Source organism: Propioniciclava sp. LT432 (assembly GCF_059515965.1).
The window spans coordinates 1-56255 of the sequence record NZ_JCAKNE010000030.1 but is presented as its reverse complement, the minus strand read 5'-3'; the positions used below and the strand labels follow the sequence as shown (position 1 = coordinate 56255).

The 56255-nt window shown below is 71.5% G+C and carries 52 protein-coding genes; 30 read left to right on the top strand and 22 right to left on the bottom strand.

Annotated features, from left to right (window positions below; translation table 11 throughout):
- On the top strand, positions 1-1330 hold a 1330-nt coding region (locus AC5YDV_RS16190; RefSeq protein ID WP_496192527.1), incomplete at its 5' end, for a DUF222 domain-containing protein.
- A 154-nt stretch (positions 1331-1484) separates the two neighbouring features.
- Here the strand turns inward: AC5YDV_RS16190 and AC5YDV_RS16185 are convergent.
- The gene (locus tag AC5YDV_RS16185) at positions 1485-1850 is read right to left on the bottom strand and encodes a GntR family transcriptional regulator (protein WP_496184513.1); all 366 of its coding nucleotides are present in this window, start codon (positions 1848-1850) and stop codon (positions 1485-1487) included.
- Between the two features lie 80 nt (positions 1851-1930).
- On the opposite strand from AC5YDV_RS16185, the gene AC5YDV_RS16180 reads away from it, so the two are divergent.
- Positions 1931-3007 carry an NADH:flavin oxidoreductase/NADH oxidase gene (locus AC5YDV_RS16180; protein ID WP_496184514.1) on the top strand — a complete coding sequence of 359 codons (1077 nt, stop codon included), beginning with the start codon at positions 1931-1933 and terminating at the stop codon, positions 3005-3007.
- A gap of 24 nt (positions 3008-3031) precedes the next feature.
- Here AC5YDV_RS16180 and AC5YDV_RS16175 read toward each other — a convergent pair whose 3' ends face one another.
- Positions 3032-4204: a nucleotide sugar dehydrogenase gene (locus tag AC5YDV_RS16175; protein ID WP_496184515.1), complete on the bottom strand. Its 1173-nt coding sequence runs from the start codon at positions 4202-4204 to the stop codon at positions 3032-3034.
- A 105-nt stretch (positions 4205-4309) separates the two neighbouring features.
- Between AC5YDV_RS16175 and AC5YDV_RS16170 the strand changes: the two genes are divergently transcribed.
- Complete coding sequence (locus AC5YDV_RS16170; protein ID WP_496184516.1) at positions 4310-5191, top strand: LysR substrate-binding domain-containing protein; 882 nt, start codon at positions 4310-4312, stop codon at positions 5189-5191.
- A gap of 44 nt (positions 5192-5235) precedes the next feature.
- Here the strand turns inward: AC5YDV_RS16170 and AC5YDV_RS16165 are convergent, their stop codons facing one another.
- Together AC5YDV_RS16165 and AC5YDV_RS16160 are read right to left on the bottom strand one after the other, a co-directional pair.
- A complete protein-coding gene (locus AC5YDV_RS16165) occupies positions 5236-6804 on the bottom strand; it encodes an aspartate:alanine exchanger family transporter (RefSeq protein ID WP_496184517.1) in 1569 nt (522 codons plus the stop codon).
- Positions 6805-6844: 40 nt separating this feature from the next.
- Positions 6845-8071, bottom strand: a complete 1227-nt coding sequence (locus AC5YDV_RS16160; RefSeq protein ID WP_496184518.1) for a cytochrome P450 — start codon at positions 8069-8071, stop codon at positions 6845-6847.
- A 236-nt stretch (positions 8072-8307) separates the two neighbouring features.
- Here AC5YDV_RS16160 and AC5YDV_RS16155 point away from each other — a divergent pair, with 236 nt between their 5' ends.
- On the top strand, positions 8308-8910 hold the full coding sequence (locus AC5YDV_RS16155; protein WP_496184519.1) for a CueP family metal-binding protein: 603 nt from the start codon (positions 8308-8310) through the stop codon (positions 8908-8910).
- 10 nt (positions 8911-8920) lie between these two features.
- Here the strand turns inward: AC5YDV_RS16155 and AC5YDV_RS16150 are convergent, their stop codons facing one another.
- The 7 genes from AC5YDV_RS16150 to AC5YDV_RS16120 form a co-directional block, all read right to left on the bottom strand.
- Positions 8921-14452 (bottom strand): ATP-binding protein, encoded by a 5532-nt coding sequence (locus tag AC5YDV_RS16150; RefSeq protein ID WP_496184520.1) that lies wholly within the window; start codon positions 14450-14452, stop codon positions 8921-8923.
- Positions 14453-14718: 266 nt separating this feature from the next.
- Positions 14719-15669, bottom strand: a complete 951-nt coding sequence (locus tag AC5YDV_RS16145; RefSeq protein WP_496184521.1) for a phosphotransferase family protein — start codon at positions 15667-15669, stop codon at positions 14719-14721.
- Positions 15666-16895 carry a YibE/F family protein gene (locus tag AC5YDV_RS16140; protein ID WP_496184522.1) on the bottom strand — a complete coding sequence of 410 codons (1230 nt, stop codon included), beginning with the start codon at positions 16893-16895 and terminating at the stop codon, positions 15666-15668. The genes AC5YDV_RS16145 and AC5YDV_RS16140 overlap by 4 nt, the downstream gene beginning before the upstream one ends.
- Before the next feature lie 72 nt (positions 16896-16967).
- On the bottom strand, positions 16968-17939 hold the full coding sequence (locus AC5YDV_RS16135; RefSeq protein WP_496184523.1) for an NYN domain-containing protein: 972 nt from the start codon (positions 17937-17939) through the stop codon (positions 16968-16970).
- A gap of 106 nt (positions 17940-18045) precedes the next feature.
- Positions 18046-19185: a fatty acid desaturase family protein gene (locus tag AC5YDV_RS16130; RefSeq protein WP_496184524.1), complete on the bottom strand. Its 1140-nt coding sequence runs from the start codon at positions 19183-19185 to the stop codon at positions 18046-18048.
- A 13-nt stretch (positions 19186-19198) separates the two neighbouring features.
- Positions 19199-20254, bottom strand: a complete 1056-nt coding sequence (locus AC5YDV_RS16125; RefSeq protein ID WP_496184525.1) for a ferredoxin reductase — start codon at positions 20252-20254, stop codon at positions 19199-19201.
- A 122-nt stretch (positions 20255-20376) separates the two neighbouring features.
- Positions 20377-20721, bottom strand: a complete 345-nt coding sequence (locus AC5YDV_RS16120) for an avidin-fold protein (RefSeq protein WP_496184526.1) — start codon at positions 20719-20721, stop codon at positions 20377-20379.
- 22 nt (positions 20722-20743) lie between these two features.
- Between AC5YDV_RS16120 and arfB the strand changes: the two genes are divergently transcribed.
- The 15 genes from arfB to AC5YDV_RS16045 all read left to right on the top strand — a co-directional run bounded on the left by arfB (position 20744) and on the right by AC5YDV_RS16045 (position 33154).
- Positions 20744-21184 carry an alternative ribosome rescue aminoacyl-tRNA hydrolase ArfB gene (gene arfB / locus AC5YDV_RS16115; protein WP_496184527.1) on the top strand — a complete coding sequence of 147 codons (441 nt, stop codon included), beginning with the start codon at positions 20744-20746 and terminating at the stop codon, positions 21182-21184.
- A gap of 54 nt (positions 21185-21238) precedes the next feature.
- Complete coding sequence (locus AC5YDV_RS16110) at positions 21239-22174, top strand: sensor histidine kinase (RefSeq protein ID WP_496184528.1); 936 nt, start codon at positions 21239-21241, stop codon at positions 22172-22174.
- Positions 22171-22848: a response regulator gene (locus AC5YDV_RS16105; protein ID WP_496184529.1), complete on the top strand. Its 678-nt coding sequence runs from the start codon at positions 22171-22173 to the stop codon at positions 22846-22848. Before AC5YDV_RS16110 ends, AC5YDV_RS16105 begins: the two co-directional genes overlap by 4 nt.
- A 157-nt stretch (positions 22849-23005) precedes the next feature.
- The gene (gene nrfH, locus AC5YDV_RS16100; RefSeq protein WP_496184530.1) at positions 23006-23518 is read left to right on the top strand and encodes a cytochrome c nitrite reductase small subunit; all 513 of its coding nucleotides are present in this window, start codon (positions 23006-23008) and stop codon (positions 23516-23518) included.
- Positions 23519-23523: 5 nt separating this feature from the next.
- A complete protein-coding gene (locus AC5YDV_RS16095; protein WP_496184531.1) occupies positions 23524-24972 on the top strand; it encodes an ammonia-forming cytochrome c nitrite reductase subunit c552 in 1449 nt (482 codons plus the stop codon).
- A gap of 228 nt (positions 24973-25200) precedes the next feature.
- Positions 25201-25809, top strand: a complete 609-nt coding sequence (locus tag AC5YDV_RS16090) for a tetratricopeptide repeat protein (protein WP_496184532.1) — start codon at positions 25201-25203, stop codon at positions 25807-25809.
- A 74-nt stretch (positions 25810-25883) separates the two neighbouring features.
- A complete protein-coding gene (locus AC5YDV_RS16085; RefSeq protein WP_496184533.1) occupies positions 25884-26396 on the top strand; it encodes an FBP domain-containing protein in 513 nt (170 codons plus the stop codon).
- A 10-nt stretch (positions 26397-26406) separates the two neighbouring features.
- Positions 26407-26790, top strand: a complete 384-nt coding sequence (locus tag AC5YDV_RS16080) for a hypothetical protein (RefSeq protein ID WP_496184534.1) — start codon at positions 26407-26409, stop codon at positions 26788-26790.
- Between the two features lie 106 nt (positions 26791-26896).
- On the top strand, positions 26897-27025 hold the full coding sequence (locus tag AC5YDV_RS16075) for a hypothetical protein (protein ID WP_496184535.1): 129 nt from the start codon (positions 26897-26899) through the stop codon (positions 27023-27025).
- Positions 27026-27471: 446 nt separating this feature from the next.
- Complete coding sequence (locus AC5YDV_RS16070; protein ID WP_496184536.1) at positions 27472-28629, top strand: sensor histidine kinase; 1158 nt, start codon at positions 27472-27474, stop codon at positions 28627-28629.
- Positions 28630-28637: 8 nt separating this feature from the next.
- Positions 28638-29288, top strand: coding sequence for a response regulator (locus tag AC5YDV_RS16065; RefSeq protein WP_496184537.1), 651 nt, complete (start codon positions 28638-28640; stop codon positions 29286-29288).
- Between the two features lie 32 nt (positions 29289-29320).
- Positions 29321-29803, top strand: coding sequence for a heme-binding beta-barrel domain-containing protein (locus AC5YDV_RS16060; protein WP_496184538.1), 483 nt, complete (start codon positions 29321-29323; stop codon positions 29801-29803).
- A gap of 48 nt (positions 29804-29851) precedes the next feature.
- Positions 29852-30742 carry a hypothetical protein gene (locus tag AC5YDV_RS16055; protein ID WP_496184539.1) on the top strand — a complete coding sequence of 297 codons (891 nt, stop codon included), beginning with the start codon at positions 29852-29854 and terminating at the stop codon, positions 30740-30742.
- On the top strand, positions 30733-31548 hold the full coding sequence (locus AC5YDV_RS16050) for a hypothetical protein (RefSeq protein WP_496184540.1): 816 nt from the start codon (positions 30733-30735) through the stop codon (positions 31546-31548). Before AC5YDV_RS16055 ends, AC5YDV_RS16050 begins: the two co-directional genes overlap by 10 nt.
- A gap of 10 nt (positions 31549-31558) precedes the next feature.
- Positions 31559-33154, top strand: coding sequence for a gamma-glutamyltransferase family protein (locus AC5YDV_RS16045; protein WP_496184541.1), 1596 nt, complete (start codon positions 31559-31561; stop codon positions 33152-33154).
- 1 nt (position 33155) lies between these two features.
- Here the strand turns inward: AC5YDV_RS16045 and AC5YDV_RS16040 are convergent, their stop codons facing one another.
- The gene (locus AC5YDV_RS16040) at positions 33156-33806 is read right to left on the bottom strand and encodes an HAD family hydrolase (RefSeq protein ID WP_496184542.1); all 651 of its coding nucleotides are present in this window, start codon (positions 33804-33806) and stop codon (positions 33156-33158) included.
- A gap of 23 nt (positions 33807-33829) precedes the next feature.
- Positions 33830-34822, bottom strand: coding sequence for a DUF2332 family protein (locus AC5YDV_RS16035; protein WP_496184543.1), 993 nt, complete (start codon positions 34820-34822; stop codon positions 33830-33832).
- A gap of 69 nt (positions 34823-34891) precedes the next feature.
- On the opposite strand from AC5YDV_RS16035, the gene cysE reads away from it, so the two are divergent.
- From cysE to AC5YDV_RS16015, 4 genes are all read left to right on the top strand, one after another.
- Positions 34892-35695 (top strand): serine O-acetyltransferase, encoded by an 804-nt coding sequence (gene cysE / locus AC5YDV_RS16030; protein WP_496184544.1) that lies wholly within the window; start codon positions 34892-34894, stop codon positions 35693-35695.
- A complete protein-coding gene (locus AC5YDV_RS16025; RefSeq protein WP_496184545.1) occupies positions 35692-36255 on the top strand; it encodes a DinB family protein in 564 nt (187 codons plus the stop codon). Before cysE ends, AC5YDV_RS16025 begins: the two co-directional genes overlap by 4 nt.
- A gap of 91 nt (positions 36256-36346) precedes the next feature.
- A complete protein-coding gene (locus AC5YDV_RS16020) occupies positions 36347-37636 on the top strand; it encodes a hypothetical protein (RefSeq protein WP_496184546.1) in 1290 nt (429 codons plus the stop codon).
- A gap of 9 nt (positions 37637-37645) precedes the next feature.
- On the top strand, positions 37646-38695 hold the full coding sequence (locus tag AC5YDV_RS16015; protein ID WP_496184547.1) for an ATP-dependent DNA ligase: 1050 nt from the start codon (positions 37646-37648) through the stop codon (positions 38693-38695).
- Between the two features lie 15 nt (positions 38696-38710).
- Here the strand turns inward: AC5YDV_RS16015 and AC5YDV_RS16010 are convergent, their stop codons facing one another.
- Together AC5YDV_RS16010 and AC5YDV_RS16005 are read right to left on the bottom strand one after the other, a co-directional pair.
- A complete protein-coding gene (locus tag AC5YDV_RS16010) occupies positions 38711-39892 on the bottom strand; it encodes an LCP family protein (RefSeq protein ID WP_496184548.1) in 1182 nt (393 codons plus the stop codon).
- A gap of 52 nt (positions 39893-39944) precedes the next feature.
- A complete protein-coding gene (locus tag AC5YDV_RS16005; RefSeq protein WP_496184549.1) occupies positions 39945-40889 on the bottom strand; it encodes an asparaginase in 945 nt (314 codons plus the stop codon).
- Positions 40890-40986: 97 nt separating this feature from the next.
- Between AC5YDV_RS16005 and AC5YDV_RS16000 the strand changes: the two genes are divergently transcribed.
- Entirely contained in the window at positions 40987-41736 is a 750-nt protein-coding gene (locus tag AC5YDV_RS16000; RefSeq protein ID WP_496184550.1) for an aggregation-promoting factor C-terminal-like domain-containing protein, read from the top strand.
- A 40-nt stretch (positions 41737-41776) separates the two neighbouring features.
- Positions 41777-42706: a rhomboid family intramembrane serine protease gene (locus tag AC5YDV_RS15995; RefSeq protein WP_496184551.1), complete on the top strand. Its 930-nt coding sequence runs from the start codon at positions 41777-41779 to the stop codon at positions 42704-42706.
- A 12-nt stretch (positions 42707-42718) separates the two neighbouring features.
- Here the strand turns inward: AC5YDV_RS15995 and AC5YDV_RS15990 are convergent, their stop codons facing one another.
- Complete coding sequence (locus AC5YDV_RS15990) at positions 42719-43234, bottom strand: ArsR/SmtB family transcription factor (RefSeq protein WP_496192526.1); 516 nt, start codon at positions 43232-43234, stop codon at positions 42719-42721.
- Between the two features lie 193 nt (positions 43235-43427).
- Between AC5YDV_RS15990 and AC5YDV_RS15985 the strand changes: the two genes are divergently transcribed.
- From AC5YDV_RS15985 to AC5YDV_RS15975, 3 genes are read left to right on the top strand one after another with little or no spacing between them, the layout of a single operon-like run.
- Positions 43428-44051 carry a LysM peptidoglycan-binding domain-containing protein gene (locus tag AC5YDV_RS15985; RefSeq protein ID WP_496184553.1) on the top strand — a complete coding sequence of 208 codons (624 nt, stop codon included), beginning with the start codon at positions 43428-43430 and terminating at the stop codon, positions 44049-44051.
- Positions 44052-44099: 48 nt separating this feature from the next.
- Positions 44100-44987: a DUF4031 domain-containing protein gene (locus AC5YDV_RS15980; RefSeq protein ID WP_496192525.1), complete on the top strand. Its 888-nt coding sequence runs from the start codon at positions 44100-44102 to the stop codon at positions 44985-44987.
- A 59-nt stretch (positions 44988-45046) separates the two neighbouring features.
- Entirely contained in the window at positions 45047-47572 is a 2526-nt protein-coding gene (locus AC5YDV_RS15975) for an alpha-amylase family glycosyl hydrolase (protein ID WP_496184555.1), read from the top strand.
- Here AC5YDV_RS15975 and AC5YDV_RS15970 read toward each other — a convergent pair.
- From AC5YDV_RS15970 to tdh, 5 genes are read right to left on the bottom strand one after another with little or no spacing between them, the layout of a single operon-like run.
- The gene (locus AC5YDV_RS15970) at positions 47535-47945 is read right to left on the bottom strand and encodes an SRPBCC family protein (RefSeq protein WP_496184556.1); all 411 of its coding nucleotides are present in this window, start codon (positions 47943-47945) and stop codon (positions 47535-47537) included. The two genes, AC5YDV_RS15975 and AC5YDV_RS15970, sit on opposite strands and share 38 nt — an antisense overlap.
- A gap of 25 nt (positions 47946-47970) precedes the next feature.
- Positions 47971-49227 carry a glycine C-acetyltransferase gene (locus AC5YDV_RS15965; protein WP_496184557.1) on the bottom strand — a complete coding sequence of 419 codons (1257 nt, stop codon included), beginning with the start codon at positions 49225-49227 and terminating at the stop codon, positions 47971-47973.
- 31 nt (positions 49228-49258) lie between these two features.
- Positions 49259-50278 (bottom strand): glycosyltransferase family 4 protein, encoded by a 1020-nt coding sequence (locus AC5YDV_RS15960; RefSeq protein ID WP_496184558.1) that lies wholly within the window; start codon positions 50276-50278, stop codon positions 49259-49261.
- A gap of 13 nt (positions 50279-50291) precedes the next feature.
- Complete coding sequence (locus tag AC5YDV_RS15955) at positions 50292-52391, bottom strand: amylo-alpha-1,6-glucosidase (protein WP_496184559.1); 2100 nt, start codon at positions 52389-52391, stop codon at positions 50292-50294.
- Between the two features lie 44 nt (positions 52392-52435).
- Complete coding sequence (gene tdh, locus AC5YDV_RS15950; RefSeq protein WP_496184560.1) at positions 52436-53473, bottom strand: L-threonine 3-dehydrogenase; 1038 nt, start codon at positions 53471-53473, stop codon at positions 52436-52438.
- Between the two features lie 17 nt (positions 53474-53490).
- Between tdh and AC5YDV_RS15945 the strand changes: the two genes are divergently transcribed.
- Entirely contained in the window at positions 53491-54078 is a 588-nt protein-coding gene (locus tag AC5YDV_RS15945; protein ID WP_496184561.1) for a carboxymuconolactone decarboxylase family protein, read from the top strand.
- 10 nt (positions 54079-54088) lie between these two features.
- Entirely contained in the window at positions 54089-54910 is an 822-nt protein-coding gene (locus AC5YDV_RS15940) for a Sir2 family NAD-dependent protein deacetylase (RefSeq protein ID WP_496184562.1), read from the top strand.
- A gap of 103 nt (positions 54911-55013) precedes the next feature.
- Here the strand turns inward: AC5YDV_RS15940 and AC5YDV_RS15935 are convergent, their stop codons facing one another.
- Entirely contained in the window at positions 55014-56204 is a 1191-nt protein-coding gene (locus AC5YDV_RS15935; RefSeq protein ID WP_496182577.1) for an integrase catalytic domain-containing protein, read from the bottom strand.
- Between the last annotated feature and the right edge of the window lie 51 nt (positions 56205-56255).

Genomic DNA, 56255 nt, shown 5'->3' with positions numbered 1-56255 from the left:
GGTCATGGAAGTCCTACCCCTGAGGAGTGCTCGCCAGGTGGCGGGTGAGTTGGTGCAGGTGCGCGAGAGTCGTCGTGCCCTGGAGGTTTGTGAGGTGGATCTGGTCGCCGAGTTGGTCGACCTGTACGACACGGTGCCCGAATCGCTGGTGGAGGGTGCCGAACGCCTGGTGGCGTCGGGGCACGACGGCACACCGGTGTTCGCCGAATTCCTCATCCTCGAACTCGCCGCCCTGATGGGCTTCTCGGCCGACAGTGCCCGCTCGCTGGTGTCGGACGTGGTGGACCTGCGGGAGCGGATGCCGCGGACGTGGGAGGCGTTGCATCGGGGCTTGCTGCCGGTGTGGCAGGCCCGCAAGCTGGCCCAGAAGACGAGCCTGCTCACCCTGTCGGCGTGCCGGGAGGTGGATGAGGCATTGTTCCCGGCACTGGGCCGCTTGGCGTGGCCACGCGTCTTGCGGAAGTTGGGGGGCCTGATCGTGGCGGCCGACCCCCAGGGTGCGATCGAGCGGGCCGACAGCAAGCGGTCGGAGACGTTCGTGCGGATCGTGCACGAGGGGGAGGGCATCTCGAGTGTGTACGCGCGCCTGCACAGCGAGGACGCCCTGGTCCTGGCGAACGCGGTCGAGACCCTCGCCCGGCAGAAGGTCACCGACGGGGCGACCGACCCCCTCGACCGGTTGCGCGCGCAAGCCCTGGCCGATCTCGCCAAGCCGAGCGACACCCCACTCCCCGGTGGTCTGCCGCGTCCGGAGGCGACGCTGGTGGTGCACGTGGTGCCGGGGAGCCCGTTGGCGCGGACCCAACTGGTCGGCCCGACCGCGAACCGGGGTGGCGGCGACCTGGGGGCCCTGCTGCTGGGGCAGGTCCGGGACCTCCTGCAACACCACCGGGTCCGCGTCCTGCCGGTCATCGACCTGGCCGACGATCCGGCGGTGGATGCCTACGAGGTGCCGGCCGGGATCGGTCGGCAGGTGGTGGTCCGGGACGGGTTCGAGGTGTTCCCCTTCTCGTCCCGGCCCGCGGCCGGCTGCCAACGAGACCACACCCAGTCCTGGCGCCACGGTCGGCCGCGGCAAACCAGGCCCAGCAACCTGGGCTGCCTGTCGCAGTTCGTGCACCGCGCCAAGACCCACGGCCAGTGGAAGTACGAGCAATCCGACCCGGGCCGGTTCACGATCACCAGCCCGCTCGGGTCCGGCTACGAAGTCACCCGGCAAGGCACCCACCTGAGGCACCGGCACACCCAACACATCCCACCCCAACCCCTCACCATCACCGCCGGATTCATCCCCCGCACCGACCTCCCCACACCCCCCACCCGCACCTGAGACCACCGCAGCAGGAGAATCGCCCAGGAGAAACGAACCGCTGGCCAGACGCCTGGGAGCCGTCCACCGGCAGCCCGGGAGCGAAGCGTGCCGGGAACGAAGTCTGCCCCCGTGCCGAAGCAGGGCGGGCGGGCATCACGGCGGCCAGGTACAGCTAGGAAGCGGCCTGGGGATCGATGACCTCACCCAGCAACCGCAGGGCATCGGCGTCGGCCAGCCCAAGAGCATGAATGCGGCCCAGGTACTCGCGGGCCGCGGCGGCACCCTCCCGACGGGCCGAGGCATCCGTGCCGACAACGAAGGTCCCCAGGCGTCCACGGGTCTCGACGACACCCAACGCCTCGAGTTCGCGATAAGCGCGTGCAACCGTGTTGGGAGCCACGCCCAGCTCAACCGCGAGTTGCCGGACGGGCGGCAGCCGGTGGTTGGCGGGCAGTTCGCCTGAGCTCCGCTGCTCGATGATCTGGTTCTTGACCTGCTCGTACGGCGGTGTCGGCAGGCCGGGGTCGACGACAAGCATGGGGCCTCTCCTCCCTCAGGCCCAACGTAGCAATACAACAACGTAGCAATACAAAATGGCCCCCGCGATAGATTGGTCGCGTGAACCAGCCTCTCCTCTTCGAGCCCCTCATCCTGCGCGAGCTGACCGTCCGCAACCGCGCGTGGGTGCCCCCGATGTGCCAGTACTCCGTGGACGCCCAGGATGGCGTCCCGACCACGTGGAACACCGTGCACTACGGCAGCTTCGCGATCGGCGGGTTCGGGCTCATCATCGCGGAGGCGACGGCCGTCACGCCGGAGGGCCGGATCAGCCCGTTCGACACCGGCCTCTGGAACGACGAGCAGACCCGGGCCTGGTCCACCATCGTCGACTTCGTCCACTCCCAGGGGGCGGCGATGGCCGTCCAGTTGGGCCACGCAGGACGCAAGGCCAGCACGAACCGCTGGTGGCCCGGCTACCCCACCGGGGTCGTTCCCCCCGAGGAGGGTGGCTGGCGCCCGGTCGGTCCGGTCGACGAGGAGGCCGCCGACGCGCTGACCGAGCCGGAGATCGAGGCCGTCATCGAGGCCTTCGCCCAAGCCACCCGCCGTGCGGACGCCGCGGGCTTCGACGCCGTCGAGATCCACGCCGCGCACGGGTACCTGCTGCACCAGTTCTACTCACCGCTGTCGAACACCCGCACGGACGTCTGGGGTGGCGACCACGCGGGCCGCACCCGGCTCGTCCGCGAGGTGGCCGAGGCGGTGCGCGCGACGTTCCCGCAGCACAAGCCCGTCCTTGTCCGCCTGTCCGCGACGGACTGGGTCGAGGGCGGCTGGACGATCGACGACTCCGTCCGACTGACCACAGAACTGCGCGAGATCGGCGTCGACCTCGTCGACGTCTCCACGGGCGGCGTGGTCCCCGCGAGCGTCCCCGTCGGCCCCGGCTACCAGGTCGACTTCGCGCAGCGCATCCGCCAGGAGACCGGCATGCCGACCGCGGCGGTGGGGCTGATCACCGATCCGACCCACGCGGAGGCGATCCTCCACAACGGCCGGGCGGACGCCGTGCTCCTCGGCCGCGCCGCCCTGCGCGAGCCCAACTGGCCGCTCCGCGCGGCGCACGCCCTCGGCGTCCGGGCTGAGGACGCGCCCTACGCGCCGGCGCGCTGGCGGGCCCACTACGGCAACTGACCCGCGCGCCCGGGGGGCGGACCGTCAGTTGTCGTGGAACAGGTCGCGCGTGTAGACCTTGTCGGCCACGTCGGCGAGTTCGTCGTGCATCCGGTTGGCCACGATGAGGTCGGCCCGCGCCTTGAACTCGTCCAGGTCGCGGACGACCTCGGAGCGGAAGAACTCGCCCTCCTCCAGAAGGGGCTCGTACAGGATCACCGGGATGCCCTTGGCCTTGATCCGCTTCATGATCCCCTGCACGGACGACTCGCGGAAGTTGTCGGAACCGGCCTTCATCGCCAGTCGGTGGATGCCGACGACCCGGGGATTGCGCTTGATGATGTCGAACGCGATGAAGTCCTTGCGGGTGGCGTTGGAGTCCACGACCGCCCGGATCAGGTTCTGCGGCACGAACCGGTAGTTCGCGAGCAGTTGCTGGGTGTCCTTGGGCAGGCAGTAGCCGCCGTACCCGAACGACGGGTTGTTGTAGTGGGTGCCGATGCGCGGGTCGAGTCCGACGCCGTCGACGATCTGCCGGGTGTCGAGCCCGTGCTGGACGGCGTACGTGTCGAGCTCGTTGAAGTACGCCACGCGCAGCGCCAGGTAGGTGTTGGAGAACAGCTTGATGGCCTCCGCCTCGGACGAGCCGGTGAACAGGACGGGCACGTCCGGGTCGAGTGACCCCTCGACGAGCAGCGCGGCGAAGCGCTCGGCGTCCGGACCGGGGTCGGCGACGATGATGCGGCTCGGGTGCAGGTTGTCGTGCAGCGCCCGGCCCTCGCGCAGGAACTCCGGCGAGAACAGGATGCGGCGGGAGGGGAACCTCTCCCGGATCCGCTCGGTGTAGCCGACCGGCACCGTCGACTTGATCACGACCACGGCGTCCGGGTTCAGGGCGGACGCCTCGATCACCGACTCGACCGTGGTGGTGTCGAAGTAGTCCAGCTCGGTGTCGTAGTTCGTGGGCGTCGCGATGATCACGAAGTCGGCACCCGGGAAGGCCTCCGCCGGGTCGGTCGTCGCCCGCAGCGACAGGTCACCTCGGGCGAGGAAGGCGCTGATGTCGTCGTCCTCGATCGGCGAGTGGCCGGCGTTGACGAGGGCGGCCCGATCGGGGTTGATCTCCAGGGCGACGACATCGTGGCGCTGGGCCAGCAGGACGGCCGAGGCCATGCCCACGTAGCCGAGCCCGACGACGGTGATGCGGGAACGTTCCATGGAAGCACCCTAGGCACCCCGGACGAACAGTGTGTGAACGGCCCATCGCTCGGTCGGGGTGGGTAGGGTCCCGCGTATGGGTGGCCACCACGAGGGCGCGGGCACGTGATCGATCCCCGCAAGCTGCGCGCGTTCGTCGCCGTCGCCGAGGAGCGCCACTTCGGACGCGCTGCCGACCGGCTCTTCGTCGCCCAGCCCGCGCTGTCCCAGCTGATCAAGGCCCTCGAGGCGGACGTGGGCGCCCGCCTCCTCGAGCGTTCCACGCGCCGCGTCGACCTCACGGCCGCGGGGGCTCGCTTCCTGGAGCGCGCGAGGGTGCTCCTCGCCGTGCTCGACGACGCCGTGGACGAGGCCCGCCGCATCGACGCCGGCGAGGAGGGAGCCCTGCGGCTGGGGTTCATCGGGTCGGCCAGCTTCGGGCTCATGCCCGCGCTGGCCCGCGCGATCGGCGAGGAACTCCCCCGCCTGCGGCTCGACCTCACCGGGGACCAGCTCAGCCACGAGGTGGCCGACCGCCTCGCGGACGGGGCCCTCGACCTCGGGGTCCTGCGCCCGGTCGAGCTGGCCCCAGGCCTGCACAGTCGGGCGTTGCGCTCCGAACGTCTCCTGGTCGCGCTGCCCACCGGCCACGCGGTGGACGTCCCCGTCCGACTGGCCGACCTCGCCGGTGAGCCGTTCGTGGCCTACCCCCTGCCGGCGTCGGCGGTGGCGTCCACGGTGCTGGAGGCGTGCCGGGGGGCGGGCTTCACCCCGGACATCCGCGCCGAGGTGCGGGAGACCGCCACCCTCGTCGCATTCGTGGCCTCGGGGTTGGGTGTCGCGCTGGTGCCCCAGGGGGTCGCGCACCTGCGCATCCCCGGGGTGGAGTACGTCCCGCTGGCCGAGGAGGTGACGATCGACCTGGTCGCCGTCTGGCGGTCGGACGCCCCGGCCACGGTCGACCGGGTGGTTGTGCGTCTGGCCCGGTTGGTCGCCGAGCAGGACTGACCGGTCCCACGGGAAGGCTCGGAGCGAGGGGCTCAGTGCGCCGCTCAGAGCACCCCGCCGAAGACCTGCACCAGCAGGATCTTGACGATGATCCCCAGCGCGAAGAGGGCCGCGTAGCCGTTCTCGATGCGCTCGTCGTCGACCTTGGCCGTCGCGAACGACAGGACGGCGGGCTGGCCGACGAATCCGGCGAGGCCACCGGCGGTCCGGGGGGCGCTCAGCCCGAGCACGCGGCCCCCGATCGCGAAGGCCCCCGCGCTGACGCCGACGACCGCCACGGCGACCGCACCCGCGCGGAGGCCGGTCGTGGTGAACGCCGACGACGCGAACGCCGGGCCGGACGCCAACCCCACGGCCGCGAGGAACAACAGCAGGCCCAACTGCCGGATGGTGAGGTTCGCCGACAGCGGGACCTCCCAGTTCAGCGGGCCCGTCCGGTGCAGGGCGCCGAGCACCATGCCGACGACCAGCGGTCCGGCGGCCGACCCGAGGGAGAAGTGGGCGCCCCCGCCCAGGGGGATGCTCACCGCACCGAGCAACAGGCCCAGCGACAGGCCGAGGCCGAGCGCCAGCGCGTCCACCTCGGAGACCTTGCGCTCGGAGTCGCCGAGGTGGCGGGCCACGGCGTCCATCTCGGAGCGGGGCACGACGGCCAGCGCCCGGTCGCCCAACTGGAGCACGAGGTCGTCCCGCGCGAGGAGGTCGGTGTCACCGCGCAGCACCCGGGTCAGGACGCCGCCGTGGCGGCTGGGCAGGTTGAGCGAGGCGACGGTCCGGCCGGCGACGGACGGGTTCGAGACCACGAAGCGGCGGAAGTCGACGTCCTGCCGGTCGTCGGTCAGGGTGGCCTTCGACGCGTGACCGAGGAAGGCGACGGCGGCCTCCACGGCGGCGGGGGCGCCGACGACGAGGACGCGATCGTCCGGCTGGAGGTGTTCGCCGGGGGCGAGCACGCGGGTGCGGCCGTTGCGGATGAGGTAGCTCATCTTGATGGTCTCGTCCGACCAGCCGGGGACCTCGCGGAGGGACGCCTCCCGCTCGACGTGGGTGGACGTGGCCACGATGCCCTCGGCGGCGGCGCTGCGGGGGTCCTTTCCGTCGGGCCACCGGCGGCCCACCAGCGCCCCCACGGCGACGATGGCGAGGACGACGCCCAGGGGGTAGCCGATGGAGTAGCCCACGGCGGCGTTGGGGCTGCCGGTGCTCGCCGTGGCAGCCGCCAGGGCGGGCGTCGAGGTGAGGGCACCGGCGAAGGTGCCGGTGATGAAGCCGGCGTCCAGGCCGAGGCCCAGCCCGACCGCGACCGCCACGCCGAAGGCGACCACCGCCGTCACCACGGCCAGCGACATCAGCGGCAACTGGCGGCGCAGGTCGGCGAAGAAGGTCTCGCCGGCGGCCAGGCCGACCATGTAGACGAACAGGCCGAGGCCGAGCTGTTGGACGACGCCGAGCCCCTGCCCGACGCCGGGCACGACGGCACCGACGGCCAGCCCCACGAACAGGGCACCGGCTGCGCCGAAGCGGATGGGCCCGAACGGGATCATGCCGACCGCCGCGCCGAGCGCGACGACGACCATGATCGCGAGGAGCGGCGAGCTGGCCAGCAGTTCCATGGAGACCTCCGTCAAGGACCGACCGGCCCCAGGGGTGACCCTATTCCAACCCGGCCGTGTGGCCGCGGCGGGCCACGATCCGCATCGGCAACCCGCCCTCGGGCGCGAGCACGCCTCTCATCACCCAACGCGGCTGGGGTCCGACCAGTCGTGGCGCGAAGCGGCGGGCCAGCACCACCAGCAGGAGGTGGGATTCGAGCAGGGAGAAGTGGTTCCCGATGCACACGCGCTCGCCGGTCGCGAACGGGTGGTACGCCTGCGGGTGGCGCCCCGCCTCGGCCTCGGGGGTGAACCGGTCGGGGTCGAAGACCTCGGGGTCGTCCCAGAAGTCGGGGTGCCGGTGCGTCCAGTAGGGGCTGAGCATGACGGGCGTCCCCGACGCGACCGCGAACCCGCCGACCTCGGCGTCCGCGACCGCGTCGCGCACGTAGAAGGGCGCCGCCGGCCACAGGCGCAGGACCTCCTTGACCACCTGGAGGGCGTACGGCATCCGCTTCAGGTCGTCGACCGTGGGCTCCCGGTCGCCGAGGACCGCGTCGATCTCCGCGTGCAGGCGCGTCACCACGCGCGGGTGGCTGGACAACGCCGCCCAGGCCGCCGCCATCGTGCGCGCGGTGGTCTCGTGACCGGCGAAGAACAGGGTGATGGATTCGTCCTGCAGGAGGGACTCACTCATCGGGCGACCGTCCGCGTCCCGTGAGTCCATGAGGCGTGTCAGCAGGTCGTCGGGGCGCTCGCCCGAGGCGCGGCGGGCTGCCAGCAGGTCGCTGATGTAGGAGCGCACCTCGTCCCGCGCTCGCTGGTAGGCGCGCTGCGCCGGTGTGGGCAGCCAGTCGGGCGGGTGCGGACCCATCCGCGCGGTGGTGTAGCCGATCATCGTCTCGACGTGGCCCTTGAGTCGGACGATCTCGGCGTCCGCCTCGGTGCTGAACAGGGCTTTGAGGATGATGGACGCGGTGAGCTCCATCATCTCCTCGCCCATGTCGACCACCCGACCGGACGCCGCGAGCTCGGCCCAGCGACGCTCGACCCGCTCGGTGTCGCTGAGCATGATCCCGGCGTACGCGGTGACGTTCCTCGGCGTGAAGAAGGGGGCCATCAGCTTGCGCTGGCGCCGCCACAGGTCACCCGTGCTGGCGATCAGACCCTCCCCGGTCAGGTAGCGCCGGACGCCGTCGTAGCTGGCCCGCTTGTCGAAGCTGCGGCGCTGGGTGAGGTTCACGTCGCGGACGCTGTCGGGGTGCATCGCCAGGACCAGGCGACCCACGCCGAGGTTCAGCGCGAACGTGTCACCGTGCCGTCGACAGAGGCGTCCGGTCGCCCCAGGAAGCCGTGGCGCGCGACGCCCGCCAGTGCGACGGGCGGCGGGATGCTCGGCAACGCTGTCATGCCGCCAGCCTACGGGCGATTGAACCGCCCATCGGGTTTTGATACCCCCCCATGGTATGTAAACTACATCCCGTCGTAGACAGCACTCGCCCGTCACCCACTGGGAGTTCCACCATGAAGAAGCCCCTCGTCGCCCTGTCGCTCGCAGCCCTCGTCACGCTCGCGGGCTGTGCGGCGCAGCCGTCCGGCCCGGCCGGCCCCGCCGCGCCCGCCAAGCCCGCCGCCGCAGCACCCGCCGCACCGGGTGATGTGCTCGCCGCCGTCGGCCTCGCCGGCCTCACCGGCCAGCAGATCGTGGAGAAGCTGGACCAGGACCCCGCCGCCCGTCCCCTGGCGCTCAAGGCCTCGGTGCGGCCCGACCACGTCGTGATCGGCAACGAGAAGGGCGAGGTCAACGTCCCGATCCAGGGCGAGAACTCGTTCTACCTCTCGATCGCGCCGTATGCGAACCAGACCCACGAGTGCTATTACCACAGCCTCGCCACCTGCCGCGGCGAGATGAAGTCCTCCCCCGTCCACGTGACGATCGTCGACTCCGCCGGCAAGGTCTTGGTGGACGAGGACGTCACCACCTACGCGAACGGCTTCGTCGGCTTCTGGCTGCCGAAGGACATCAAGGGCACGGTCACCGTGAAGGCCGGCGGCAAGGTGGGTTCGGTCCCGTTCGCCACCGGCCCCGAGGACGCCACCTGCCTCACGACCCTGCAGGTCAGCTGACCCTCGCGCCTCAGCGCGCCCGGTGGTTCTCGATCGTCTCGATGATCGCCGGGCGCAGCTGGGCGGTGCTGATCACGCGGTCCACCGACCCGACCTCGACGGCCCGGTGGATGTTGTGCACCCCGTCGAACTCGGCCGCGACCTCGGAGATCTTCTCGGCCCGCACCGCCGCCCGGACATCGGCCAGCTCCAACTGGAGCGCGGCCTTCTGCTCCGGCGCGGCATCGCGCAGGCGTGCCTCCAGGTCGGCGACCCGCGCATCGGACGCCGTGCGCTTGCCGACGTCCCCCGCGAAGACCACGGCGGCGGCCGGGGCCCCACCCAGGACGGACGCGAACGACCCCTCCAGCGCCAGCACCGTGAGGTTCTCGTTCAACCGCTTAGAGAACACGACGAACGCGCCGCCGTGGTAGCGGGAGATCACGACGAACACGATGGGGCCGTCGAAGTTGACGATCGCGCGACCGATCTCGGCGCCGTACTCCAGCTGGAGCTTGCGCATCGACTCCGGTGACCCGTCGAAGCCCGACAGGTTCGCCAGCACGACGAGCGGACGGTTGCCCGACGACGCGTTGATCGCGCGGGCGACCTTCTTCGACGAACGCGGGAAGAGCGTGCCGGACGTGAAGGTGTCCGGCCCGTCGGTGGGAGGGAACCCGGCCCGCGGGATCGCCTTCGACTCGATGCCGACCACGCAGACGGAGTGTCCGCCGATGCGGGCGTCCACGACGACGGCGGTCTCGGCGTCCGCCATGCCCGCCCAGCGCTCCACCCGGTCGTGGTCGGCGTCGCACACCGCGGCGATCACGCTGCGGATGTCGAACGGCTTCTTGCGGTCGGGGTTGTGCTCGGCCGAGAAGATCTCACCGACGGTCCTGAAGCCGTCCCCGGCGTGCGGGAAGTCCGAGACGTCCCGATCGCTGGGATCGGTGGTGGGGGCGCGCCGTGGGCCGACCTCGCCGCGAGCGACGTAGGTCGCGTCGTAGTGCTGCAGCAGGATGTGCATGGCCGCGCCCAGGTTCGGCGCCCAGTACTGCGCCTGGCCGTTGGGGCCCATCACGCGGTCGTAGCCGCCGATGCCGAAGTTGTCCTCGGCGGACACGCCGCCGGAGAAGTCCAGCGACTGCTTGCCTGTCAGCACCATGGCCGAGTCGGGGGTCATGACGAGGATGCCCTTGGTGTGCATCAGCATCGTCGCCTCGGCGTTCCAGTAGGGCTGGGCTCCGACGTTGATGCCGGCCACAACGATGTTGATCTCGCCGCCGGCCTGGGTGAACTCGACGATGCGGCGCAGCGCGGCGCCGACCCAGTCCATGTTCTCGGTGCCGGACTCCATCGAGATCCGCGCGCCGGACGACAGGGCGAACCACTCCACCGGGACGCCGGTCTCCTCGGCCAGGTCGATGGCCGCGATGATGCGGGCGCACTCGGGCTCGGCGACAGCGCCCAGGCCCTTGGTCGGGTCACCGGACAGCACGATGCGGGGCACGCCCTCGGGGTGCAGGTCGGTCGGCGTCGTGACGCGGGCCACGATGATGCCGGCCTTGTTGCGGCCCGGCTCGCGCGACACCTCCACCAGTCGGCCGTCCGCGTCGAGGTCGAGCTCGACGAGCCTGCCGCCCCGGCCGGCCAACGCCGCGGAGAGTTCGTAGGGGTAGACCAGGCCGCGACGTCGCGCGCGGAGCACCTTGGACGCGTAGTCGTCCAGGGGCTTCAGCGGCTCGGCCGGGGGCTCGGCCACCGAGGCGAGCACGCCCGCGCCGGGCGCGGCGTGGAACCTGATCGCGATGGGAACGGCCGCGTGCTGCCCCTCGCGCACGAAGCGCCCCTGGGTCAGCACCTCCTCGATGCCGGCCCCGTCGGAGAGCGGGGTGATCTTGTGCCGCAGCATCGCGATCTCGGAGACGTCGAGGTCGATCTCGGGCCAGACGTGCACCCACACGTGGTTCATGTCGAGCTTCGAGCCCGCCGACCCGCGCGCGGCGCGCGTCCGGCGGATCGCCTCGAGGCAGTTCTCCACCGCCCGCTCGGCGTGGGGCAGCGCCAGGAGGTTGCCCTGGTCGTCCCGGACGGCGGCGAGCTGGCGCACCTGCGCCATCGCGACCAGGCGCCTGTCGTCGGGGTTCGACCGAGCGACGCACTCGAACAGCAGCACGTCCCGCGGGGCCGGGATCCGGGTGACGTCGAACTCGCGCAGGCGCCACAGGTCCAGCTGGCGGCCGGCCATGGGGTGCAGGCCGCGGATCCGCTCGTCCTCCAGCAGCACCTCCCCGGCGAACCGGTAGCTGTGGTACTCGACCTCACCGTCGGCCAGGCACACCCCAACGGCGACGCGCCGGACGCCACCGTCCCAGCTCCACGACGACAGCACCTCGCCGACGTGCTCCGGGTCGGGGCTCCGGTCGAACAGGACGTAGAGCTCGACGACCGCCTCGTCCCCCGCACGCCGGCGTCCCAGCTCCCCGGCCACGATGCGGGCGAGCGGCCCCTCGGCCCCCATCTCGTCCGCCGTGCCGATCGTGCTGATGAAGCGCGTCGGACGCGACTCGACCCGGTAGTCGGCGGTCACGACGGCGCGGCCCTCCACCGCGAAGCGCTGGATGCCGTCGAGGTGGTAGTCGGCGTAGTACTTGCGCAGCAGCACCTCGAGCATCGGCTCGTGGGCGCTCACGCCGGCGCCGAGTCGCCGGGCCAGGTTGTTGACCGTCCACTCGGGGATCGCCGCGAGGCGGTCGATGCGCTCGTCGTAGTCGGCCGGCCGGGGGTCGGACGCCAGCGCCTCGACCTCGTCCGCCACGCCCGCCAACAGGGAGGCGCGCTCGGCGTCCACCAGCGGCTGGTCGAACCAGCGGAACCGCACGGACCGGGCCATGTCCCCCACGCCCGGGAACCGCAGCTGGGTGGCCCGGACGAGCCGCTCGAGGTGGGCGCGCGCCGACGCGGCACGGCCGGAGTCGGGCGCGGGCTCGTTGATCCAGCGGTCGAGGATCCCGAGGATGATCGACACGTCTCCGCCGACCCGCTTCTGGGCGAGGAAGATCCGGAAGACGGCCTCCTCCAGCTCCGGCGTGCGATCGAGTGAGTCGACGCCGTAGTGCGCCAGCGCCGTGGACAGCCGCTCGACGAACGTCTCGGGGACGCCCGCGCGGGCGGTGTCGAGCGTGGTCAGGTAGCGGTGGAAGTGCTCGCGGTCGGAGTGCACCCGGAGCTCGGTGTTGGCCTGCTCGCCGAACGGCCGGTTGCGGCTCAGCTGGGCCAGGTCGGCGAACAGCGCGATCAGCTCGATCTCGCCGGTCAGCACATCACCCCCGGCCGCCCGCACCTCCTCGCGGGCCGCGAGGTACTCCTTGAGCGGCTGCCGGCTCGGGTCGGCGTCATAGCCCATCAGGACGGCGGACAGGTCGCCGCGCAGGCGGGCCGCCCGGCGCTCGGGGCTCCCGTTGGCCGGGGCCGGGGGCAGTTCGACGGACGCCGCGGGCGCGGCCTCGGCCTCCTCGGCGTCGCCGAGCGGCTCCAGGCGGACGAGCGGTGCCATCGTCTCGACCTGGGAGCCGGTCATGACGTGGAGTTCCCTGACCCGGGCCGCGAACGGCGCCCCGATCACGGTCTCCATCTTCATCGACTCGAGCACGACCACCGGGGCGCCGGCCTCGACCGTGTCACCGACGGCGACCGGCGTGGCGACCACGAGGGCGGGCGCGGGGCTGCGGAGGACGCCGCCCTCGTCGCGGGCGATGCGGTGCATGACGTCGTTGACCTCGATGACGTGGATCGGCCCGTGGGTGGCGCTGACCGTCCGGTACCGGACGCCGTTGACGGTGAGCCTGCCGTGGACGTCGTCCAGCCGCTGCACCTCCGCTTCGCAGGCCTGGCCGTCGACGACCACACGGTAGCGATGGGGGGCCACGGCGAAGGCCGTCACGGAGTGCACCGCGCCCCGCAGCTTGAGGTCGACGCTGACACCCGCGCGGTGCTGGGTCTGGGGACGGCCGCCGCGGGCCGTCTCCGTCAGGCGCTCGGACTCGATCTTCGCCTCCTGCTCGTAGGCCTCGATCGCGGCGGCGACGAGCGCCACGCCGGCGTGGGCGTCCGCGACGAGGCCGCCCTCGGCGCGCGTGCGGTCGATCCACCCCGTGTCGGCCCAGCCGGTCGTGTCGGGCTCGGCGTGGTCGTGCGCGTCGGGCTCCACCGACCAGAGGTCCTGCTCGTCGCCGGCGTCCGGCCCGATGACCTCGGGCTGCTCGAGCAGTTCCAGGATGAAGCTCTTGTTGGTGGCGCCGCCGTCGATGACGACGGTGGTCTCCGACAGCGCTCGGCGCAGGCGGGCGAGCGCGACCGAGCGGCGGCGTCCGTGGGCGATGATCTTGGCGACCATCGAGTCGAAGTCGGCCGGGATGGTGTCCCCCTCGGCGAACCCCGTGTCGACCCGGATGCCCGGGCCCGCGGGCAGGTCCAGGCGCGCGATGCGGCCGGGCGCGGGAGCGAAGTCGCGGTCGGGGTCCTCGGCGTTGAGGCGGGCCTCGATCGCGTGGCCCTCCTCGGTGGGGCGGATGGACGGGAGCTTCTCGCCGGCCGCGATGCGGATCTGGGCCTTGACGAGGTCGAAGCCGGTCGCCACCTCGGTGATCGGGTGCTCCACCTGCAGGCGCGTGTTCACCTCGAGGAACGCGAACTCGTGGCGCTGTGGCTGGTAGAGGAACTCGACGGTGGCCGCGCCGCTGTAGCCCACCATGCGCCCCAGCCGCTCCGCGCTGCGCGCGACGGAGGCGACCTGGCCGGGCGTGAGCAGCGGGCTGCGGGACTCCTCGATGATCTTCTGGTTGCGACGCTGCACCGTGCAGTCGCGGACGCCGAGCGCCCAGGCGTTCTCGCCGTCGCAGATCAGCTGGACCTCGACGTGGCGGGCGCCCGTGACGAGCTTCTCCAGGAACAGGACGCCGGAGCCGAACGCCCGCAGCGCCTCGTCAGACGTGCGCTGGTACGCCTCGGCGAGGTCGTCGGCGCTCTCGACCTTGCGGATGCCGCGCCCGCCGCCCCCGGCGGTCGCCTTCAGCATGAGCGGGTAGCCGATGCGGTCGGCCGCGGCGAGCGCCTCCTCCAGCGTGCCGACACCGCCGCCCGACCACGGCGCGACGGGGACACCGGCCTTCTCGGCCAGCAGCTTGCTGCCGATTTTGTCGCCCAGCATGCGCATGGCATCCCCGGAGGGGCCGATGAAGGCGATGCCGGCCTCGGCCATCCGGTCCGCGAAGGCGGCGTCCTCGGCGACGAAGCCCCACCCCACCCACACGGCGTCCGCGCGTGCCTCGGTGAGGACGCGCACCAGCAGGTCGTGGTTCAGGTAGGGGCGTTCGGACGCCGGGCCCAGCGGGTGGGCCTCGTCGGCCTCGCGGGCGAACATCGCCGAGCGCTCCCCGTCGGTGTACAGGGCGATCGTGGTGATGGGGTCCTTCCCCCGCCGCTCGGCATTCATCTCTCGGACGGCGTGGATGAGCCGCATGGCGGCCTCGCCCCGGTTGACGATGGCGATGCGCTGGAACACGAGAACTCCTAAGGGCAGGACGAGACTTCCCGGTGGGGATGGTCTGAATCTCCCACCTGTCGTCGGGCGGCGCACGTCGGCGGGCCACGTTTTCAGGGAAGTTGCCCAAATCAACCGCGTCGGACCCAACGAGGCGCGGCGAATCTTGTTGGTTCCCCACAAACGGGCATCATGGATCCCATGCCCGCTCGCTACCTGGTCCTCAATCCGTGTGAGGACGCCTGCGGCACCCTGACCACGGACCGCACCGTGGACGGTGCCCCCGTCTACCTCTGCCCGGGCTGCGACTCGGAGTGGATCGAGTTGGACGAGCGCACCGAGCCCGCTGAGCCCGCGAAGCCGGCGACCGACCAGTCGAGCACGGCGGGGTCCATCGAGTAGTAGAGCGCGTACCAGCGCCGGTAGGCGTCGACGAGCCAGGCGTCCGCGCCGAGCCGTCCGGCCAGCCGTGCCGACAGCCAGGCGGTGTCCGCGTCGGCGTCCGGGTGGTCGACCAGCCCCAGGAAGCAGGCCGCGCCCACCTCGTCCATGACGGGGTCGGCCGCCAGGGCGTGCACGGAGACGTCGAGGACGCCGGTGACCCGCTCGCCGTCGGTCATCACGTTGCCCGGGAAGTAGTCGTTGTGGACGAACGCCGGCTCGACCGCCCTCTCCCCCAGGTCGGCCCAGAGTCGGGCCAGCTCCGCGTCGAGGTCCGGCAGGACGCCGCGGAGGAGGTGCCCGCCGAAGGCCATCCCGTACTCGGCGCGCTCGCGGAGGAGGTCGACGAGGCCGGCGCCGGGCGGGACGGCGTCCGGCACGAAGAGCGCCCGGAAACCGCCGGCGGGGATCGGGAGCGACCGGAGGCGTCCGGCGACGTCGAGGTAGTCGGCCAGCACCGCGCGGCGGCGCCCCTCGGGTTGGCCTCGGACGAGCCAATCGGCGAGCGACTCGCCCGGGACGCGGACGTCGACCGTCCAGTGCTGGTCACCGGTGCGGCCCACCTCGAGCACCTCCGGTACGTGGACGCCCAGGTCCACTCCCGTCCACCCGCGGACGAGGTCGACCACCGCGAGGTCGCTGAGCCCGCCGAAGACGCGCAGGACGCGGTCGGGATCGAGCGCGAAGACGCGGGACTCCCCGCCCGCCCCGATCAGGGCGTCCGGGCCGATGCCGAACCGCGCGAGGATGCGCGGCTCGTCCGGGCCGGGGGTGCTCCGGGTCCCCAGGACGCTCATGGCATCGCCCGGCGCGGCTTCGCCCGGGCTGCGGGGCGGTCGTGGGCCCCCGCCACGGTGAGCGCGGCCACGGCCGTGGTCAGGGGGACGCTGAGGACCAGCCCGATGCCCGAGCCGAGCGTGCGCACGATCTCCTCGGCGAACGGCTCGGTCGACAACAGCAGTCCGAGCGGCTGCTCGTACAGCGCGAGGAGCACGAGCGTCGACAGGGCGGCGCCGGCGTACGCGAAGACGATGGTGTAGATCGTGGAGGCGATGTGGTCGCGGCCGATCCGCATGCCGGAGGAGAACAGCTCCCAGCGGGACAGGTGCGGTCCGGCGGCGCGCAGCTCCCAGACGGCGGACGCCTGCGTGATCGTCGTGTCGTTCAGGACGCCCAGCCCGGCGATGATGAGGCCGCAGGTCAGGAGGGCCGTGAAGGACAGTCCGTCGGACTGGCCGGCCAGCGCGATGCTCTCGTCGCTCGACAGGCCGCTCAGGCGGGCCGAGGCCACCCCGAGGGTGCCCAGCCCCGCGGTGGCCAGCAGGCTGACGAGGGTGCCGACGAAGGCCGACGTGGTCCGCATCGAGATGCCGTGCGCGAGGTACAGCACGGCGAACATGATCGCCGAGCCCCCGACGAGCGCCACCGCCACGGGTGGGCGTCCAGTGGCGAGCGACGGCAGCATGAAGACGAAGAAGATGGCGCCCGCCACGACGAGCCCGATGAGGCCGCGGACGCCCTTCCAGCCCGCCACGGCGACCACGACCACCACGAAGGCGGCCGCGAACCACAGCAGCGGGGCGATGCGGTCGATGGTCACCAGCGCCCAGGAGGGCCCCTCCGGACCGCCGACGTCCGTCACCAGCACGGAATCCCCCACGACCAGGCCCGAGACCGCCGACACGCCGATGAGCTCCACCACCACCGACTGGCCGGCCATCGGGCCGCTCGTCAGCCCGACCGAGGCCTCCTGGCACGCGTGCTGGATCGACCCCGTCTCGGCGACCGCCTCCTCCGACTCGGGGCAGGGGACCAGAGCCGTGACGCGCGCCGTCTCGATGGGCGCGACGGACGTCGTCAGGCCCGACGGGTTGGAGAGGGCCTGGCGCTCCCCGGGCCACAGGAGGATGACCCCGATGACGGTGACGACCGCGACGACCACCAGGAGCGCCGTGCTGGCGATGCGGGCGGCTCGCGAGATTCCGACGGCAGGCGGGGCGCCGTGGTGGTGTCCTGCTCCCATGCGCCCAGTGTGTCAGGTGCGTCCACGAGCCCATCACCCCCAGGGGCGCGCGGTCCTGTTCGCCCGGGGCTGTCAGCTTCCGTTCTTCGTCTTGCGCAGACGGACGCGCTGACCCTGTGAGGACTTGTCGAGTTCAGCCAGGCTCGAGCGCGACTTCACGAAATCGGTGAAGGAGCTGTAGCCGAGCGACTTCTCGTGGAAAGAGGGGTCCATCCGCTTGATCTGGAGTTTCACCGCCGAGGTGTGCAGCCATTCGTCATGTCCAGCCTTGTCATGGCCGAGCTCGAGGGCTCGGCGCAGCAGCTTGGTCGCTGCCCGTGGCGACATCTTCGCAGCCGGCTCGTCCTCTGTCGCCGCTGCCTGCTGCTTCACCTGTGCCGGGGTTTCAGTGACCGATGGCTTCGGAGTTTCCTCGTCGTGATCCGAGACGGGCAGCGGGGGCGGCACCACGGCGCCCTCGTTCTCCTCGTCGCCACCGATCCCGGGCAGGTCGTCATAGAGGCTGAACTCGTTGCAGGCCGCCGGAAGGGACCTGCTGGTCGCGCCGGCGACCCCCACCGCGACGATGAAGCGGCCCAACCTCTTCACCCGCTGGGCCAGCGCCACGTAGTCGGAGTCGCCCGCGACCAGGACGACGTGGCTCACGTTGTCCAGGCGGAACAAGTCCTCCACGACATCGATCGCAAGCCTGATGTCGGCCCCGTTCTTCGTGGCCGACAGCGGGAACATCTGCGTCAGGTCGACCGCGCGATCGATCAGTTGCCTGCGGTACGCGGCGTTGACCGGTTGGGACCAGTCCGCGTAGGCACAGCTGATGACGATCTCCCCGAACGACGACGCGTAATCCAGGATCGCGCCGATGTCGACGGTGGCCTGCCGCAGTCGCTCCACCACATCCGGCGGTGCCGAGCCGGCCTCCAGGTCGATCTGGCGCACGCGGTCCGCCTGGAACGCGCCTCGGCCGTGCAGCTGGTTGTAGCGGGAGATGACGATGTTGTCGAAGTCGATGTACACAGCGACCCGACCATCGGTGTCCTCGGCCATGGAGTTCCTCTCGAGTCAGCGGATGAAGGAGCTGAGCCCTCTCTGATTCTCCCAGCATCCTCCGACGAACGGGCGTGGTGGCCACCGCTGGTGGCGGCGTCCGGCCTCAGGGCAGGCTGAGGCGCGCGATCGTCCGCCAGGTCTGGCCGATCTGCCGGTGCAGGGGCCCGCCGGTGTAACCGAGCCCGTAGCGCTCGCAGATCTCGCGCACCTTCGGCGCGACCTCGCTGTACCGGTTCGACGGCATGTCCGGGAACAGGTGGTGCTCGATCTGGAAGCTGAGGTTGCCCGTCAGGATGTGGAACAGCTTGCCGCCCTCGAGGTTCGCCGAGCCGAGCATCTGCCGGATGTACCAGTCCCCGCGCGTCTCGCCCTCGATGGACTCCTCCGCGAACGACTCGACCGAGTCGGGGAAGTGACCACAGAAGATGACCGTGTGCGCCCAGAGGTTCCTGATCGTGTTCGCCGCGAAGGTGCCCGCCAGGGCCTGGAGCCCTGAGCGGGACAGGAGGTGTGCCAGCAGCGGGGTCCCCGCGTAATCCTTGGCGACCATCCGGCCGAACTTGCGTCCCAGCGCCTTCAGGTCTTTTCGCAGGGACGCCTTGGACTTCGTGCCGGCCCGCACCTCGTCGAGCGAGAGGTCGTAGAGCGCGATCCCCCACTCGAAGAAGGGCGCCAGCAACGCGTTCGTCGGCAGGTTCAGCAGGAACCGCGGCTCCCACGGCTGCTCGCGGCTCACGCGGAGCACCGTGTAGCCCACGTCGCGGTCCTTGCCGACCACGTTGGTGTACGTGTGGTGCAGGTCGTTGTGGGTGTGCTTCCAGCCGGCGGCCGGCGCGACGAAGTCCCATTCCCACGTGGTGGAGTGGATGTCGGGGTCACGCATCCAGTCCCACTGGCCGTGGATCACGTTGTGCCCGATCTCCATGTTCTCCAGGATCTTGGACAGCGCCAACATTCCGGACCCCGCGGCGAACGCCATGGGATGCCGCGCCCACAGCAGCAGCCCGCGGCCGCTGATCTCCAGCATCCGCTGGGTCTGGATGATGGTGCGGATGTAGGCAGCGTCCCGCGCACCGAGGCTGTCCATCACGCCGGCTCGGAGGGCGTCGAGCTCACGGCCGAGCTCGGCGACCTGCTCGTCGGTCAGGTGCGCGGCGCCGGCCGGACGCCGCGCGGGCGCCCCGTCGGCGGCGAGAACGGGGGAGCGGCTCTCGGTCATGGTCGTGGTCAGGGTCTTGGACATCGGTCCTCCAGCGTCATGCATCAAGGTGAACGTACCCGGCCGGGGCCGAAACACACGTGCGGATGAGGTCGCCCGGCTCACCGGACACCTCCCCGGTGGTCAGGTTGCGGACGCGGCCGGCGTCCAACTTGGTGAGGCAGGTTCGGCAGATGCCCATGCGGCAGCCGCTCGGGAGGGGGACGCCCACCGCCTCACCGGCCTCGAGGAGGCTCTGGTCGCCCGGTACCTCGACCTCGCGGTCGGAGCGCGTGAACGTGACGAGCCCGCCCTCCCCGGCCGGGCCGTCCAGGCGCGCGACGGCGAAGCGCTCCAGGGTGAGGTGGGCACCCACACCATCGGACGCCCACAGCCGCTCGGCGTCCGTGACGAGCCCATCGGGACCGCAGACGTAGGCCGCACGGTCGCGCCAGTCGGGGCACAGCGCCTCGAGGGTGTCGACGCGGGTGAGGTCGAGGCGCCCCTGGTCGGCCGAGAACCAAGGGACGATTCGAAGCCCCGGAGCGGTCACCGCCAACTCGGCGAGTTCATCGGCGAACAGGGCGTCGGCGGGGGTACGAGCCGTGTGGATGAGCACCACGTCGGCATCGGCTCGTCGACCCACGAGCGTGCGGATCATGGACATCACCGGGGTGATCCCACTTCCGCCGGTGATCATGAGGAGGGGACGCGGGTGTTCCGGCAGCACGAAATCGCCCTGCGGCTGGTCCAAGTAGAGGAGGTCGCCCCGCTTCACCCGGCGGACCAGTTCCCCCGACACCTGGCCGATGTCGGTGACGGTGATGGCCGGGTCCTCGCCCGGCGCGGACGACAGCGAGTACGAACGCCAGTGCCGGACGCCGTCGATCTCGACCCCGATCCGGACCCACTGGCCCGCCTGGTGCCGACGCCAACCGGGCGCGGGACGGAACCGCACCGTCACCGAGCGCGGGCCCTCGTGCACCACGGACGTCACGCGGGCGCGCAGTTGCTTGCTGGAGAAGAGCGGGTCGATGACGCCGGCCACGTCACGCGCGTGCAGCGGGTAGCTCAAGGTCGAGACCAGATGGGCCAGTGGACGGAACAGTTGCATTGGTCAGCCCCTCTCGGACAGTCCCAGATCGAGTCATCGTGACCGTGGGTCTCCAGGTGACCGTGGAACCCAACGGTACCCGGGCTGCTGAGCCCCGCGTCGACACGGACCAGGATCCTGCGTCAATCGGGGGGTTCGCGCAGGAGTTCGCGCAGCACGCTGGTTCCCTGACCCGGGCGCGACTCCCAGCGCCACGTCTCGTGCAGGCGCAACGTCTCGCCGGCCTCGATCACGCTCGTGCAGTGCCCGGTCGAGGTCGCACCATCTCGATCCAGGTGCACGTACCGGAAGTCGAGGCGTTCGCCCTCGCGTGTCCCGACGAGATGGCCATGACGAACCGCCCCTCCGGAGTACTCCGCCCAGACCATGTCGCCCTCCTCGTGGTACCCGAAAACGGTTCCATCGCCCACCTGGCCGTCATCGGAATTGCTCTCCGCCACGAAGCGGCGCCCATCGAGAAGAATCACGGCATCACCCTAGGCTGGCCACGTGAGTGAGGTGGTCATCCCGCCGGGCCCCGGAGTGCCGTCAGGGCTCACCATCCCGGCCGCGGACGTCACCGAGCGTTTCGCCCGGGCGTCCGGACCGGGCGGGCAGGGTGTGAACACCACCGACAGCAGGGTCCAGTTGAGCTTCGACATCGCCGCGTCCGCAGCGCTGACGGAGGCCCAGCGCGTCCGATTGTTGAAGAACCTCGCCGGACGACTGGTGGGCACGACTCTGACGATCGACGCGGCCGACCAGCGTTCGCAGTTCCTCAACCGGCGCGCGGCGCGCGAACGACTGGCGGACGCGCTGCGCACGGCCCTCGCTCCGCCGCCGCCGCCGCGCCGGCGGACCCGGCCCACGCGGGGCAGCGTCGAGCGCCGGTTGACGGCGAAGAGGCACCAGACGGAGAAGAAGGCCCGAAGGCGGTCCCACGAGGACTGATTCCTACTACGATGTGTCGGAGAAAGTCGTCCTGCATCACCCACGGGAGGACATGTGACCGACGACGCCACTTCCAGCGCCACCCGCCTCGGCAGGTTGCGCCTGACCGGTCTGGCCGCACCGCCCGCGTTCGTGGCGGGCCTGTTGTGTCTGCACCCGTCCGCCACGGCAGGGCTTGACTCGGCCGTCGCGCACGGCCTGCTCGGGGTGGTGCTGGTCGGGGGCGCCGCCGTCTTCGGGTGGACGATGTTCCGGGCGCTGGATCGTGCGCACGACGCGGCCGTGTCCGCCGCCGTCGAGGCCGAGCGCCTCTCCGCAGCCCTGGTGGAGCGGGACCGCATCGCCCGCGAGCTCCACGACAGCCTCGCCCAGGTGCTGGGCGTCGCCCACCTCCGCCTGCGCGCCCTGGGGAGCCGCCGCTCCGTCGCCGCGGACCCCAGGGTGAGGGCCGAACTGGAGGACCTCGCCGACCTGTGCCAGGAGTCGCACCGCGACGTCCGCGAGGCCATTCTCGGCCTTAAGGACGCCCACCAGCCCGAACGCCCCCTGCTGGACCACCTCGCCGACTACACGCGCCTGTTCTCCCGCACCAGCGGCATCCCGACGACGCTGGAGACCGACGCCGACCGCGACCTCGCACTCGATCCCCACGCGGAGGTGCAGGTGTTCCGCGTGATCCAGGAGGCCCTGTCGAACGTCCGCAAGCACGCGGCCGCCCGGTCGGCCACGGTCCTGGTCAGCGCCGACGACACCCACGCCCTCTTCGTCGTCGCCGACGACGGGCGCGGCTTCGCCGACCACGGGCACGGCCTCGCGGACGCCGTGGCGAGCCCGGGCCACGGTTTCGGCCTGACGACCATGCGGGAGCGGACGGAGTCCGTCGGCGGACGCCTGCGCATCGAGTCGCGCCCCGGCGAGGGCACCCGGGTGTCCGTCCGCCTGCCGCGCGCGACCCCCACCCGGACCCGCGTGGAGGAACTGACCGCATGACCCTCCCGCTGGGGCGCCCCGCCCGCATCCTCGTCGCCGACGACCTCCCCCTGTTCCGGCAGGCCATCGCGATGCTGCTCGACGCCCAGGACGACCTGGAGGTCGTCGGGCAGGCCGCCAACGGCGTCGAGGCGGTCGAGATGGCGCAGGCGCTCCGCCCGGACGTCATCCTGCTCGACGTGGAGATGCCCGTGATGGACGGCATCGCCGCCGCCGAGCGGCTGCGCGACGTGCTGCCGCAGGCCCGGGTCGTCATGCTCACCGTCGCGGACGACGACGAGCACCTGCTGGCGGCCGTCCGGCTCGGGGTGCGCGGCTACCTGCTCAAGGACCTCCGCCCCGAGGAGCTGTATGCCATGGTGCGCGCGGCGGTCCGGGACGAGTCCCCCATCGCTCCCGCGCTGGTCGGACGCCTGATGTCAGCCCTGCGCGACACCGGCCTCCGCGCCACGGTCCCCCACTCGGACGCCCCCGTCCTCTCGGCGCGCGAGCTCGAGGTGTTGCGGCTGGTGGCGGACGGCCGGTCCAACAAGGAGATCGGCTCGACCCTGTGCATCACCGAGGGCACGGTGAAGAACCACGTCCACAACGCGCTGTCCAAGCTCGGCATGGACAACCGCATCCAGGCGGCCGCCTACATCGTCCGGCAGGGACTCGGCAGCCCTCGCGCCTGAACCACCGCCTGAACCGCCCGGGGGCAGCCGGACGGCACACCGGGCACCGGTGGCTGTGCCGCGATTGTGCCTCCCGACGGATGCGCGGGCAGCGCCTGCGGCGAGACGCTGTCGGTGACCGAACGAACCCGTGCGCGCGGAAGGAGGGCGGCTCGCGATGACCAACCGACGAACCGGCATCATGGGCGTCCTGACGAGCTTCAGCGGCATCGCGATCACCGTCGCGGGCGCGCTGGTCGGGATCCTGCTCGGCATCGCCGTCTTCACGTTCGGCTACGCCGGCGGGTGGGCCTACCTGGGCAACGACCCGGCCACCTGCAACCAGTGCCACGCCATGAACGAGCAGTACCAGGGCTGGCTCAAGGGCAGCCACACCGCCGTGGCGACCTGCAACGACTGCCACTCGCCCCACGACAACCTCGTCGCGAAGTACGTGAACAAGGCCGACAACGGCTTCTGGCACGCCCTGAAGTTCACCACCCGCGACTACCCGGAGAACATCAGGATCCGCGAGATGAACCGTGACATCACGCGGCACGCCTGCCTGTACTGCCACGGCGACCTGGTGAGCGACATCTCCGAGACGCGCCAGTTCGCGACGACCGTGGGTGCCCACAGCACCCAGATCGACTGTCTCCAATGCCACGCCGAAGTCGGACACATGAGGTGAGCTGAATGACCGAGAAGAAGAAGGACCGGCGACTGCTCCTGGCCGGGGTGTTCCTCATCGCAGGAGCCCTCGTCACGGTCGGCATCGCCTCGATGCTGATGAGCATCTTCGAGCGGCGGGCCGAGGGGGAGAACCCCTACTTCCGCGTGGCCGAGCTCACCGACAAGACGTACGACCCGGCGGTGTGGGGCCAGAACTTCCCGCTGCAGTTCGCGGGATGGTCCAAGACGTCCGAGATGCCGGCCGACGAGCAGGTCGCCCGCGTGGCCACCCCCGACGACCCGCGCACGGTCAAGGCCGCGAGCAAGCTCGCCCACGACCCCCGCCTGGTCACCATGTGGCAGGGCTACGCGTTCGCGGTCGAGTACAACGAGCCCCGCGGTCACGCCTACATGCTCGAGGACCAGCGCCTCGTCAAGCGCGTCCAGGACCCCTTCAAGCAGCCCGGCGCCTGCCTCAACTGCCACGCGTCCCTGCCCGAGGTCGTCGACACGCTGGGCAAGGGCGACCAGGCGGCCGGCTGGGCGGCGATGAACAAGATGCCGTACGTCGACGCCACCGAGTTCGCCAAGCACCCGGTCGCCTGCATCGACTGCCATGACCCCAAGACGATGCAGCTGCGCATCACGCGCCCCGCGTTCGAGGCGGGCCTCAAGGAGTACAAGGCCGGCCAGGGCGTCGCCGACTACGACGTCACCACCATGGCCACGCCGCAGGAGATGCGGACCTACGTGTGCGCCCAGTGCCACGTCGAGTACTACTTCAAGGGCGAGGAGAAGACCCTCACCTTCCCGTGGGACAAGGGCCTGACGGCCGACGACGCGCTCGCCTACTACGACGAGATCGGGTTCAGCGACTTCACCCACAAGCTGACCGAGGCCAAGGTCGTCAAGGCCCAGCACCCCGACTTCGAGACGTTCAGCCAGGGCGTCCACGCCAGGTCCGGCGTGACCTGCGCCGACTGCCACATGCCGTACCAGCGCGAGGGCGCGGCCAAGGTGTCCAACCACCAGATCGCAAGCCCGATGCGCAGCGACGAGACGATCAACGCCTCCTGCCTCACGTGCCACAGCACGACGGAGCAGGCCATGCGTGACCGCGTCGAGGGCATCCACAGCACCTACGAGCAGACCAAGGACGTCGCGTTCGACGCCCTCACGGCGCTGATCTACGACATCGAGGCCGCCAAGAGCGACGGCACGCCGGCCGCACAGGTGGACGCCGCCCGCGGCTTCCAGCGCAAGGCGCAGTTCTTCCTGGACTACGTCGTCTCCGAGAACAGCCGCGGCTTCCACGCCCCGGCGTACAGCAACCGCCTGCTGAACGACGTCACGGACGCCGCCCGTCGTGGGCAGATGGCCCTCCGCGGCGTGACGTACGCCCCGGCGGGACCCGCCGAGTCCGTCCCCGAGGGGACGTTCCCGGTGCCATTGGCGCCGAACAAGGAGGCGTGAGCCCCTCAGTTTCGGTGCGGACGGGGATGGGGAGGGTGACCCCATCCCCGTTTCGTATGGCCGGGGCGTCCGCCGCTGTGGTGGTGTGGTGGTGTGCCGGGCGATACACCCCCGCGGCCGCCGCTGTGCCCTCTTCGTGCCGCCCTGAGGATGGTCGGGGCCCCGCGTGGGAGCGAGAGTGGTGCCGTGGGTCGGACCATCACCCGGTCCCCCACGAGGAGATGTTCGATGAGGCCCGACAGCATCACTGGTGACGACGCCGACGTGGACGTGCCGGCGTGGGACGACGCCGACGTGGACGTGCTGGCGTGGGACGACGACCTCGTGGGGATCGGCGGCCCCGCCCCCGCTCGCCGGCGACGCGGGCCCTGGTCGTTCGCCGCGCTGGGCGTGGTCGTCGGTCTGGTCCTCTTCTTCGGCGTCTGGGCCCTGGGCCGCGGTCCCGCCGCCGAGATGCCGGTCGATCATCCGGACACCTCGGCCGGCGCTGCCGCCACGCCCGCCCCGCTCACCGCCGAGCAGATGGCCGAGCTGAAGGCGAAGGTGGACGCCAACCCGAACAGCCTGGACGACCGGCTCATCTACGGGGTGGCGCTCTTCAACGAATCCCGCTACCCGGAGGCCGAGGAGCAATGGCTCGCGGCGTCCGAGATCGCCCCCACCGATCCGGGACCCTGGTACAACCTCGGGTTCCTCTACCTGAGCACCGACCCACCCTCGGACGCCAAGGCCGAGGCCGCCTGGCGCAAGGTCGTCGAGGTCGCCCCGGGCACGTCGATGGCCGAGACCGTGTCGGAGTACCTGACCCGCCTGGACACCGCTGTTCCCGGCCGGTGAGGCGGCGCCGCAATCGCTGCGGCTCGCGAGCGTGCTCCCACTCCAGCACGCTGCCCCGGGGTAGGAAGGGGTCCATGAAAGCGCTGACCGAGAACGAGGTCCGCGAGAGCTTCGTCAACGCGACGGACGCCGAGTACGAGCGGCTCGAGATGCCGTGGTGGTTCCACGCCACCCTGTGGGACTCACTGGACTACCTGGGCTGGGTCGATCCCGCCCTGCCCGAGCGCGGACACCTGGTCGCCGAGACGTCGTTCGGGCTGGTGGGGGTCATCCTGCGCCTGCCGAAGAACCTGCCGCGCGGTCGCCGGACCCTGTGCAACCTGTGCTGGACGCAGCACCCCGGCCAGGGCGCGGTCCTCATGGTCGCCCGGCGTGCGGGCCGGGCCGGCCTCAACCACAACACCGTGGGAACCTACATCTGCGCGGACCTGGGCTGCTCCCTCTACCTGCGGGGCCTTCGCCGAGCCGTCGGCGGAGGTCGACTGCCCGAGACGATCGACCTGGACGCCCGCGTCCGTCGCCTGAGCGAGAACGTGGAGGACTTCCTCGCCCGCGTGGTCGAGAGCGACGCCCCGCGGTTGGCCTAGGCTGCCGTCCATGGAGCAAGAGCCCCGTCGGCCGCTGTTCACGGTCGACACCCCCGTGACATACATGTTGTGGGTGGCCGGGATCTTCCTCCTGCCCATCGTGAACACCTGGCTGCTGTACGGGGGCACGATCACCAAGGAGGACATCACCCTGTCCGCCTACGCGAGCCTGCTGTTGCTCAACCCCCTCGTCGTGCTCGTCGCCGGGGGCATCTACGCCTGGCGCCATGGGTTCCACGGCCTGCTCCCCTGGCTGTTCGGCCTGGCCTTCATCCCGGCGGCCCTGGTGGTCTACAACGACTCGGCACTCCCCTACGCGGTCCTCTACGCCGCGTTCGGTTACCTCGGGCAGGGGATCGCCCTGCTCGTGAAGCGCCTCCTGCGCCGCGGCTGACGACTCATCCTTTCGACCTAGCCGATCGGCACCTTTGACCGATTTCCCGAGCGAGCGCGGAGCGTAGCATCCGACAAAAAGCAAAGCTTGGAGCCGAGGAGTTGCCATGAAGTTCGCAGTCGCGTCATTGGTCGCCGTCGTGGTGCTCGGTACGGGCGTCACGCAGGAGATGTCCACCCAGACGGCCTTCCCGCCGTGGTTCTGCAACTTGCTTCCCATGCTCTGCACCCGCTGAGCCCCCGCTCCACGGCGCCACCGTCTGCCCACCCCGAGCCTGACGCCCCGGTCCAGAGGACCGGGGCGTCTCGGCGTCCGCTCGCTCAGCACGGACGCCGCGGGTCAAGAGCCGGGGGGCGTCCTCTTGACCCAGGGGGGCAGGACGGTCAACGAACTTCCGAGGACGAGTCCCGCCAGCGCTCCAACCCCGCCGAACGTCCGGGCGTCACCGGCCAGGAGGCCGCTGAACACACCGATCAGCAGTCCCGCCACCGCGCATGCGATGACCAAGGCGTCGGCCCGTTGCGCGAGGGGGATCCTCACAGGCGGTGGGGTTGGAGGCATTCCTCCACGCTAGCCGCGAGCGCCTGCTCCCGGATCAGGCGAAAGTGCCAAACTCAATGGGACGAAAGGACGAGGCGGGACGCCGTGTGCCGGACCACCACGCCGTGCCAGACTGGCGCCATGACCCCGCCGGCCCCCGCCCCCCCTCGGTCGGGCCGACGACTGCCGGGCTGGGTGACCCGGCTGGGCGGCAGTGGTGTCCCCGAGGCCTTCTTCGGACTCCTCGCCTTCGTGTACAACGAAGCCTTCCCCGAGCCGATCCGGACGCCGTGGGAGGCAGCCCTCGAGTTCGCGATCTGCGCCTTCGCCGCCACCAGCGGCCGATGGCCGCGGGTGGGCACCTTCGGTGTCGCCGCCTGCTTGGTGGGGGCGCTGCTGTCGGACTACCTCAGCACCACCATCTTCGTGCTGTTCATCCCCATCGTGTCCAACGGCGCCCATGGGCGCGTGTTCCTGCGCGACCTCGCCACGGCGCTCTACCTGGCGCTGTTGCTGATCAAGACCGTCCCCCTGAACGAGAACGCCAGCGACATCGCCCAGACGGTGATCATCTGGGCCCTGCTCGTCGGGGTGGCGTGGACGACCGGTCGCACCATCGACAGGCTCCGCCAGGAGGGCATCCACCAGGCCGAGATGCGCACGAATGCGTTGCGCAGCCAACGGCGCAGCATCGCGCGTGACCTGCACGACACCGTCTCGTACGCGACCACGACGATGATCATGCGCGCGGAGCAGGTCAAGCTGCGCAGCACGGAGGACCCCGAACTCATCGAGGACCTCGACTTCATCATCGCCACCGGCCGACGGTCGTTGCGCGACCTGCGCGGCATGATGGAGGCCCTCCGCCGCAACGACCCCGACCTGGACCTGGAGGAGGACGCCCTCTGGCGCCTCGCCACGGTCGAGGACGTCATCGCCGAGCGGAAGGCGGAACTCGCCGCCCATGGCCTGCGGCTCGACGTCAGCGCCGGCGAGGACCTGGACTCCCTCCCGCTGTCCGTCCGCGAAGCCCTGGCCAAGCTCGTCGTCGAGGCGACCTCCAACATGGTCAAGCACGCGGGGCGCGGCCCGTGCCGGCTCATCATCGACGTGCGCGAGGACATCGTGGAGGCCGTCTTCACCAACCCCCTCCGCCCGGGCCACGACCAGACGCGCTCGGCCGAGGGCCTGGGCCTGGTGGGGGCCCTGGAACGCGTCCAGGCCCTCGGTGGGGAGCTGGAGGCGACCGAGGCCTCCGACACCTGGATCCTCCGCGCCCAGCTCCCGCTCGGGGGATAATTGGGCCCATGATCCCCGTCACCGTGGCCATCGTGGACGACGACCCCCTCGTCCGTGCGGCACTCGGCGCCTACCTGTCCACCGCCGACGACTTCGAGGTCCGTCACGAGGTCTCCAACGGCGCGGAGGCCGTGACCACGATCACCCGGGACCCGGTCGACATCGTCATCATGGACGTCCGCATGCCCAAGGTCGACGGCATCCAGGCGACCGAGACCCTCCGCGCGCTCCTGCCGGACATCAAGATCCTGGTCATCACCTCCTTCGACGAGGACGGCGCCGTCCGGGAGGCCCTGCAGGCCGGGGCGAACGGCTTCCTGCTCAAGGACACCTCGCCCCAGGGCCTCCTGGAGGCGCTCCGCTCGGTGATGCAGGGAACCTCGGTGGTCTCCCCCGGACCGATCACCAAGCTCCTGCTGAGCGACCGGCGCAAGCCGCGTCCGGTGCCGGCTCCCGAGTTGGGCCTGAGTCCGCGGGAACTCGAGATCCTCCGGCTGCTCTGCGAGGCCTACAGCAACACCGAGATCGCCGAGGCGCTGGTGGTCTCCGAATCCACGGTCAAGACCCACGTGTCGGCGATCATGACCAAGATGGGAGTGCCCTCCCGCCTGAAGGCCGTCGTCCGGGCGTACGAGCTGGGACTCGTCGAGCACGCCTGACCCGGCGATCCCGACTGGGGCAGGATGGGTCCATGGACCTCCACCCGCATGTCGTCCCCCTGTCCGCCCTGCTCGGAACGTGGCGCGGGACAGGTCGCGGCCACTACCCGACCATCAGCGACTTCGAGTACGTCGACGAGTGGGTCTTCAGCCACTCCGGCAAGCCCTTCATCGCCTTCGTGCAGCGGACGCGCTCGGCGTCCGGCCAGCCGATGCACACCGAGTCCGGCTACCTGCGGGCCGTGGGGGACGGGGCGATGGAGATCGTCGCCGCGCTGCCGACCGGGCAGGTCGAGATCGGGGGCGGACGCGCAGCGTCGCAGGACGGCGTCCTCACGATCGCCACGGACGCCACCGTGACGAGGACGCCGACCGCGAAGCAGGTCAACCGCATCACGCGCAGCTTCACGGTGCGGGGCGACGCCCTCGAGATCGAGCTGGCCATGGCGGCCGTCGGGCTGGACCTGACGCACCACCTGTCCTCGCGGCTGGAGCGTGCCGACGATCCGCGGTGAATCGGTCGTCCAGCAGGGGTGGTGCCCCGGACCTGCCACAATGCAAGAGTGAACGCAGACCAAGGTGAGACCTTTGCTGCTGTCCTGACGGCCGCCATCCAGGCTCGTGGGCTCTCCCTCGAGCGCATCCGCGCGCGCCTCGAAGCCGCGGACGTGCCCGTCAGCATCGCGACCCTGAGCTACTGGCAGTCCGGGCGATCGCTGCCCACACGGTCCCGCAGCTTCCACACGCTGGTCGAACTGGAGAAGATCCTCAACCTCGAGCCGGGCCACCTGACCCAGCACACCCACACCGCGGACGGCCGCACCCGCCGCGAGCTGTTCGAGTGGCAGAGCGTGGTGCCCTCGCGCGACCTGGCGACGCAGCTCATCGAGGACCTGGGCATCGACATGCAGGGGCAGCTGTCCCGCGTCACGGTGCACGACCTGCTCGAGGTGGCCGCCGACCGGAGCGAGGCGTCCCAGGAGGTCCGCATCGTCTGGCGCGCGGAGCGCCACGGCCTGCACCGCTGGGCGGTGGTCAACGAGTCGGACGCCGAACCCGGCGAGGTCCAGTCGATCGAACCACTGTTCGGGTGCGTGCTCGGCGAGGTGATCTCGGTGCCGGAGCGCATGCTCCTCGTCGCCGAGATGCTCGCGCCGCGACCCATGCAGCGCGGTGAGCTCTTCACGTCCGACTACCGCCTCACGTTCGGGGCGACGTCCGAGCCCTCCTACCGGCTGGAGCGGGCCACCGCGGACCCGGTGAAGGCGTTGTCCTTGGCAGTCCGGTTCGCACCGGGGAGTCTGCCGAGCCGGGTCTTCGCCAGCGTGCGGGCCTCCATCGAGGACGAGGTCCCGCACGACACCACGCTCGTGCCCCTCGCCCGGAACGAGGCCCAGTTCGTGTGGGCCGACGCCAAGCCCGGGGTGTACGCCCTGCACTGGGAGTGGGACTGACCGGCCTCGACGCCGTCGTCGATGCCCTCTACGCCGGCGACCCCCGCGACTTCGTGGCCGCGCGTGACGCGGCGGCGAAGCAGGCACGCGCCGAGGGGGACCGGACACTCGCGGCGTCCATCAAGGCACTGCGCCGGCCGAGCGTGGCCGCCTGGTACGTGAACGTGGCGGCTCGGGCGTCGCTGGTGTCGCTGCGCGAATGGCTCGCGCTGGGGTCGAACCTCCGGGCGGCCCAGGGTGCGCTGGACATGGCGCGGGTCCGCGAACTGTCCGCGGGGCGGACGGCGCTCGAGAACCGGGTCGTCCGCGACCTCACAGCCCACCTCGCCACGCTCGGCGTCACCGTGAGCGCCCCCGCCCTCGACGAGGTGCGGGGTACCCTCCGCGCCGCCCTGGCCGACCAGGCGGCAGCGGACGCCGTGGCCGCGGGACGGCTCGACAAGTCGCTCACGTACGGCGGCTTCGGGGAGGTCGACCTCTCCGAGGCGCTGGCCGCCATGGCGCAGGCGAAGGCCACACCGGAACCGGAACCGGAACCAGAACCAGAACCCGAACCCGAGGCCGAACCCGAGCCCCAACCGGACCCCGCCCTCGTCGCCGCGGTGGCGGAGGCCCGTGAGCAGCTCGGCCGAGACGAGGCGTCCGCACAGGAGGCCGAACAGGACGTGTCACGCGCCGAGGCGGCCCTCGCGGTCGCGCAACGCCAGCTCCGCGAGGCGCGCGCCCGTCTGGCGGACGCCGAGGCGCGGCGCAGCACGTCCGCCCGCGCGGTGGAGAAGGCGGAGTCGCGGCTGCGACGGTCCTAGGCTGGTCCCCATGCCTCGATACGACCACCTCGCAGAGCCGGGGATGCGCCAACCGGTCTTCGCACGACGCGGGGTGGTGTGCACCTCGCACCCGCTGGCCGCCTCGGCGGGCCTGCGGATCCTGCAGGCGGGCGGCAACGCCGTCGACGCCGCCATCGCGACCGCCGCGTGCCTTCCCGTCCTCGAGCCATGCTCCAACGGGCTCGGCTCGGACGCCTTCGCCCTCATCTGGGCCGACGGGCGCCTGCACGGCCTGAACGGGTCCGGACGCTCCCCCGCCGCCGCGTCGGCCCAGGCCCTGCGGGATCGCGGCCACACCACGATGCCGCAGCACGGCTGGGACGCCGTCACGGTCCCCGGCATGGTGCGCGCGTGGGCCGACGTCCACGAGCGGTTCGGACGCCTCCCGTTCGCGGACGTGCTCGCGCCGGCCATCGAGTACGCCGAGGGCGGCGCCCCGGTCCCGGGTGTGGTGGCGTGGGGCTGGGGCCGCGGCGTCCGGGCCGTGGAGGAGCGGCTGGCCACCCGGCCCGACCCGGCCCAGGACCACTTCCTGCCCCTGTTCGGCCCTGCTCCCGCGGTCGGTGAGGTGCGTGCGCTGCCCGAGCTGGCAGCGACCCTGCGCGCCATCGCCGAGAGCCACGGCGAGGCGTTCTACCGCGGTCGGATCGCGGAGAAGATCGCCGCCTTCGCCGCCGAGACCGGTGGACTGCTGTCGGCCGACGACCTCGCCGGCCATGCGAGCCAGTGGGTCGATCCGATCTCGGCGCGTTACCGCGACCACGAGGTCTGGGAGATCCCGCCGAACGGGCAGGGCATCGCGACGCTCATCGCCCTGACCATCCTGGACGGCCTCCCGCCGGAGGTCGCGGCCGATCCGCACACGCAGGTCGAGGCGATGAAGCTCGCGCTGGTCGACACGCACGCGCTGGTCGCCGACCCGGATCTGGTCGACGTCCCGACCGAGGCACTCCTGTCGCCCGAGCACGCCGCTCGGCGCCGGGCGCTCATCGGCGAGCGGGCGGTGCCGCCGGTGGCCGTCGACCCGCGGGCGTCCGACACGGTCTACCTGTGCGCGACCGACGACGAGGGGATGATGGTCAGCTTCATCCAGTCCAACTTCGCCGGGTTCGGTTCGGGCGTCGTTGTCCCGGGGACCGGGATCTCCCTGCAGAACCGCGGCTCGGGCTTCTCGCTGGAGCCGGGCCACCCGAACGAGTTGGCGCCGGGCAAGCGTCCGTTCCACACGATCATCCCGGGGTTCCTGACCCGCGGGGGCGAGCCCGTCGGACCGTTCGGCGTCATGGGCGGCCACATGCAGGCCCAAGGGCACCTGCAGGTCGCCCTGCACACGATCGACGCAGGGATGGACCCGCAGTCCGCGCTCGAGCAACCGCGTTGGTTCTGGGACGCCGCGACCGGTCAGGTGCTGGTCGAGAGGACCATGGACCCGACGGCCGTCGCCCACCTGCGGGAGCGGGGCCACGACGTGGCCGAGGCCGCCCACTCCGGTGTCTTCGGCCGCGGCCAGGCCATCTGGCGGATCGACGGCGGGTACGTGGCCGGGAGCGAGCCGCGCGCCGACGGCGTCCCGATGGCCTGGTGAGTCAGGCCCCGAGCAGGAGCGAGCGCAGCTCGTCCGCGGTGTCGACGACCGCGACGGCCGGGTACGTGCGCAGCGCGTCCGGCACGCCCGCGCCCCAGGTGACGCCGATGCCGGCCATGCCGGCGGCGGCCGCGGCGCCGAGGTCGACCGGGGCGTCGCCGACGTAGACCACCTCGGACGGGCGGGCGCCGATCCGCTCGGCGGCCAGCAGCAGGGGTTCCGGGTTGGGCTTGTGGATGGGGGTGTCCTCCATGGCGACCAGGACCGGCAGCTGGTGGAGGTCGAGGCTCCGGGTGAGGGCCTCCGCGCTGTACCGCCGCCGGGACGTGGCGACGCCGACGCGGGCCCCCGCGGCCACGAGGTCGACCACGAGGTCGTGGACGCCGTCGTACGACTCCAGGTACTCGTGGGCGTGGGCGTCCTGCCAGGCCGCGTACTCGGCCATGATCCCGGGGGCGCGGTCGGCGCCGGCGAGTTCGGTGAACATGTCGGGCAGCGTCCGGCCGATCCAGGAGCGAATCGTCGCGTCGTCGGCCGGCTCCAGCCCGAAGGTCTCGATGGCGTGCCGGTAGGACGCGAGGATGAGCGGGATCGTGTTGGCGATCGTGCCGTCGAAGTCGAACAGGACGGTGCTCCAGCGAAGATTGGTCACCGGATCACCGTAGCGATTTCGGCTCAGAGCCAGTCGACCCAACCACCGTGCGGGCCGCACCGCGCGACGGGTTCGCCGTCCAGCCCCAGCACGAAGTGGGGTCGCCCGTCATCGGGCACCCGCCCGTACAGCGCGGGTACCACCTTGCCGCCCTCGAACGACACCCACCGGACGCCGCCGGCCACGATGGCCTCCTGGACCGCTTCGCGGCCGTCACGCTCGAGGTAGGCCAGCGTCGCGGAGTGCATCAGGACCGGGGTCGCGCCCAGCGCGTCCGCCGTGGTGCGGGCGTGGTCGAGGAACGCGGGCAGGTCGTCCGGAAGACGCCCCTGCCTGATGGGGGGCGGGTCGGACGCCGCCACCGCCAATGCCGCGGCCAGGCGGGCCTCGCGGGCGTCCTCGCCGGGCCACACGAGCGAGCGGAGCCAGCGGGCATCGTCGGGATCGTCGGCGGGCAGCGGGTGGGCGTCCAGTCCCTCGCGGTGGACGATCCGCAGGTCCGCCGGCGAGGCGGGGGCGGTGCCGGTGGTGACGCAGTCCAGGACCGGGGCGTCCGGGGCGGCGGCGCAGCCGGGGACGACGGGGCCGCCGTCGTAGCGGTAGCGGTAGCGGTCCGGCAGGAGGACCAGCCCGGCGGACGCCCCCACCTCGCACAGGGCGATGGGCTGCGGCAGGGACGCCAGCAGCGGGGCGAGGACCGCGCATCGCCCGGGCTCGTTGGTCTGGGTGGCGCGGGTGAGGATCGTCCGCTCGACGTCCGGCCAGTGCTCGTCCAGCCAAGCGATGAACGTCGGCCCGCCGACCAGCGGTCCGTCGTGGAACCGCAGCGCCCCGAGGAACACGTTGGGTTGCCGCTTGCCGCCCGGCAGGGCGTCGAGGCGCGCGGCCACGGCGGGGGTGTCGGCGATCCAACGGCAGAGGGCCGCCCAGGTCGGCGAGGTCGGCTCGGCCTCGCCCGCGAACCAGCGGTACAGCTCGTCGATGGGCTTGCGCGCGTAGGCGTGGGCGTCCTTCACCGGGCCCAGCCTAGAGTCGGGCTGGGTCGCGGGCTGGGGTCGCGGGCCCCGGACAACTAAGGTGTCGTCATGACCCAGCCGGTCCCCGACCATGACATCTGGCCGACCATCCGCGCCGAGGCGGAGCGCGACATGCGGGCGGAGCCCTGTCTGGGCGGTTTCCTGCACGAGTCGATCCTTCGCCACACCTCGTTGATGGAGGCGCTGGGCAGCCTGCTGGCCCACAAGCTCTCCAACCCGGTGATGTCGCCGCTGACCCTGCTCGACCTGGCCGAGGAGGCGTTCGAGGGCGACCCGTGGATCGAGGAGTCCGTGGTCGCCGACCTGCAGGCCGTGGTCACGCGCGACCCGGCGACGCGCGGTTACTCGCAGCCGTTGCTCTACTTCAAGGGGTTCCACGCGATCCAGAGCTTCCGCATCGCGCACCACTTCTGGGTGAAGGACCGGCATCCGCTGGCCCTGTGGCTGCAGAGCCGCATCTCGGAGGCGTTCGCGGTCGACATCCACCCGGGCGCGCGGATCGGCCGCGGCATCATGTTCGACCACGCCACCTCGGTCGTCATCGGCGAGACCGCCGTCATCGAGGACGACTTCTCCATGCTGCACGAAGTGACCCTCGGCGGCACCGGCAAGGTCGGCGGCGACCGCCACCCCAAGATCGGGAGGGGCGTGATGATCGGGGCGGGCGCGAAGGTGCTGGGCAACATCCGCATCGGCGAGGGCGCCAAGATCGGGGCGGGTTCGGTCGTGCTGGAGGACGTCGCCCCGCACACCACCGTCGCCGGCGTCCCGGCCAAGCCGATGAGCCGGACGAAGGAACCCTTCCCGGCCCTGTCGATGGACCAGGACTTCATCCACGAGAGCCAGGCATGAGCGAGTCTGGAGCCCGTCCCGAGCCCACGGTCCCGGAGCCCACGGTCCCCGACACCAAGGACTGGACCTGGGTCCTCGACCGTCCCTGCCCCGAGTGCGGCTTCGACCCGGCCACGTTGGTGCCCGACTCGATCCCGCGCATCACCATCGAGGCGGCCGCCCGGTTCGCGCTCGCCCTCGAGAGGCCGGACGCCGGCGTCCGGCCCACGCCGGGGGTGTGGTCGACCATCGAGTACGGCCAGCACGTCGCCGACGTGCTGGAGGTCATGACGCAACGGTTGCAGCGGATCCTCGAGAGCGAGGGCGCCGGGGCCTCGTTCGACGACTGGGACCAGGACGCCGCCGCGGTCGAGAAGGAGTACTGGCGGGCCAACGCGCACGTGACGGCGATCCTCATCAAGGAGCGTGCGGCGGCCGCCGCCAAGGCGTGGGGCGAACCGTCCGGCGAGCAGTGGACGTGGCCCGGCCTGCGCAGCAACGGGTCACACTTCACGGCCGCGTCGCTGGGCGCCTACCTCGTGCACGACCTCATGCACCACCTGCACGACGTGGACGCCTGAGCCTGCACCTCAACCGAACACGGGTCCTCCTCAACCGGACGCGGCACCTCCTCGTTCAAGAAGTGTCGGAGGCGGGTGGTTGGCTGGGGACATGGACGGACGAGAGAGCGCGAGGCGGTTGGCAGAGCTGCTCGCCACCGCGCGACGCGACGAGCGGCAGGCGCAGGTGCGCCAGCTTGTCCTCGTGTCCGACCTCGTCGACGCCTACGACACGACGGCCGACTCGACGCTCCCCGGCACGGAAGGCCTGATCCCCTCCGGCGCGGACGGCACCCCGCTGGTGGCCGAGTTCCTCGCCGCTGAGTTGGGTCCGATCCTGCAGGAGTCCATCCCCTCGACGTGGAACCTGATCCACGACGTGATGAACCTGCGCGAGCGGCACCCTCTGCTCTGGCAGGCCGTGCTGGCGCTGCGGGTCCCGGTCTGGCAGGCCCGCAAGGTCGCCGGCGCCTGCGCAGAACTCGGCCTGGAGGCCGCACTGTGGGTGGACGGACGGCTGGAGGGGGACTGGGGGCGTCTCGCGTGGGGGCGTGTGCAGCGCAAGCTGCGCGGGTTGATCCTGGCCGCCGACCACGAGCTCGCCCGGGCCCGCGCCGACGCCCGCAAGCACGAGCGGTTCGTCCGGGTGACCCACGAGGGCGACGGCGCCTCGCTGGTCGTCGCCCGCCTGGACACGCGCGACGCCCTCGCGCTGCAGGACGCGGTGGCCTCCATCGCCCGCAGCCAGGTCGCCGACGGCGCGATGGAACCGCTGCCCGTGCTGCAGGCACGCGCGTTGGGTGCCCTGGCGACACCGTCCGAGGCCGGGCCGCTCCCCCGCCAGGCCGCGACCCTGGTCGTCCACGTCGCGCGCGAGACACTCGACGACCCCAGCTCTGGCGTGGCGCGCGCCGACGACGTCGGTCCGCTGCTCCTGGAGCAGGTCACGAAACTCCTGCGGGGCCGCCACGTTCGTCTGCTGCCGGTCATCGACCTCGCCGGCGATCCCGGGGCGGATTCGTACGAGATCCCCGCCCACGTGGCCCGGCAGGTGCGCGTCCGTGACCCGTTCAGCGTGTTCCCCTTCTCGAACAGCCGCAAGGGCGACCTCGACCACACCGCGACCTTCACGAAACAGGGTCCGCGCCGGCAGAGTCGAGCCTCGAACCTCGCGCCCCTGGGCCGCCGCGAGCACAGACCGAAGACGCACGGTGGCTTCACGATGACCCAGCCGGCTCCCGGCATCGTCGAGTGGGAGACTCCGCTCGGCTTCCACTACCGCGTCCGCCACGGACGGAGCCGGCGCATCACCGCGCGGGAGGTCCTCCCCCACGACCCGACCGGTCGGTGTCACTTCTATCCACCGCCGGAACACGGGCTGAGGTACGTCCCGCGTGGGTAGGCTCACCGCATGCTGCCCATCGCGCTGCCCGTCGAGCCCATGCTCGCGCGCGCGGTGCCGGCTGTGCCGCGCCCGGGTCGCCCGGGTGAGTGGAGCTACGAGCCCAAGTGGGACGGTTACCGGTGCATCGTCGCGCGCGACGGCGACCACGTGGATCTCTGGAGCCGGAGCCTCAAGCGGCTGACCGACTACTTCCCCGAGGTGGTCGCCGCCTGTCGGGTCCACCTGCCCCCACAGGTGGTGCTGGACGCCGAGCTCGTCGTCCGGACCGGATCGCCCGGCGCCCAGCACCTCGACTGGGAGGCGTTGAGCGTCCGGATCCACCCCAGCGCGCGGCGGGTGGCCCAGTTGGCCGCCGAGACCCCCGCGGAACTGGTGTGCTTCGACCTGCTCGCCATCGCCGACCTCGACCTGACGCCGCTCCCCCAGCGTGAGCGCCGCGACGCGCTCGTCGCGCTGCTGGCGGGGCTCCCCTGCGACGCACCGATCCACGTCACCCGTGCGACCGAGGATCCCGACGAGGCCGAGGAGTGGTTCCGGTCCTTCGAGGGGGCCGGCCTGGACGGCGTCGTCGCCAAGCGCACCGACGCGCCGTACGCCCCGGGTCAGCGGGTCATGCTGAAGGTCAAGCACGCCCGCACGGCTGATGCGGTGGTCATCGGCTACGGGCTGTCGAAGTCGGGATCGGGCGTGGGGTCGATCCATGTCGGCCTCTTCGACGACGGCGTCCTGCTCCCGGTCGGCGGCATCGGCGCATGGCCGGACGCCGTGCGCTCGCAGCTCGCGGCGGTCCTGGAGCCCTTGGTCCTCACCGGGGAGGAGGCCGACGACGCACCCCGTCCGAAGGACCTGACCCGGACCGGGGTGCGTGAGTTCGTGCCCGTCCGGCCCATGTTGGTGGTCGAGGTGGCGTTCGATCAGGTGGAGGGCAAGCGGTTCCGGCACGCGCTGCAGTTCGTGCGGTGGCGTCCGGATCGCGAGCCCGAATCGTGCACGCTGGACCAGGTCGAGCGGGCGCCGGCCTACGACCTGGACGCCGTCCTGCGCCCCGAGGCGTGACTCACGCGGCCTGACTCACGCGTAGGACGTGAGGTCGGGCTCCCCGCGGGACATCGCCGCGAACATCGCCTTGGCCTTCTTGTCGTCCCACAACACGCTCGAACCCGCCCTCGTGGTGGCGTTCGGGTCGGCCACGGGCACCATCAGCGTGTCGCCCTGTCCGGTTGCGATGCGGAAGCCACCGTTGGCGAGGCCGAACAGCTCGCCCGGCCCGGTGTTCTCGCCGACGGTGATGCCACGCGAGAGGGAGGAGTTCAAGCCGAACCACCGCGGCGGGATCAGGATCGTCATCGGCGAGACCGCCTTCTTGGCCAGCGCCGAGATCATCTCGCGCTGGCGCTGGGCACGACCCAGGTCACCCTCGGGGTCGACCTTGCGCATGCGCACGTACCCCAGCGCCGTCGCGCCGTCCATGAGTTGGCAGCCCGCCGGGATGTCGAGGTTCGACGCCGGGTCCTTGATCGCGGTCGCGGGACACATCTCGATGCCACCCACGGCGTCCACGACGTTGGCGAAGCCGCCGAAGCCGATCTCGGCGAAGCCGTCGACGCGGAGTCCGGTGTTCTGCTCAATCGCCTGGACGAGGAGTTGGGGGCCGCCGAACGCGTAGGCAGCGTTGATCTTGTTCTTGCCGTGCCCGGGGATCGGCACGTAGGAGTCACGGGGTACCGAGATCAGCGCGGCGCGACCGCTCGGCGGGACGTACAGCAGCATGATCGTGTCGGTGCGCCGGCCCGCGTCGTCGCCGGTGCCGAGACGGGCCTGCTCCTCGGGGGACAGGCCCTCGCGGGAGTCCGAGCCCGCGAGCACGAACACGGACCCGGGCGTGTCCGCCGGACGGTCGCCCGCCGGCTCCGCGTCCACCCGCGGCATGAACGGCCAGGTCGCCAGGGGGACGCCGATGACGTAGGCCAACAGCAGGACGACCACCCACAGCAGCACGCGGCCACGCCGGCGGGGGCGTGCGGCGGGGGGAGGAGGAGTGGGCTGCGCGGGCCGGGCCTGAGCCGGCGGGGCGGGGTGCGCCTGCTGCGCCGAGGCCCGGGAGCCCGGTTCCCCGTAGTGCCCGACCGGGGTCGGCTGGCCGTACCGCGTCGGCTCGGGCTCCTGGGGCGACCGCGGGGACGGGTCGGTCGCATCACCCTCGGCATAGCGTCCGCGGCGGTAGAGCCAATCCTCGTCGTCGGTGGAAGTCACCCCACCAAGCTAGCCCCCTCCGCAGCCGGGGACATCGGACTCCGGGCCGAAGTCAGAGGACCGCCACCACCGAGCCGACCCGCTCGCCGTGTCCGAACACCGGGACGTCCCCCAGTCGGGCAACCGCGTCGGCGTCCACGCCCAAGCCGGCGAGCACGGCGGCCCCCACGACGCGGGCAGCTCGGGCCCCGTCCGCGACCTTGACCGCCACGCCGCGCCCGTCCGGCAGGCCCACCGCGAGCACGGCCTCGGCGCCCTCCTTCGCGATCACTCCGGGCACGTCCGCCATGAGGACGCTGTCGGGACGGCCGGTGCCGCCCACGAGGAACGGGTGGGCGACCATCGCCGCGGCCACCCGCGCCTCGTCGCCGGAATCGGCCGAGGCCAGCCGCCCGAAGGCGCGCGCCAAGCCGCTGAGCGCGATGGCGTGGTTCGGGGCCCCGCACCCGTCGGTGACGGTGGCGACGACCGGCGTGCCCGCCAATTCCTCGACGACCTCACGGGTCAACTGCTGCAACGGGTGCTCGGGAGCGAGGTACGTGTCGAGGTCCCACCCCGCAGCGACGCACGCGCGCAGCATGCCCGCGTGCTTGCCGGAGCAGTTCTGGGCGATCCGCTCGTCGCGGTCCCCGGACGCCAGCCACGCGACCAGCGCGCCCTCGCCGATCGGTCGGCCGGGCGTGTTGCGCAGCGCGTCCTCCCCCAAGCCGGACGCGCTGAGCGAGGCCCGGACGCCGGCCAGGTGGCGGGCTTCGCCGGAGTGGGAGGCGCACGCGAGCGCGAGTGCCTCGCCGGCCAGCGGGGCGCCCGCCCGAAGCATCGCCACGGCCTGGAGGGGCTTCAGCGAGGAGCGGGGCAGGATCGGGGTGTCCGAGTCGCCCCAAGCGCGTTCCACGGTGCCGTCCGGTGACACGACCAGGGCCAGGCCCCGGTGGACCGACTCGACGAAGTTCCCTCGGACGACGTGCGCCACGACGGGCGCCTCCACCAAGCTCATGGGTCGCAATCTAGACCAACGGCCCGTCGGACCCCGGACGACGGCAACCAGCATCCTGAGATTTTCCTTAAGGTTCTCAATGTCTTAGCATGACGGGGTGCGTTTCCTGACCCCGCTCCGTTCGCTCGCCGTCTCGGCGGTGGCGCTGGCGGTAGCCGCTTCCACGGGCGTGGTGGCGGCGTCGATGCCGGCCCCCGTCCCCGAACTCGCCGTCCCCTCGATGCAGGGCGTCGTGACGATGGCCGACACCCAGGCGGCCGAACGCCAAGCCCTGATCACCAGCCGTGACGCCGAGCGCCAGGAGCTCGAGACCGCTCTCGCGGCGGCCGTCGAGCAGCGCAAGGCGGAGCTCGTGAGCACGTCCGGGGCCATCGATGCGACCCAGGAGGCCGTCGACAAGGCGGCTGCCGAGAAGGCCGGCGCAGAGAAGGCCGCCGCAGAGAAGGCGGCAGCCGACAAGGCCGCTGCCGACAAGGCGGCAGCTGAGAAGGCGGCAGCTGAGAAGGCCGCTGCTGAGAAGGCGGCCGCCCAGGGCGGCACCCCGGCGCAGAACCGGGAGCTCGCGCGCCAGTTGGCGTCGTCGCTCTACGGCTGGGGAGGCACCCAGTTCACGTGCTACGACAACATCATCATGCGCGAGTCCAACTGGGACGAGCGTGCCGACAACCCGACCTCCAGCGCCTACGGCATCCCCCAGGCCCTGCCGGGCAGTCGGATGAGCAGCGAGGGCGCGGACTGGCGTACCAACCCGGCCACCCAGATCAAGTGGGGCCTGAAGTACGTCAAGGAGCGCTACGGGACACCCTGCAGCGCCTGGTCGTTCAAGCGCGCCAACGGCTGGTACTGACGCAGCGGGCTGGTGCTGACGCAGCGGCTAGGCTGGTCCGGTGACCGATCAACCGACCTGGCCGCCCCAGCAACAGCAGCCACCGGCCGGCTATCCCACCACCTGCGCCTACCATCCCGACCGCCTCGCCGGCGTCCGCTGCCAGCGTTGCGGCAATCCGATCTGCGGTGAGTGCATGGTCGAGGCCCCGGTCGGGCACCAGTGTCGGCAGTGTCTGGCCCAGGGCCTCGCGATGACCCGACAGGCCGAGGGTCCCTACGGTGGCCGCCGGTCGACGAACCCCGCGCTCACGACCATCGTCCTGATCGCCGCCAACGTGGCGGTCTGGCTCGCGATCACCCTCACCGGCGGACGCCTCACGAGCCTCCTCGCCCTGACACCGGGCGGCATCTGCGAGACGCAGGGCCAGTCCTACGTCGGCGTCCCGGCCGACGTCTGCATCGCCCAGGGCACCTTCCTCCCCGGTCCGCTGGACGGCGGGTGGTGGCAGATCCTCACCTCCGCCTTCGTCCACATCAACCCGCTGCACATCGGCATGAACATGCTCGCCCTGTGGATCCTCGGGCCGGCGATCGAGCGCGTGCTCGGCCGGGCACGGTTCCTGGGCGTGTACTTCGTGTCCGCCCTGCTCGCATCCGCGTTCATCATGTGGCTCGCCCCGCCCACGACGACCACGTTGGGCGCCTCCGGTGCGATCTCCGGGCTGATGGGCGCCCTCCTGGTGCTCGTGCTGCGCCATGGTGGGGACGCGCGGACCGTGCTGATGTGGATCGGCATCAACGTGGTCATCACGATCCTGGGCAGCGCCGGCATCTCCTGGCAGGGGCATTTGGGCGGCTTCGTGGGCGGCATCCTCGCGACGCTGCTGGTGGTGGCGCTCCGCAAGTCCCGCCCGTGGCAGTGGATGGCCCTGGCAGCCCTCGGCGTCCTGGCCCTCGTGGCGATGGCGCTCAGGACCTTGGTCGGCTGACCCGCCGACTCCTCAGGCGTCGCGCGTCGGCCGCACGGAGACCACGACCGAACAGGGGCGGGCGCCGTCCCCGTCGTCGTACTCGGCCAGCAATGCCTGCAGCCGCTCCCGGAGCTCGTCCCGTCGGGCGCCGCCGGTGCGAATGACACGGCGCACCACCACGGACTCTCCCTCGTCGTCGGCGGATCCCGCCTCGTGGAGGTAGGCACCGATACCGGCGGCCGTGCGGCCGGCACGCCAGGCGAGTCGGGTGGTGCGGTAGGGGATCTCGAGGGCGTTGCGGGAGCCGCGCCGACGGCCCTCGGGTGCGAGGAACCCGGTGGAGACGAGCGTACGCACGTGGTGGAGCATCGACCCGGGGTTCACCCCCAGCCGGTCTGCCAGTTCCTTGTTGGTGAGCGCTTCGCTCAGGCAGGCGCGGATCACCCTCCAACGGACCGGGTTCGTCAGGGCCCGGGCCCGCGAGGCGATGAGCTCGTCGTCGAGCACCTGCGCCGTCTCGTCACAGTGTGCGACCAGTTCCTCCACCATGCTCCCCTCGGGTCTCGCCTCCGGTTGTGCCCCCTCGGAGATCCTGCCACATCCCGTCGAACGCCGCCCCGCGGGCCCCGGGGAGGCCTCAGGGGGACCCCCGGGTCGCCCGCAAGAGACCTCTGGCAGGGTGGAAGCGCCGCGGCCGAACGGGCCATCCGCCCACCGGCCGACGAACCGAAAGGACAACATGGGACTCTTCGATTCGATCAAGGACGCCCTGACCACCGACGACGCCGAGCAGTACGAGGCGTCCCAGAAGGCCCTCGCCAAGGCGCAGGCCGACTTCGACCGGGTCAAGCAGGAGGTCGGGACCCGGGCTGACCCGGCCTCCCGCGCCAAGCTCGACGGGGCCGAGCGGGCCGTCACCGAGGCCCGTACCAGAGTCGACGAACTGGCGGCCAAGGCGGGCCTCAACCACCCCGACCCGGCCGCCGACGCCACAGCGGCTCAGGCCCAGGCGGACGCGGACGCGGACGCCCAGGCCCAGCGCGACGCCGACGCCGTGGCCCGAATGAAGGAGCGGCAGGCCCGGTACGCCGAGGAGCAGGCCGCGCAGGCCGCCCCGTCGGCGGCACCGGCAGAGGCTGCGCCCGCCGAGCAGGCTGCCCCCGCTGAGCCGCCTGCCCCGGCCGAACCCGCGCCGCCCGCCGCCGAGCCGCAGTACCGCGAGTACACGGTCGTGAAGGGCGACACCCTCTCGGAAATCGGCCAGCGCTTCGGGGTGAAGTGGCGCGACATCGCCGCGCTGAACAACATCAAGAACCCGGACCTCATCCACCCCGGAGAGGTCTTCCGCATCCCGAACGCCTGACATCGGCCTGCACCGCGACGCCCGCCCCCTCGGGGCGGGCGTCGTGTCATGCTGAACGCCATGATCCTCATCGACGAGCCGGCCTGGCCGGCGCACGGGACGATGTGGGGACACGTGGTCTCCGACACGTCCCTGGAGGAACTGCACTCCTTCGCCCGCGCCACCGGGCTGCCGGCGCGAGGGTTCGACCACGACCACTACGACTACCCCCTGTCCCGCCGGGACGACCTGGTCACGGCCGGAGCGACCCTGCTGCCGTCCACCCTCCTGGTGCGCCGGCTCATCGCGGGCGGCCTGCGCGTCCGTCCGGCCCAACGGACGCCGTCGCGTCCGGTCGCCGCCGCCCACGCGCGGGACGCGTGGGCGGGGCTGCTGCCCGGGCAGGAAGCCCTGCGCGAGGAGCTCATCGGCCGGTGGGGCGAGGAGCACCGGCGCTACCACGACCTGCGCCACCTGTCCTCGTGCCTGGCGGCGCTGGGCTCGCTGGGCTGCACGGATCGCGTCGTCCACCTCGCCGCGTGGTTCCACGACGCCGTGTACGACGGCGTCCCGGGGGCGGACGAGGAGGCGTCCGCCGTGCTGGCCGAGGAGCGCCTCGCGGGCGTCCTGCCCCCCGACGAGGTGGCGGAGGTGGCCCGGCTCGTCCGGCTCACCGCGTCGCACGCGCCGGAACCCGGCGACGAGCGGGGCGCGATGCTGGTGGACGCCGACCTCGCGATCCTCGGGGCGCTGCCGGGTCGCTACCACGTGTACACCCGGGACGTCCGCCTGGAGTACGCCCACGTGCCCGAGGATGCCTTCGTCGCCGGCCGCGTGGGCGTGCTGAGGCACCTGCTGGCCCTCGACCCGCTGTACCGGACGCCCACCGGCGTCCACCTGTGGGCGGAACGGGCGCGGGCGAACATGACCGCGGAACTGGAGGCCCTGACCGCGTGATCGGCGCAGTTTCCCGGGAAATTGGCACGGGTGCGGGCATTGGTGGCACGGTGGGATCCATGACGCTGTTGAGACCGCTGGGCGAGGAGACCTGGGCCGACGCCACGTGGCCTCTCGGGGCACACATCGACCCGGCCGACGGCACGACCACGTTCGCGGTGGCCGCCCCGAAGGCCACGCGCGTGACCCTGGAGTTCTTCCCCGAGGCCCTGGACGCCGACAGCGAGTTGAGCGTCCCCCTGGCCCGCGGCGAGGACGGCGTGTGGCGCGGCCGGGTGGCCGGCGCCCGCCACGGCACCCTGTACGGCTTCCGGGCGTGGGGCACGAACTGGCCCTGGGACAAGGGGTGGGAGCCCGGCTCCACCGCCGGCTTCGTCGCCGACCGCGACGACGAGCTGAACCACTTCAACCCCAACAAGGTGCTGTTCGACCCCTACGCCCGCGAGGTCACCCACAATCCGATGAGCGTCGGGCCGCGGCGCGCGTGGTTCGGCAGCGGTCCCATCGACGTCGACGGACGCCCCGGGCGCACCATCGACACCGCCCCCATCGCCCCCAAGGGCGTCGTCGTCGAGGACGACACCTCGTTCGGCACCCATCCGAAGCACCCCGAGGAGGACAACGCGATCTACGAGGCGCACGTGAAGAACCTCACGCTGCACCCCTCCGCGGCCAGGCTCGGCGACCTCCTGGCCGGCGCCCCCGGCTTCGACGACCTGCCCAGCGTGCCGGACGCGCTGCGCGGCACCTACGCGGGCGCCGCCCTCATGGCGCCCTACCTGAAGTCACTCGGCATGACGGTCATCGAGCTCCTTCCCGTCCACGAGACCGACTCCGACCAGGTCGGCCCGGTCGCCGGCACGACGAACCACTGGGGCTACCAGACGCTCGCGTTCTTCGCCCCCAACCGCGACTACAGCTCCGACAAGAGCCTCGGCGGGCCGACGCGCGAGTTCAAGCAGATGGTCAGGGCCTTCCACGACGCGGGCATCGAGGTGTTCCTCGACGTCGTCTACAACCACTCCGCCGAGGGCGGCAACTGGGGCGGCGACCTCGATTCGGCCGGCTTCACCACCCTCGGGGGATTCGCGACCACCGAGTACTACGCCCTCACCGCCGACGGCGGTCTGATCGACGGCGCCACGGGCACGTCGAACCAGATGAACTTCTCCTCCGACATCACGTGCCGACTCGTCCTGGACTCGCTGGCCCACTGGCACGACGTCATGGGCGTCGACGGGTTCCGTTTCGACTTGGCCCCCGTCCTGGGGCGTCGGCCCAACGACTCCGAGGCCGAGGACTGGGAGGCCCAGCGCCGCTTCTTCCCCGAGCACCCGTTGCTCCGTGAGACCCGGACGTGGGCGCGCCGCAACGACGTCGAGGTCATCGCCGAGGCCTGGGACCTGTGGGGCTACGAGGTCGGCAACTTCCCGTCCGGCTGGGGCGAGTGGAACGGCCGGTTCCGTGACGCGATGCGCGCCTACCTGAAGGGCGACGGCAACACCGACGACTTCATGGCCTTCTTCAACGGCGACTGGTTGCACTTCAACGACTCGGGCGGCCCCCAGAAGTCCATCAACTTCGTGACGGCCCACGACGGGTTCACCATGTTCGACCTGGTCTCCTACAACGACAAGGTCAACGACCAGCCGTACCCGTTCGGTCCCTCCGACGGCGGCTCCGACAACAACATGAGCTGGGATTCCGGTGGCGACCAGGCGTTGCGCCGGACCCGCTGGCGGAATTTCTGGCTCGTCACGTTCCTGGCCCGGGGCGTCCCGATGATCGTCTCCGGCGACGAGTACGGGCGCACCCAGAACGGCAACAACAACCCGTGGTCGCTGAACACCGTCGGCATCTGGAACAACTGGGCCCAGGCCGGGTCGAACGCCCCCACGCAGGAACTCGTGGACCCGTCCCAGCCGGACCTGCCCGGCTACCACGACGTGGTTGGCGCCACCGCCGGCCCGGACGGCGTCAACCCGCTGCTGGTGTTCGCCCGCTACGTGGCCCGCCTGCGCGCCGGCCAGGAGACCTTCCGGCAGCGCACGTGGGGTGACCTGGAGATCGGCGGGGACGCCGTCAGTTACGTCTACTTCGGGACCGCGCTGAACGACCCGCCGCGTCCGGGCGACCGTCAGCTCGCCGTCGCCATCGACTCCGGCAAGTCGGACGGGGACGACTTCTGGGTGCTGCTCAACATGTACGACGAGCCGGCCACCTTCGACCTGGGCGAGTGGCAGGAGAACTCCGACAACGCCCACGAGTGGCACCGGATCATCGACACCGCACCGTGGGCCGAGGCCGAGGGCAACTGCTGGCCGGTCGAGGAGGGGCTCCCCGTCCAGGGCGAGTACACGGTGGAGCCGTGGTCGATCGTCGTGCTGCAGGCGCGCCCGACCGAGCCGGAACGCGAACCCGAGCGCTTCTGGGGACGCCTGGGTGGCATCCAGTTCGACCGGTCCGGACGGCTGCACCTGCGGGGCTTGTGGGACTCCATCTTCCCCCGCACCCGGCGGGGGACGAGCCCGGAGACCCCGCCGGTGGTCAGCCCGCCAGCAGGGACTGCAGACGAGCCAGACTGAGGTCCCAGCCCTCGCGGGTGCGCTCGGCATCGTCCGGGTCGGTGAAGTGGTCGTGCGTGAGCACGAGGTCGGTGCCGCCGTCATCGTTGGGCCGTAGCTCGACGAGCAGCGCCGTCGTGTGGGCCTCGTGCTCCCACCGCCAGGTGCACTCGAGCAGGGTGGGTGGTTCCAGGCGCACGTAGGCACCACCGGCGATGTACTTCCCACCCATGTTGATGCGGAAGGCGCCGCCCTCACGGGCGTCCGCGTGGGCGGACACGGTGAGGTCGGGGTTGGGGCACATCCAGTCGTCCATCTGGTTGGGCTTGGTCAGGGCGTCCCACACGCGCGCCGGCTGGGCCGGCAGGGCACGCTCGAGGCGGATGGAGGTCATGGCGACTCCTCTCGTCGCGTCGAGCCTAGGCGCCTGCGCCCGCTTCGGGAAGGGCGTCGCGCGCCGCGACGAACGCGTCCACGCAGGCGCGCACGTCGTCCGTGCTGTGCGCGGCCGACAATTGGACGCGAATCCGCGCCTTGCCGCGCGGCACGACCGGGAAGCTGAACGGGATCACGTACACCCCGTGTTCCAGCATGTGCTGGGCAATCGCACCGGCCTCGCGAGCCCCCTCCTCGCCGGGGAACATGACCGGCGTGATGGGGTGGGGCGGCACGTCGTCCGGCCGGACGACACCCTCGCCGGTGGCGCCCCCGAACGGATCGAGGTCGAAGCCCGCCCCGGTCATCAGCTCGCGGAACAGCCGCGTGTTCTCGACCAGGCGCGCGCGGGCGGCCGCGCTGCCCTCGATGGACGCCAGCGCCGCGAGCGATCCCGTCACGACCGTCGGCGCCACCGAGTTGGAGAAGAGGTACGGACGGGCGCGCTGGCGCAGCAGCGCGACGATGTCGGCGTGGGCGCTGACGTACCCGCCGGACGCCCCGCCCAGGGCCTTGCCCAAGGTGCCGGTGAGGATGTCCACCCGGTCGGCGACGCCGAACAGCTCGGGCGTACCGCGTCCGCCCGCACCGACGAAGCCGACGGCGTGCGAGTCGTCGACGAGCACGAGCGCGCCGTGGGCGTCCGCCAGGTCGCAGATCTCGCGCAGGGGCGCGTAGGCGCCGTCCATCGAGAAGACGCCGTCGGTGACGATGACCTTGAACCGCGCGTCCTTCGCGGCCTCCAACTGGACGGCGAGGTCGGCCATGTCGGCGTTCCGGTAGCGGTACCGCTGCGCCTTGCACAGGCGGATGCCGTCGATGAGCGAGGCGTGGTTCAGCTCGTCGGAGATGATCGCGTCCTCGGGGCCGAACAGCGCCTCGAAGACGCCGCCGTTGGCGTCGAAGCAACTGGAGAACAGGATCGTGTCCTCGGTGCCGAGGAACGCGCTGATCCGCCGCTCGAGCTCGCGGTGCGGGGTCTGGGTGCCGCAGATGAACCGGACGGACGCCATCCCGAAGCCGTAGGCGTCCAAGCCGTCATGGGCGGCGGCGAGGATCGCGGCGTCGTCGGCCAGGCCCAGGTAATTGTTGGCGCAGAAGTTCAACACGGTGTGCTCGGCGTCCTCAACGCCGATCCTGGCCGCCTGCGGGGTCGTGATCACGCGCTCGCGCTTCGTCAGGCCGGCTGCCTCGATGTCGCCGAGGGTCGCCTTGAGGTGGTTCTCGAAGTCTCCGTACATGGTGTCCTTTCACCGGCGACGGCTCACCAACCTAGTGGGTGGCGGCCAGGATCTCCTCGTACAGCCGCACGTGGTCGGCGGTCATGCGCGCGGCGGAGAAGCGCGCCTCGACGTCGGCGCGGCAGGCCGCCCGGTCGAGTTCGGCGGCCCGGGTCAGGAGCCCGGCCAACTCGTCCTCGGGAGCGAGGAACCCCGTGGCGTCCGGCCGGACGATCTCGGGCGCCGATCCGCGGGGCGTGGCCACCACGGGAGTCCCCGTGGCGAGGGATTCGATCATCGCCAGACCGAACGGTTCGTCCCACTGGATCGGGTTGAGGAGCACGAACGCATCGCCCAGCAGCTCGTACTTCTCGGCGTCCGACACCTCGCCCACGTACTCGTGCTCGCTCGTGAGCAGGGGTCGCACCTCGGCCTCGAAGTAGTCGCGCTCCTCCCTCTCGCGCATCTTGGCCGCGATGCGCAGCGGCACGCCGGCCTCCCGGGCGATGCGGAGCGCCTGGGCGACCCCCTTGGTCGGGCTCATGCGTCCGAGGAAGGCCGCGTACCCCCCGGACCCGGCCCCGGCCGGGATGCCGTCGCAGTCCAGACCGTGGTGGATGACCCGGGCGATGGGGCAGTCCACGGCGTGGCCGGCCTGGTTCTCGGAGATCGCCACGATGGCCGTGTCGGGTGCCATGGCCCGGAACAGCACGAGGGTCTCGGCCGTGAAGGGCCCGTGGTTGGTGACGACGACCGGAACGCCGCTTGGACGCCCCCGGTACAGGGGGCCGATCAGGGTGTGGTCGTGGATGAGCTCGACGTCGGCCAGGGCGGCGTAGGCGTGCACCATGTGCGCGACCCCGGACGCCATCCCGTTGAGGGCCTCGTAGTCGGACGCCATCGTCCCCGGCACCCGCGGCACCGGGCAGGTGCTGTCGGACGATGCGGCGAGGAGCACCTCATGGCCGGCGTCCTGCAGGCCCCGGGCCAGGAGGTCGACGACGGCCTCGGTGCCCCCGTACGACAGAGGGGGCACGGGGACCCACGGCGGTGCGACCAGTCCGATGCGCATGATCGTCCCTGCTCTACCCAGTCCTCGACAGGCGCAGCGCGCGGGGGCTGGATTCGACCAGGAAGTCCCGGCCCTGCGCGCTGAACGTGAGGCTCCCGCCCGCGAGGGGCAGCTTCTCCACCCGGATGGTGCCCAGGTCGGCGGGGAGGACCGGCGACAACTGGAGCCGACGCTGGGGGACGTCCGGCTCGAGGCGCAGCAGCACCCGCAACAGGTGGATCGGGGTGGCGGCCGCCCACGCCTGGGGCGAGCAGGAGGTCGGGTAGGCGATCGGCTCGGGGTGCAGCCCGCGGTCGAACCCGCAGAAGAGCTCCGGCAGGCGTCCACGGAAGTGCACCGCGGCCTCCAGCACCGCGGACGCCACCCGCGTGGCCTCCTCCACGAACCCGTAGCGCATGAGCCCGTGCGCGATGATCGCGTTGTCGTGGGGCCACACCGAACCGTTGTGGTAGCTCACCGGGTTGAACGCGCCCATGGTGTTGGCGAGCGTGCGGACCCCCCAACCGGAGAACAGCGCCGGCGAGACGAGGTGCCCCGCCACGGACGCTGCCTTGTCGCGGTCGACGATGCCGCTCCACAGGCAGTGGCCCATGTTGGACGCCAGCGCGTCCACCGGTCGCTTCGCGCCGTCGAGCGCGATCGCGAACCAGCCCCGGTCGTCCAGCCAGAACCGACGGTTGAAGGCCTCCTTCAGGGCGGCGGCGCGTTCCTCGCACTCCGCGGCGCGCTGGTCATCACCCACGTGGCGGGCCAGCATCGCGCGATCCAGCCACGCCCGGTAGGTGTAGCCCTGCACCTCGCACAGCGCGATGGGGCCCTCGGCCATGGTGCCGTCGGCGAAGTTCACGCCGTCCCACGAGTCCTTCCACCCCTGGTTGATGAGGCCCTTGTCCGTGTGCCGGCTGTACTCGACGAAGCCGTCCTTGTCGCGGTCCCCCCACTCCTGGACCCACTGCAGGGCGCGGTCGGTGTGGGGCAACAGGGTCTCCAGGTCGTGGTCGGAGAGCCCGCCCCAGCGGTGGAGTTCGCCGACCAGGTGGACGAACAGCGGCGTGGCGTCGGCCGTCCCGTAGTAGATGCCGGTGCCGCCGAGGGCTTCGGTCGCCGCGCGCCCGTGGCGCACCTCGTGCAGGATGCGCCCCGGCTCCTCGTCGTTGGACGGCCGGAACTCCCGGCCCTGGAGGGACGCCAGCGTCTGGGCAGTGCCGAGGCCCAGGGAGCGATCCGCCGGGAGGGACAGGATCGACGTCAGGATCGAGTCGCGGCCGAACAGGGTCATGAACCACGGGGCACCGGCGGCGACGACGGTGCGTCCGGGATACATGGGCTCCTCGATCCGGAGCGCCGCGAGGTCGACCAGGCACCGGTGCAGCGCGGCCTGGACGTCCTCCTCGTCCGACTCGATCACCGGGAGGTGGGCCAGCCAAGCCCGACGCTCCTCGCGGAGGCGCTCGGTGTGGCGGTGGTGATCGTTCGGCTGCTCGACGTCGCTGGGCGTCCGGGTCGGGACCACCGTGAAGGTCGCCGACGCGGCACCCTTCGGGGGCACGGTCAGGGCGATCCGCAGGCCGTCCGACTGGACCGAGGCGCCGGGACACACGACGGTGGCGCGCCTGGTCAGGTCGTCCACCGTGGCCTCCAACCAGAAGGAGTCGGGCGTGGCGGAGCCCTGCCGGATGGCGTGGGTGGGACCGGCCAGTCCGCCCTTGACGTCGAACAGGTCGGCGAAGTCCGAGTCGAGCTTCATGTGCAAGGTGCACCGGGTCGCCTCGTTGGCGTAGTTGCGGACGGTCACCTCCTCGCGGAGCACCGACCCGACCGTCCGGTCCCGCTCGACGATCAGGGTGCTCTCGTGCCCCTCCGGGTTGCGCAGGCGTCCGAGGAAGATCGCCCGGTCCGAGCTCCGGGTGTAGACGTCCAGCGGCTCCACGTGGACCCCGTTGACGAGGAGGTTGAACCGCGACAGGGCTCGGGTGTCCCGGTAGAACCAGCCCTGGGCGGAGCCATGGATCATGTCGCCGTTCGAGGCCGACACGCAGAAGGTGGCCCCCTCGAGGATCGTGACCGCACCCGGGTCACCGCCGGCTGACGTACCTGCGTTCCACCCTGTCATGCCCGCCAGTATTGTTCACCGCACCCCGGGAGGCCAGAGGTGCCTCAGCTCCAGTCGAGGATGACCTTTCCACACTGGCCCGACCGTGCGGTGGCGAAGGCCTCCTCCCAGTCCTCGGCCGGGAAGCGGTGCGTGATGACCGAACGGACGGCGTCCTTGAGGCGATCCGACGTCGAGAGCATCGACGTCATGAGGTACCACGTCTCGAACATCTCCCGGCCGTAGATGCCCTTGATCGTGAGCATGTGGGTGATCACCTTGCCCCAGCTGATGGCGTAGTCGGACGCCGGCAGGCCCAGCATCGCGATCCTGCCGCCGTGGGTCATGTTGTCGATCATCTCCGCCACGGCCGCGGGCGCGCCCGACATCTCGAGGCCGATGTCGAAGCCCTCCTTCATGCCCAGCCCCAGCTGGACGTCCCGCAGGCGGGTGGTGCCCGAGTTCACGACCAGGTCGGCGCCCGCGGCGTCCGCCAGTGCGAGCCGGTAGTCGGACAGGTCGGTGACCACGATGTTGCGCGCGCCCGCGTGGCGGGCGATCGCGGCGGCCATCACGCCGATGGGATCGGCGCCGGTGACGAGGACGTCCTCGCCGGCCATCGGCCACTGCAGCGCGGTGTGGGTGGCGTTGCCCAGCGGGTCGAAGATGGCGCCCAGGTCGGGGTCGACCCAGTCGCGGTGCTTCCAGACGTTCTCGACGGGGAGCACCACGTAGTCCGCGAACGCCCCGTCCGTGTTGACGCCCAACCCGATGGTCCGGATGCAGAGGTGACGGCGTCCCGCTCGGCAGTTGCGGCAGTAGCCGCACACGATGTGGCCCTCTCCGGAGACCTTGTCGCCCGGCTGGAGCTCCTTCACCTCGTGGCCGACCTCGACGATCTCGCCGTAGAACTCGTGGCCGATCGTCTGGGGGACGCGCACCATCGAGGCGGCCCAGTCGTCCCACTGCTGCAGGTGCAGGTCCGTGCCACACAGCCCGGCCCGCAGCACCCGGATCTTGACGTCCCAGTCCCCGCACTCGGGCTCCGGGCGGTCCACGAGCTCGAGTCCCGGGCCGGCCTGCATCTTCGCCAGTGCTCGCATGCCTGCATCATGGCACCATGCCGCTGATCGACGAACCCCACCGCATTCGGCTCCCGCTGCGCTGGGGGGTCAACATTTCAGAGCGCGTGACCGGACGCCGGATGGTCCCGGCCCGCCTGCTCGCCCGGGTGCCGCGCCTCGCGCTGGGCATGGGGCTGCTGGAGGCCCTCGTCGAGCACCGGCGCCCCTCGGCGCGCGTCCTGCGCCTGGTGCGGTTGACGGCTTCGCTGACCGCCGGGTGCGCGTTCTGCCTCGACCTGAACTGGCACGACCACCACGCCGACGGCGTCACGGACGCCGACCTCGCCGCGCTGCGGTGGTTGGGTTCGCAGGCCGCCGCCGTGGCCGAGGCCGACCTCCCGGAACGGGCCCGCGCCTGGACGCACGGGGAACGGCTCGCGGTGCTGTACGCGCACGGGCTGTCGGTGACCCCGGCAGCGGTGGATCCCGAGGTCGTCACCGGGTTGCGGAAGGAGTTCGGCGACGACGACCTGGTCCGGCTGTCCGCCACGGTGGCCCAGGTGAACCTGTGGGCCCGCTTCAACATCGGACTCGGCGTCCCGCCGGCCGGGTTCACCGACGTGTGCGCCGTTCCGCGGACGTAGGCTCTGAGCCGTGCCGATCCCCGAACCGACTCCCGACCAGGTCGAGGCCGTGGCGTCCGCCCTGCGTGGGCGACCGTGGGTGGCCCTGACCGGTGCCGGCATCTCGACCGACTCGGGCATTCCCGACTACCGCGGGCCCGACAGCAGGCCGACGAACCCGATCCAGTACAAGGACTTCGTCCGGCATCCCGAGGCGAGGCGGCGGTACTGGTTCCGGTCGATGATGGGGTTCCGCAGCTTCGGTGCCGCGCACCCCAACGCCGGCCACCAGGCCCTCGCGGCGCTCGGCGTCCCCGTCATCACCCAGAACGTGGACCACCTGCACGCCGAGGCGGGCTCGCGCGAGGTGGTCGACCTGCACGGGCTGATCAACCGCGTCGTCTGCCTCAGCTGCGGCACGCTCTCCTCCCGCGCCACCCTGCAGGACCGCTTGGAGGCCGCCAACCCGGGCGTGACGGGCCACATCCCCGCCGGCTCGGCCGAACTGCGTCCGGACGGCGATGCCGACATCGAGGATCCCGACGACTTCGTCGTCCCTGCGTGCGACGTGTGCGGCGGCGTCCTCAAGCCGGATGTCGTGTTCTTCGGGGAGCCCGTTCCGAAGCCGCGCGTGGAGGCGTCCTACCGGATGATCGACGCGGCCGACGCCCTGCTCGTCGCCGGCTCGTCACTCACCGTGATGTCGGGCCTGCGGTTCGCCCTCCACGTCGTCAAGCAGGGCAAGCCGCTGGTGATCGTGAACCACGGCCCCACGCGTGCGGACGCGCTGGCCGACGTCCGGGTGGACGCCGGGACCTCACCCACCCTCGTCGCGCTCGCGTCGGCACTCTGACCCCCGTGATGCCTCATGTCAATACCTCCGGATGGATTAGGTCGTTGCCTCACCTGTGACCTCCGGTTCGGCAGGAGTCGTTGCCTCACGTGTCTCCTCCGGTTCAGCCGGTCGCGGCACGGCGTTGCCGGGCGGTACGGCCCTTGGCCTGGGCGAGGGCTTCGAGGCGTCCGGTGTGGTGGAGGATCTCGCGTTGCAGGGCACCGAGGCGAAGCTTCTTGAACCGGGCGTTCATCGTGATCACGGGCCGTTTCCGGGTCGCGGGGTGGGCGAGGGCACGCTGGTGCGGGGTGGCGGCCTGGTGGTACTTCTTGACGACCTTGGCGCCGTCGCGGTGCTTGGAGGCCAGCTTCAGGCTGGGCAGGAAGTAGTTCGCGAACGCGTCATCCAACGCCCAGATCCGGTTCAGCAGCTCGAGCTCGGCGTCGGTGTCGTACCGGTAGTAGCCGACCAACTCCCGCACCCGGGCCCAGTTCTTCTGCTCCACGTAACAGCCGTCGTTCTTCTTCCCCGCCCGCCCGCGCGTGAACGTGATCTTGCGGGTCTCGCAGTAGTGCAGGAAGTGGTGGTTGATGAACTCCGACCCGTTGTCGGAATCGATCCCCACGATCGGGAACGGGAACATCCCGGCGGCGTGGTCGATGGCCTCGATCACCCACCGACGGGCCCGGTTCGGCACCGACCGGTTCACCGTCCACCCCGTCGCCACATCGGTCATCGTCAACGTGTAGCAGTACTCACCCGAGGCCACCCCACCGTCGTGGGCGACCAGGTCGATCTCGACGAACCCCGGCGTCGCATCGTCCCAGTCAGCGAACGTGCGGATCGGGATCTGGTGTTTCAACAACGACCCCGGCTTGGTGTGCGTCCGGCCGCGTAGCGTCATCCGCTTCCGCTCCCCGGCGAGCATCCGGTCGATCGTGGCCGCCGAGATACCGGCCAACAACTCGGCCTGGGTGTCGTCCAAGACGATCTCCCCCTCCACCCGCAGCAGGGGCACCAGCACGGGCATGAACGGCGCCAGGATCTTCCCCGCCGGCGCCCGCAACAGGGTCCAACAGCGCACCAGGGCGGGCAGCAGGTCATCGCCGTAGACCCGCGACCGCGGCTTGCGAGGCCGGACCGGTTTGACGACCAGCACCTCCCGTAACGCCGCCCGCGCATAGTCACGATGCCAGCCCGTCAACTCGACCAACTCGTCCAGGATCCGCGACTTCCCGGCCCGGTCCGCCCCCTTGTAGGCCAACGCCTTCTTCACCGTGACAGCCCTGCGCTCGCTCAAGGTCAGCTCCATCCCCGGATCGTTCAGGCGGAGACCCTTACGCGAGGCAACGACACCCCCGAA

Excerpts from the sequence above, each read along its gene's own strand:
- AC5YDV_RS16005 (WP_496184549.1), bottom strand. The coding sequence starts at position 40,889 with ATGAGCTTGGTGGAGGCGCCCGTCGTGGCGCACGTCGTCCGAGGGAAC.
- AC5YDV_RS16045 (WP_496184541.1), top strand. The coding sequence starts at position 31,559 with ATGCCTCGATACGACCACCTCGCAGAGCCGGGGATGCGCCAACCGGTC.
- AC5YDV_RS16145 (WP_496184521.1), bottom strand. The coding sequence starts at position 15,669 with ATGAGCGTCCTGGGGACCCGGAGCACCCCCGGCCCGGACGAGCCGCGC.
- AC5YDV_RS16060 (WP_496184538.1), top strand. The coding sequence starts at position 29,321 with ATGGACCTCCACCCGCATGTCGTCCCCCTGTCCGCCCTGCTCGGAACG.
- AC5YDV_RS16130 (WP_496184524.1), bottom strand. The coding sequence starts at position 19,185 with ATGTCCAAGACCCTGACCACGACCATGACCGAGAGCCGCTCCCCCGTT.
- AC5YDV_RS16140 (WP_496184522.1), bottom strand. The coding sequence starts at position 16,895 with ATGGGAGCAGGACACCACCACGGCGCCCCGCCTGCCGTCGGAATCTCG.
- AC5YDV_RS16015 (WP_496184547.1), top strand. The coding sequence starts at position 37,646 with ATGCTGCCCATCGCGCTGCCCGTCGAGCCCATGCTCGCGCGCGCGGTG.
- AC5YDV_RS16085 (WP_496184533.1), top strand. The coding sequence starts at position 25,884 with ATGAAAGCGCTGACCGAGAACGAGGTCCGCGAGAGCTTCGTCAACGCG.
- AC5YDV_RS16125 (WP_496184525.1), bottom strand. The coding sequence starts at position 20,254 with ATGCAACTGTTCCGTCCACTGGCCCATCTGGTCTCGACCTTGAGCTAC.
- AC5YDV_RS16075 (WP_496184535.1), top strand. The coding sequence starts at position 26,897 with ATGAAGTTCGCAGTCGCGTCATTGGTCGCCGTCGTGGTGCTCGGTACG.
- AC5YDV_RS16175 (WP_496184515.1), bottom strand. The coding sequence starts at position 4,204 with ATGGAACGTTCCCGCATCACCGTCGTCGGGCTCGGCTACGTGGGCATG.
- AC5YDV_RS15960 (WP_496184558.1), bottom strand. The coding sequence starts at position 50,278 with ATGCGCATCGGACTGGTCGCACCGCCGTGGGTCCCCGTGCCCCCTCTG.
- AC5YDV_RS16080 (WP_496184534.1), top strand. The coding sequence starts at position 26,407 with ATGGAGCAAGAGCCCCGTCGGCCGCTGTTCACGGTCGACACCCCCGTG.
- AC5YDV_RS16165 (WP_496184517.1), bottom strand. The coding sequence starts at position 6,804 with ATGGAACTGCTGGCCAGCTCGCCGCTCCTCGCGATCATGGTCGTCGTC.
- AC5YDV_RS16105 (WP_496184529.1), top strand. The coding sequence starts at position 22,171 with ATGACCCTCCCGCTGGGGCGCCCCGCCCGCATCCTCGTCGCCGACGAC.
- AC5YDV_RS16090 (WP_496184532.1), top strand. The coding sequence starts at position 25,201 with ATGAGGCCCGACAGCATCACTGGTGACGACGCCGACGTGGACGTGCCG.
- AC5YDV_RS16185 (WP_496184513.1), bottom strand. The coding sequence starts at position 1,850 with ATGCTTGTCGTCGACCCCGGCCTGCCGACACCGCCGTACGAGCAGGTC.
- AC5YDV_RS16155 (WP_496184519.1), top strand. The coding sequence starts at position 8,308 with ATGAAGAAGCCCCTCGTCGCCCTGTCGCTCGCAGCCCTCGTCACGCTC.
- AC5YDV_RS16065 (WP_496184537.1), top strand. The coding sequence starts at position 28,638 with ATGATCCCCGTCACCGTGGCCATCGTGGACGACGACCCCCTCGTCCGT.
- AC5YDV_RS15945 (WP_496184561.1), top strand. The coding sequence starts at position 53,491 with ATGCCGCTGATCGACGAACCCCACCGCATTCGGCTCCCGCTGCGCTGG.
- AC5YDV_RS15985 (WP_496184553.1), top strand. The coding sequence starts at position 43,428 with ATGGGACTCTTCGATTCGATCAAGGACGCCCTGACCACCGACGACGCC.
- AC5YDV_RS15935 (WP_496182577.1), bottom strand. The coding sequence starts at position 56,204 with ATGGAGCTGACCTTGAGCGAGCGCAGGGCTGTCACGGTGAAGAAGGCG.
- AC5YDV_RS15970 (WP_496184556.1), bottom strand. The coding sequence starts at position 47,945 with ATGACCTCCATCCGCCTCGAGCGTGCCCTGCCGGCCCAGCCGGCGCGC.
- AC5YDV_RS16135 (WP_496184523.1), bottom strand. The coding sequence starts at position 17,939 with ATGGCCGAGGACACCGATGGTCGGGTCGCTGTGTACATCGACTTCGAC.
- AC5YDV_RS16095 (WP_496184531.1), top strand. The coding sequence starts at position 23,524 with ATGACCGAGAAGAAGAAGGACCGGCGACTGCTCCTGGCCGGGGTGTTC.
- AC5YDV_RS16070 (WP_496184536.1), top strand. The coding sequence starts at position 27,472 with ATGACCCCGCCGGCCCCCGCCCCCCCTCGGTCGGGCCGACGACTGCCG.
- AC5YDV_RS15955 (WP_496184559.1), bottom strand. The coding sequence starts at position 52,391 with ATGACAGGGTGGAACGCAGGTACGTCAGCCGGCGGTGACCCGGGTGCG.
- cysE (WP_496184544.1), top strand. The coding sequence starts at position 34,892 with ATGACCCAGCCGGTCCCCGACCATGACATCTGGCCGACCATCCGCGCC.
- nrfH (WP_496184530.1), top strand. The coding sequence starts at position 23,006 with ATGACCAACCGACGAACCGGCATCATGGGCGTCCTGACGAGCTTCAGC.
- AC5YDV_RS15965 (WP_496184557.1), bottom strand. The coding sequence starts at position 49,227 with ATGTACGGAGACTTCGAGAACCACCTCAAGGCGACCCTCGGCGACATC.
- AC5YDV_RS16025 (WP_496184545.1), top strand. The coding sequence starts at position 35,692 with ATGAGCGAGTCTGGAGCCCGTCCCGAGCCCACGGTCCCGGAGCCCACG.
- AC5YDV_RS16020 (WP_496184546.1), top strand. The coding sequence starts at position 36,347 with ATGGACGGACGAGAGAGCGCGAGGCGGTTGGCAGAGCTGCTCGCCACC.
- AC5YDV_RS15980 (WP_496192525.1), top strand. The coding sequence starts at position 44,100 with ATGCTGAACGCCATGATCCTCATCGACGAGCCGGCCTGGCCGGCGCAC.
- tdh (WP_496184560.1), bottom strand. The coding sequence starts at position 53,473 with ATGCGAGCACTGGCGAAGATGCAGGCCGGCCCGGGACTCGAGCTCGTG.
- AC5YDV_RS15975 (WP_496184555.1), top strand. The coding sequence starts at position 45,047 with ATGACGCTGTTGAGACCGCTGGGCGAGGAGACCTGGGCCGACGCCACG.